This window comes from Curtobacterium sp. AB451 (assembly GCF_050585845.1).
Lineage (GTDB): Bacteria > Actinomycetota > Actinomycetes > Actinomycetales > Microbacteriaceae > Curtobacterium.
The window spans coordinates 1-55863 of sequence record NZ_JBOBQG010000010.1 but is presented as its reverse complement, the minus strand read 5'-3'; the positions used below and the strand labels follow the sequence as shown (position 1 = coordinate 55863).

The window sequence follows — 55863 nt, the reverse complement described above, 5'->3', positions numbered from 1 at the left end:
CAACCCCTCGGGCGGCGGCCCATTGGGATGGTCGGCCGCGGCCAGATCCTCCGCACCAATTGTCTTCACGAAGTTGTCGGCAGACCCAAAATACCGATCACCACCCGTATAGCCGATGCCCGGTTTGAGGACGCGAACGAAATCCGGCGAGAGCGCGTCATCGATGGCGATGAGCAGTGGAGCCTGCGGTGTGGCTGTGTACTGAAGGTAATAGTGTCCGGGAAGCGAATCACGCAGGGCGAGCAGGTTTCCGTACGTCGCTGACTGCTTTCCCTTCTTTGCCAGCGTGTTCAGGCTTGCCTGGTCCGCCTCGTCATCGATGATGAGCACCCGTTGCCCCGAGAAATCGACTCGATCGAAGAGGCCAGTAAGGTTAAGGATGCCGCCGTGGTGCTTGAGTAGCACCACAACTGCGGTTTGCTTATATGCCTTCGGCGTGGACGCCTTGCTCCAGTTGGCTTGCACGTTCTGAAGCGCCTGCTCAATTTGCTGCAGAGATTGCTGCTTGTCGTTCGGCACGGCGAAAAGCCAGCCGTCCTTGTCGGCGCTCCCGAGGTCACCTTTGAGCCGCCGCTCGCCCTGCGCGAGAAGAGGGTTTGAAATCCCGCTGATCACGATCACGAGGGAGAAGCCGTTGTCTCGCGCGAGCGCGATGACGCCCTCGTAGGACAACGTCTTGCCTGACTGCACTCGTCCAACAACGAGACCGGTCGAGTTCGGCCCAGCCGAGAGCGCACCTTCGAGAACGTTGATGGCGCTCGCGCGGACGGAGTCGCGGGCGTCGTCGTTTACGACCTCCTGCAGAAACCCGGTAAACGTATCGCCGACCACGAGATCGCCGCCGCCCGCCGCGTCATTCCCGGGCGTCAAGATTCCGTTGATCACGTGTCACTCCTCAATCGCTTGGACAGGGCAGCACCCAGCAGCGCACTGACCTGGCGCATGAATTTCGCGGCGCTCTCGCCGTCCCCGGCGGTGGTCTGCAAGCTCTCGGAAACAACCAACGCGACGGCTACCCGGAACACTGCTTCAAGTGCGTCAGAACTCCCCAGCGCGAACTGTTTGAGGAACGGATGCCCAGTGTTGAGCAGGAGTTGCGCAGTAATATTGCCGCTGCCGCGATCGATGTCGACATGGCGAACCAGCCAGTCTTCCTCAAGCGTCCGACTGCCCGCGGTGATTGTGACGCTCCACATGCGGTCATCGTGCGTGAACGTGAACGTTTGGGAGACATCGTGTGACGAGGCGTCCGGCTTCGCCGCCGCGTGCGTCGGAGCGGCAGACGCAGCCGCTTGCTCGACAACTTGATTGAGAACGGGCGGTATAGCGTGCTCCGCTACCTCAGCGGTGTTCTCAGTCGCGGCCCGAATTCGCTTGAGTTCAGCGCGGCTGGCCTGGCGCGCTCGATAGTGTTCAGCCTGCTTGAGTAGGGGCAAGGGTTCCGCGTCGAGCACGCCTCGGAGTCGTTCATGGAACTCCTCCTCGAGCCCCTGCCACTGGAAGCCATCCTTCGTGTGGCTCACCGGAAGCCCCTCAACCTCGAGTTCGCCGAACAGCCGCTGCGAGCGGTAGGAGTTGCCCTGGCCGTAGATGCGAGTGGGTCGGTACGGTGTATCGCCGGTCCCTATGATCACGCGTCGTCGCCGGAAAAGAGACAGTCCGTTCCCGCTCGTCTTGCCCTCGGCTCGGATCGCAGCCCAGCCTCTGACGTGGACTCGCCCGTCGAGATGGAGGTCAATTTGTTTACGCCACTCACGGACGTCGACCGTTACTCCGTCGGCCGAGTTGGCGCGGTAATCAGGTGCCCGCAGCACATCTGGCTCCACGAACTGCATGTTCTGCCCAGCTACGGACAGGATCAAGGTGTCATCTCGAAGGAACGCTCGATAGATCTCGCGTAGGTGATCGCGCACCTTCCCCAGCGTCCGTCCACGCAAAAACTGATTGAGATTCCATAGTTCGATTCGCGTGAAGTGACTGTCGATGTCGCCCTCAGCGGCGGTGACGTCCAGGAAATCTACCTTATTGTTCAAAACCGCGCTCATATCGAACTCGATCGAGTAGACGTTGGGGTCGCCAATACTGGTCGTCACCACGCGCCAGCTCCTCGCGAACCAGATCGAGGCGCTCTTCATGCCCATGCCGAACTCCGATAACCCGGTGCGGTCGGGGGGCACTTCAGCGGCTTTGAACGCCCGACTGAAGTCTCGTCGCGCGATGCCTCCCGCGTTGTCAACGATCGAGATGGACCCACCTTGGTGCTCGTCGTAGGCGATGTCGACGTGAAGCTGATACCCCGGCTCGGTCTGACGGAGTTGCGCATACGACCTCGCTGCGCTCTGGATGGCATTGTCAACATATTCAGCGAGTGCGTACCACGGCTCGTAGTTGAGATTGCTTAACACACCGAGGATCGAGACGCCGGGCACGATACTGATCGCGGGCTCGAAGTCCTCGGCCTCAACTGGAAGGGTCTCGTCACTCATGAATGCCCCTACGCGGCAGCCGCCAGGCCTCGGTCGATAGGGGCAAGCAACGGGCGCGCGATCTCCTCAACGACTTTCGCATTGACGGCGTTGCCTAGAGCCTTGTAGGCCTGGAGGTCGTTCTCGGGAAGCTGAATGGAATCGAGACTCTGCAGGCGTGCGCACTCCTCGGGAGTCATGTAGCGGCGCTCCCAACCGAGAATCGGGACCTGCGTGTGCGTCATCGCGATCAGACTCGGAGCAGTGTTTGTCCGCTTTACCCGAACCCCCGACGCGCGGATCTGCAGGACATAGTGGTCAATCGAGCGTTCACCACCTTGGGCATTCCACTCGAACTTCTGGAGGCTCGACTGCAACTCCCAGAGCCGAGAACGGCGCAGCCACGGATCGATCCAACTCCTGTTTGCGTCATAGAATGCTCGATTCTGCGCGATGAAGTTCACCTTCCAGCGAGGGAAGCGGTAGTCGAGCCTACGGCCGTGGCTAGGGAGAAGTTCGCGCTGTCCCTCCTCGCTATAGCCTCGCAGGGACACTCCGAAGCTGCCGCGGAACTTGTCGAGCGCTACCGCGCCGAGTTCGGCTTGCAGGGCGGCCGGTGTTGCATCCGCGTACGGATACGTCGCACCGAACTCCATCGCCCAGATCGGGAACGACGGAAGCTTTACGTTTTCGGGAGACGACTTCAGGAAGTCGTCCCAGATGTCGATCGCTCGGAGCGTATGTTCGGGCACCGCTCGATGAGGCGTCGCGCCCACGTCGAGGACGTCCGTGATGTCGGTCGGCCCCGGGTGCTTCTCGGGCCACTCAAACTGCGAGAGGCCCCCCTGAGATCCGACGAAGTACGCGCGCTCGCGGATCTGCGGGATCCCGAAGTCATGCGGAGAGAACCGCTCGATCTTGACGTCATAGTTCAGTTCGCGAAGAAGGCCCTCGATCTTCTCGAGCGTTCTCCCGCCGTCGTGTCGAAGGATGTTTGGAACGTTTTCGAGGATGAACTGCCCCGGGCGCTTCTTGTCCAGCACCTCAAGAACCTTGAAGAACAGTTGTCCTTGGAGGGTGTGCTCGAAGCCCAACTGCTCGCCAGCCTTCGAGAACGGTTGGCACGGGAAACCTGCTGCGAGCACATCGTGAGCAGGGACTTGGCTTGCCACGTCGGTAAGCTTGTTAACATCTCCCCACGGTCTGAGATCGAAGTTGACGTTGTAAAGTGCGTTGAGCGTCGGATCCCACTCCGCGGCGAACACCGCGCTGCCGCCGAGGTTCTCCAGCGCGATGTGGAAGCCTCCGAGGCCGGCGAACAGATCGACAAAGGTGAACGGTTCGGTCGGTCCTGTCTGCGGCACTGTCTCAGCTTACCCAAGGGGTCAGACATCGCCGATGAGGTGGTGGACGGCGCGTCCCCATAAGCTGAGGTGCTTCGGGTGCGCCTCACCCGCTCAGGAGTCTGACGGTCGCGCCAGAGTTCCGTTCGGCGACGAGGGAAAGCGTCAGCCTTGAAGCCTTCGACCCTCAACCCCCGTTGAGCAGGCCAAGGAGTCTTACGCGTCGACTGGGACATGAACTCGAGCAGGTCCTGTCCAGGAGTTCTCGTCCGTTCCCAAGGCAGCGAACCAGGGATCGATGGGAACACGACGAAGCCCTCCCGGTTAGGGAGGGCTTCGTCGTGTTCGGTCTGAGTCGACTACAAGGCGCTCGTTCGGAGCGGGCACCGAGTGACCCGCCGGTTCGCGCCCGGGCTCAGGGGGTTCCCGTTACGGTCCTGCTTGACCCGGTACCGGCGGAGCTCGACCTGGTCGGCCGACATGACGTGGGTGGCGTCGAAGGCAGCAGCCGCGTGGCTGGGCATTGCGGGAGCGTAGAAGCGGACCTCTCGCTGGAGTGCGGGCGACCGTGTTGCGGCGGCGGCGACCTCCGGGTGTCGCGCGGTGTGGTCGGCTCGGTGCCACTCGGCAAGAGTGGTCAGGATCGCCTGGCTGATGCTCCGCGAGCGGGCCGCTGCGTCGTGGCTCTGGTTCGGCTTGCGGGAGTTCGTGGCGGCGACCTCCGCCTTGAGGCTGTTGCTGAAGGGGGTCTTGGCGTTGTCGTTGCTCATGATTGTTCCTTCGGGAGTGTTCTGGTGTGGACGGCGGGTATGACTAGCGGGTTGTGGTGGCGGGCGACCCGGAGCGGTCGGGCGTGGACGGTGTGAGGGGCCAGCCGGTGGTGAGGGTTTCGTTCTCTTCGCCGGATCTCGGGAAGCGCCGGTGGTAGGGGGCTCCGTTCCGGTTGCGCGGTCGGGTGTGCTTAGGTGCGTCGGGTTCGCGGAACGTCGCGAGGTCCTCCCACGAGGTGATTCCCCAGCGTCGGATCGCGAGTTCCAGCGAGCCGCCGGTGAGCAGGCCCGCCCGGACTTGAGCGAGCATTTGGCGCTTCTCGGCTCGAGTACGCGCGTCGCGGGTGGCGTGCCAGTGCTGGTCGCGAAGGGCATCCACGGTGATGCCACGCTGGTGGGCGACCTCGAGTTCGTCGGCTTGCAAGGCGAAGTTCGCGGCAGCCGTGCGCGCTTCGTAGACCTCGTACATCGGTTCGAGAAGCGCCACATGCTTGTCGAATGAGGCAAATCTCGGGACCGGAATCGGAACCGGGCGGTAGGAGCGGACGAATGCGAAGGGGTCTCGGACGAACGCGGTGTTCTGCGTTGCTGCGCGGTACTGCTTGCGGGCGTCGGGCTGCTCGTGGAGCTCGACCCACTTCGTGATGAGGTTCTGCGGAAAGCGGTCGGCGTACAGGTCGAGGGGGCGGAGCTCGGGGAGGGTGTGGCGGTGTGCTCGGCGGTTGGTGCAGTCGGTGATGACGGCCATGGTCTTCCTCTTTCTAGTTCGTGGCTGATGCGTGACGTGCCGTGATGGTGGGCGAGCAGGGCTGCTGTCCCGCACCGGCGATCTCTCGACATGGATCTACTGCGGTGCGCGGATGGCGCTTGTACTCGCCCGTTCCGTTGGGCTTGGTGTCTCTATGCCGGCTTGTTTCGACCGGCTGGGAGTGAAGCTGTCCGTCCGGCAAGCGAGCGATTTTCCGTGTGCTGTCCGAGGACCGGGTTAGGGGTGTGGTCTCGTCGTGACGTGTGCTGCGGTGTGGTGCTCGCCTGCCGTGTGGCTGGCTTCGAGGTCTCTATGCCGTCTCGTCCGGGCCGGCTGGAAGATGCGCGCTCAGTCGACGGCGGAGGCGTGCGCGCGGAAGGTGACGAGGTCCTTCCAGGCGGTTCCCCACTGGTCCTCGGCGGCCCGGCACTGCTTGAGGGTGGCGGCCCCGGCGCGCAGGAGCGAGAGCAGCCGCCGTCCCGCCTTGATGGTGTTCAGGTCGTCGCCCCAGTGCTGTCGGCGCAGCTCGTAGACGTTGTCGAACCCGGCATCGGCTGCGGCTGCGGCTTCGTCGCGGTCGTACTGGAGGAGGAAGTGCTGCTCGGCGCAGCGCTGGAAGTCTGCGTCGGTGCGGAGCTTGCGGATGGTGGCGATCTGGAACACGAACACGTCCGGCTCGTCCAGAAACGGTTCGACGCCGTAGTGGGCCCGGAACTGCCGCTTGCCGCCCGAGCCTACGAGGAGGTGATCGTAGAGGTCATCGATCCCGCGGCCGTTGAGGTCGAGCCAGCCGAGGACGATCTGCATCTCGCGGCGGCGCTCGTGCCGGTTGCGGTTCTGGTGGGAAGCCATGGTGTGGCCCTTTCATACGGAGGTGGTCGGCACCGATTTGTGGTGCGCTCCCCCTCTGTGCACGCTGCCGACGGACAGCTGTGATCACAGATCTGGGATCCCTGATCCACAGCACTCCCCGGGTGCGTTGATCAGGGCTTCCTCAGGTTCTGCATTCAAGCGACAGACCAGCCGCAGCCGGTCCCCCAACCGTGAGCGCGGCTGACGGCCTTCCAGCCCGCCTTGACGGTCGGCGGCGGCATAGAGGCAACTCCGTCATCGCAAGGAGTTCCTCTTGGACCACATCACTGCCACCCGCCTGGCCCGCTGCGACGCGTTCATCGCCGCTGCAGACGCTGAGCACGGCGGCCGCTACGACTACTCGCTGCTACCCGACGAGTTCGTCAACGTCAAGACACGGGTGCGGATCATCTGCCCGGAGCACGGTGTCTTCCGGATGGCGCCGCAGGACCACAAGTCGAAAACGGTGAAGGGCCGAGTGATTCCTGGGCAGGGCTGCCACGACTGCTCCACGCGTCGCGGACCGGCCGCACGCCGCTTGCAACTCTTCCTCGACCGAGCGCTGGAGGTTCACGGGTCCCGGTATGACTACCGGCACGTCGACTTCGTCGACCAGCGGACCAGCATCCGCATCCGCTGCTTCGAGCACGGGGCCTTCAGCGTCATGCCGAAGAACCACCTCGCTGGTGAGCAGTGTGGGAAGTGCGGGGCCAGGGCGCGAGCAGAGTCCCTCCGCCAGGTCGACAACGCCGGCCAGTTTGGTGACCCCCGCCGCATCGCCCTCGACAAAAAGCGCGCCGCTACCGAGCGACGGAACGAGAAGAAGCGTCTGAAGCGCGAGGCAGCAGCATCGTTGCACGCTGTCTGACTTTTCCTGTTCCTGGCCTCGAGCGGCTCGAATCCCTGGCTCTCACGGCCGCTTCGTCCCTACCGTCGAAATCGTCCACCCCAACTCCGCCGCTGCTGCTGTTGCGAAGCGGCTGCCCCTGCTGAGTTCCGGAGTGGGCGAGCGAGAAGGAGCCGTATGCCAAACGCCGAGAACGACCCGCGCCGCCGTGCGCGGCAACTCGCCGCCATCAGCGGCATAGCCCGCATTCCGCTCGCGGACCTGCGCGACCAGAGTCCCCCGAACCTCCAGGCCCTCTACGCCGAATTGCAGGACGACCAGTCCCTGATCCCAGGCCTGAAGATGGGACTCGGCGCCCTCACCGTCCAGCGCTGGGACCCCGCCTACGCGGCCAACGGTTGGACCCTCCACGGAGCGGAACTCACCCTCGACATGGGGCACCCATTCGGGTCGATGTTCTACCGCAACGACGCCGACGGCCGGGTGCTGCGCATCGGGGTGAAGTGGCATCCGCCGGTGCAGCAGCTCGAGTTCCCCGCGCTGCACCCGACGAAGCCGGAGCTGACCTCTGACTGCACTGCTGAGGAGGTCGCCGCGGTGGTGTTGGATGCGCGGAGTCGGATCGGGACTCTTGTCGCGGTCAACGCGCAAATCGGGTCGTTCATCGCCACCGAGGAGTCCGAGAACGCGATCCTCGACGCATCCGGACTCGGACTCGAACGGCTCTCCGAAGACGACCCGCGGCTGGCAGACCGTGATGCGCGCCGGCCGCCACGTCCGGATGGAAGCGGCGCTGATGGGTGACCGGCAGTGGGTGCAGGACATCCGGCACCAGCAGACGATTCTGTCGTTGCCATCCGGGCTCGGGTGGACGATCGACATCACGCAAACGCTGGTCGCGCTGACGGCTGCGGGGATGCCCGCTCGCGTGGAGGCGTTCGACCGGCTCCGATTCGAGGACGGCCGCTCCGGGTTCCTGTCCACCCCGAACCCGACCGCGACCATCAACGACGACGGCACCCCGACCGAACGAACCGAGGACCTCATCGTCATCCCCGGCGGATCAGAAGGCGGCGTGCTCTCGCTCGCCCGCCGCTACCCGGACCTGGTGTTCGTCAACGGGAAACGACAACGCGTCTTGGCGAACGGTCGGCAGGTGTACGGGTCGTCAATGGAGCGGGACGCGACCCCGGGATGGCGGACCGTGCTCGCCATCGCCCGCACCATCGCCCTCCACGGCGGCGGTTCCCAGTCGATCGCGGACCGCATCGGCGTCCCACTCGACGACGTTCGCGCCGCGATGCCAGCGCTCGGCACGCACGTGTTCTTCACGCCGATCGGGTGGGAAGCAGCCGACCAGGCCGCCCTATGCGACTGGGCTTTGGCGGCGTACCCGGGTTACGGCGGAATCAGGACCTGCTGGCGCCGCGACACCACCATCGACGAGCAAGCAGACCAGCTCATCAGCCTCGGCGGGGTGATGTCGGACCGGTGGGCGGCGCAGCAGTCGGGCGTCATCGTCCCGCCGAACCGGCTGACGGCGTTCTTCGCCGAGCACCCCGACATGACCGCGCTCGGCTACGAGCCCGCCACAGTAGACGACGCGACGGTGTCGGTCGTCCTACCGCAGGACACCACGATCCTCACCGGCGCTGAGGGGTGCTGCACCGACGACTTCATCACCGCGCATGTCCTGTACGAAGACAGTTGGGTGGCCGCGAACACGGATGCGGTGAACGGGTTGCGGCAGCTGCTGCACTTCCGATCCGACCTCGCCCACGACCTCCGCTGGCACCCCAACAACGGCAGCTGACAGGAGCGCGCTGATGACCTTGCAGCTGCTGTCGCTGACCTTGGCGTACGACGACACCCGATTCTTCGGGTCCGTCATGTTCACCGACCCCGACCACCCGGACGACAAGCCCGCCGCGGTCCTGGTTGACCACGCGGATGAACCGCCCTGGTTCCGCCTCACGAACGTCGACCCGAGCGGTCAGGATCCGTCGGTGCTGGCGATGGTCGAGGCGGACCGCATCATGCGGTTCCTCCTCCGCTACACGCCCGACCGGATCGGCCGTGCCCCTGCCGACTTCCCCCAGCCCTAACCGCTGCGCACACGCCCATCCCCAGGAGGTTCCCGCTGATGATGCGTTTGGTGTCCATGCACCTGTCGAACGACCGGATCCTCTGGGGGCACGTGCTCCTCGAGGACACCGAGAACCCGGACGCGCACCTGGCGCAGATCCTCGTCCGCCCCATCGACAAGGAGCCGGGGTACGAGCTCTATGACAGGACCAACACGGTCCTGTCGGACCTGACGGTGCCGGCGGTGCGGGAAGCGAACCGCATCGTGCAGACCCTCCTCATCCCCGCCTCCGAGATCGCGAAGCGGGAGAAAGCCGTCCGGGCAGTGATCCACTCGGGCTACTTGGAAGGATTCCCGGACGACATGCCGTGGCAGTCCCAACTGTGGATGTACGCCCGAGGGGAAGTCACCCGCGAACAACTCTCCGCGTACGCCGACGAAGGCCGACAGATCCCCCGCCAACCCGAACACAGCGCCGTCGGTCCGGCGGACGTTCCCGAGGACTGGTGGCAAACCACGCAAGCGCGCATCCGCCGGAACCTCCTCAACACGACCCTCACTGAGGCGGAAGTCGCCGCGGCCCTGCATATCGACATCGAGGAGGTCGGGGAGCTGTTCGAAGCGAATCGGCTGACGAGTTTCGACCTCGACGGCGAAGAACGCATCCCGGATTGGCAACTCGTCAAGCCCGCCCTGCCGGAGTTCGGGGACCCGTCGTCACTGCTGCCAGGCCTCGACGTCCTCTACGCGGCAGCACCACAGCCGCTCCTCGACGCTGCCGCGATGACGGAGTTCATGACCACGCCCCTGGAGTTCCTCACCGTCGACGACCGGGTCCTGACGCCGCTGGACTGGATGCGGGAAGGGTGGCCGCTGACGACGATCATTGCCCTGTTCCGTGGTCGACGGTGGCGGCCATGACCCGCCGGCCGGACCTGTTCCTCCTCAACGTCGCCTACGACGTCACCGGGGTGCACGGGCACGTGTTCTTCCGCGACCCACCCAGCAGCGTGCTGCGGCAGGTCCTCATCCGCAGCACCGACGCCGGCAGCATCTGCGAACCGGCCCAGGGCGACACCCGCGACGGGTGGGAACCGTTCCTCGAAGAGACCCGCTGGCTCATCGCCCTCACCCAACCCGACGATCTGAAAGAGCGCAGCCGATGATGCCGGGGCTTGAATGGGTCGCCGCCGCATACTCTGGCAGGCCGCAGATCACGATGCCGTATGGGCTCGGCGACGCGACCGACCTCACGAACGCGCTCTCCGTCTTGAAGCTCGCGGGGCTTCGCGCGGTCGTGGAGTCGCACGACACGATCCGCCTCGCCGACGGCCGTCGCGCACGATTCCCGACACTCACGCATCGTCCCCGCGACGACGACCCGAAGGACGCGGAGCTGCTCCTGTTGGCACCACGCACCGTGACTGCGACGCAGATCGCGCTCGCGGAACAGACCGCGACGGTGCTACTGGTTGACGTCGACCGGCGCCGCGTCTGGATCGACGGCAGACAAGCCCTCGGGACGAAGGAACGGTGGAAGGACGCAGCCCCCATCTACGTCGCCTTCGCCGTCGCACGGATGCTTGCCGTCAACGGCTCCACCTTCGACAGGCTCGTTCGGGCAGGGCTGACTGCCGGGCAGGTGGACGACGGGCTCGCACGCCTCGGGAAGCGCGTGCACCGCACCGACATCGGGTGGGAGTCGCGGCAGGTCGGCGGGCTCGTGGACTTCGCCATTGCCTGTTACCCCGGACCGGGCGGTGTCAGGACCCGGTGGACGTCCGACCTGCCACTCGTCGAGCAGGCGGAACGACTCATTCACGCCGGATGCCGCATCTCCGGCCGCGCCATCTCCGACCGCCCCGGCTACCCCGCCATCAGCAAGCGAGAGATGCCGTACCGGCTCGTCGCGTTCACCGAGGAGGAAGTCGACATGGCCGCGCTCGGCTTCGAACCTGACACGATCGGCTTCTCCGGCACCGAACTCATCCGTCCCGCGGACCCCACGGTCTTCCTTACCGCAGCTGCCGCCGGATACACGGACCGTACCGACGACATCATCACCGCCAACACGCTCCTCCGCGCCGACTACCGCAATGCCGACGACGCAGCATCACTGCAAGAAGTACGCAACCGACTGCAGTTCCTCGCCGACACCGGCTACGACCTCCGCCACAACCTGCCCAACTGACGGCGAGAACGATCAGACCGGAGTCGCACCAACCAGCCGTCGGTGCTTTACCGAACTGCGCCACACCCAAGCAGCCAGCATGGTGTCGCCGCGACCGGCTTCCACCCAGACGGCGTCCCGAGTTAGGTGGTACGCCCGGGCGTCACTTCGACGGACCAGGCGGTCCGGCAGCTGGAACCACGCATGCACCGGCAACGGCTCCGGCAGTTCACGCATCTCCGTGCCACGAGCATCTTCCTCGAGCGAGAACGGCGAGCCGGGCAGCCAACGATCCGAACGACGACGACCCATGACCGCGACAGTAGGAGCCGGCACCGACGTTCGCATACGGGGCCCTCACCGAGAACATCATCGGACTAGTCATGTGAGACAGAAGCGGTTGCGGTGTGTGGACAGCTTCGCTCGATGTCGCCGATTTCGCAGTGTTCCGTGTCGTGGTTGCGTCCGAGGGAGTTGGAGCGTCGCGGGACTTGCTGACTCGCGTTCGTGGCTCACTACGAAGCATCAAGAGTGTCGCCTGCTGCAATGATTGCCTCGTGTCCACAACGAGTGCCCTTCTTGTCATCGACCTCCAGCGCGGCGTGGTCCAGGACTGCTTCGACGCGGAGGGCGTGCTCGAGCGAACTGCTCAGCTCGTCGAACGAGCGCGGTCTAGCGGTGTACCGGTGGTGTGGGTGCAGGACCACGGCAGTTTCGCCGAAGGGTCGTCAGACTGGGAGCTGGCGGCCCCGCTTAGTCGTCAAGCCGATGAGCCGCTCATCAAGAAGGAGTACCGCGACTCGTTCGCGGATACCGACCTCGACGCGGTCCTCGAGTCCCTGAGCATCGGGCGTCTGGTGGTTGCGGGCGCCCAAAGTGACTACTGCATTCGGACGACGACCCAGACGGCGGCGGCTCGGGGGTTTGACGTCACGCTGGTGTCCGATGCCCACACGACGACTGACGCGGAGCACGACGGTGTGCGCCTCAGTGCGGGGCAGATCGTCGCGCACACGAACATGTACTTCGGCGGCCTGCGCTACCCCGGCCGGCACTACACGGCCGAGTCATACGACCAGGTGCGCTTTTGAACAATCCGTGGGCCGAAGGGCACCTGTGCCCGGTCCTTGTCCTGACAGCCCGCAGCACTCTCGTCATCGGCACCACCTGAGCCGACACGAACCGCGACGAAAACAACGACATGAGGCGAAACTGCCCACACCACTCGGCCCCGCGTGTTCTCAGGCCACGCTCTCGAGCTCGTGACGTCTCGGTAAGCGATCGCCTATCGGACATTGTGGGGCTCAGCTGTAGCCGACGAGCGTCGACGGGAAGCTGGTCACCATCGACCCCACCATCGTCGCGGTCCAGCCCGAGAAGGTGGTTGGACCCGTTCATGCTGTGTGGATGGAGATCGTGCCAGCGAGATCAAGGTCGCTGGGCCCGCCGGTGACCCCGGCACTCGCCAGCAGTGTCGCGCCCAGGACGGCGCTCCAGAACGTGCGGCTGTCCCGACCCACGCCGGCCACGCTCACCCAGCCGCGCTCGGTCGCGACACGTTCCAGGTACCGCTCGGACTGGCGGAAGAGGACCGCGAGCAACATCCGAACTCGTTCTCGCTGCGCGCTGTCGTCTCCGGTGGCTGCGATGGCACGCACGACGAGGACTGTCGACGGCATCGCCAAAGCGGTGCGCGCAAGGGCCGTCCGGAACTGCTCCGCCGTAGCGGCCCGACGTCCGGCGGCTTGCAGTCGTGTGGTGTCCCTGAGGAACAGCGCAAAGGACGCGTCGAGCAGAAGGCGGTCCTTCGACCCGAAGTGGTGCGTGATCTGGTTCGGGTACACCCCTGCCGCTCGAGCGATCGCGCCGACCGTGACCGCTCCCGTTGGGGCTCCGCTGAGCAGGCCAGCGGCGGCAGCCATGATGCGAGCACGGGTCGCCACACCTCGAGTCGTCCCGGCCTCCGACGAGCTTGTCACCTGGTGATTGTACGTGGTACAACTCATCTTGTGCAGCATACAAGTCACGAACACGGTGCCGTGCTGGTCACCGGCTACGGCGCCGTTTCACCCTTCGGTCACGGTGTAGATCGGCTCTGGGAAGCGCTAACCGCGGGGCGATCAGGAGTCCGTCGGCTCCAGCAGGACGGTCCGCTGTGGGCAGAGGTGCCCGTCCGTATCGGCGCGCCCGCCGCGCTCAACACCGACGCCACCCTCGGCCGGGTGCGGGCAAACCGGCTGGACCGCAGTCAGCAGCTCGCGCTCGTCGCCGCCGATGAAGCATGGGCCGACGCCGGCTCTCCGGATGTTGATGGCGACCGACTCGCAGTCGTCGTCGGCACCGGGGTCGGCGGGATCGAGACGCTCCTCGACGCGCACGACGTCCTCGGCATGAAAGGCGCACGGCGGGTGTCCCCGCGAACGGTTCCGATGCTCATGGCAAACGCAGCGGCAGCGCAGATCAGCATCGAGCGAGGCGCACGAGCGGGCGCCTACACCACGGTGTCGGCATGCGCATCGGGTGCGGAAGCGATCGCGATCGGTGCGCGGCTCATCGTGACGGGCGAGGCGGATGTCGTGATCGCCGGCGGCACGGAAGCCGCGGTCACTCCCGTGGCCATGGCAGCCTTCGCGCAGTCCCAAGCGCTCGCACGACCCGGTGCTGATGAAGCCCCCGAGACGCTCTCCCGTCCGTTCGACCGCGACCGACGTGGGTTCGTGCTCGGAGAGGGTGCCGGGATCGTCGTTCTCGAACGCGCCGACCATGCCGCGGCACGGCATCAGCGCTCTCGTGGAACGCTGGCCGGCTGGGGGATCACGTCCGACGCGCACCACATCACTGCTCCACTCGACGATGGCCGCCAGCAGGCGCGAGCAATGACGGTGGCGATCCGGATGGCAGGGCTCACCGGTACCGACATCGACCACGTCGATGCCCATGCGACGGGAACGCTGACAGGCGATACCGCGGAAGCCCTCGCGATCCGGCGAGCCGTCGGCACGCACCCGGTGGTCACCGCGCCGAAGAGCGCCATCGGCCACATGTTCGGCGCTGCCGGTGCGGTCGAGGCGATCGTGACGCTCCGCACGTTGGAGACCGACACCGTTCCTCCCACCCGGAACCTCGACCAGCTCGATCCAACGATCGATCTCGATGTCGTCGCGGGAACCGCTCGGAACGTCCCACTGCGGGCGGCACTGAACAACTCTTTCGGCTTCGGCGGGCAGAACGCATCCCTCGTGTTCACCGCAACGACCAAGACCGGCGAGCATGCAGCATGATCGACCAGCTCCATCTGCCGACCACTCTCCAGACCCGCACCGGCACGATCAATCTCCGCAGCGCGACACCACACGACCTCGACGCGATCATCGAACTGCTCTCCGACGACGCGATCAGCGCCGGCCGCGGTGACCTCGCCCGAGACGAAGACCGCGGCGCGTACGCGGATGCGCTTCGCCGCATCACCATCGACCCGTGCAACGAACTCCTCATCGCGACCGACCCCGCCGGCACGGTCATCGGAACACTGCAACTCACCCTCATCCTCGGCATGGCACGACGCGGAAGCACGCGGCTGCTCGTCGAAGCGGTCCGCGTCGCCAACGCACATCGGTCACAGGGCATCGGCGGCGCCATGATGCGATGGGTGGTTGAGCGGGCCGCCGCGGACACGGCAACGCACCTCGTGCAGCTCACCTCCGACAACGCTCGCGCAGACGCGCACCGCTTCTACCGACGCTTCGGCTTCGTCGACACTCACATCGGTTTTAAGTACGCCATCGCGCCGTCCGCCGGCGTCCACAACGCAGGATGGAAGCGTGATCACCATGCAAATCAACCTCGAACCCATCGGCTACGTCCGCAGCACCCGCACTGAAGTGCGCGATGACGACTGGGATGCCGAGACCGCGTCGATCGAGCTCGACACCTCGATCTTCTCCGCGGACGCGCTGCTCGAACTCGACGCGTTCAGTCACGTGGAGGTCGTCTACTTCTTCAACCAAGTCCCGGAGTCGAAGATCGAGCGCGGCGCGCGCCGCCCACGCAACAATCCGGAGTGGCCGATGGTCGGCATCTTCGCGCAGCGCGGCAAGAACCGCCCCAACCGTCTCGGTGTGACAACCGCGCAGATCCTCGGCGTCGACGGAACGACACTCCGCGTTGCCGGTCTCGACGCTGTCGACGGCACACCGGTCCTCGACATCAAACCCCACATGACCGAGTTCGGCCCGCGAGGAACGGTCGCCCAACCCGTCTGGGCGACCGAGCTGATGCGCGAATACTGGCAGCCGTTACCTGACGCCGACCACGGTTCTTCCCGCGAGTCCGTGCACCGGCGTGGGCATGGTTGACGTGACTGTGTCTGAACATCACGAGGCTTCGGCTGGCTATCTCATTCGAGCTCCGCGGTGTGGGCTCCGGATGCGTCGCTCCTCGTTGCGAACCTTTCCGTGGTGCGTGTAGCGGGCAGTGACTTGGAGTACAGCGAGTTCGCCCGGTACGACCTCGGGCAGGCCGTAGCGTGGATGACCGTGCAGGCACAGGAGTTTGGTCTCGCCGCGCACCAGTTCAGAGCGTTCGACCGTGAGGGGATCGCACGAGAGTTCTCAGTGCCGGATCATCTCGAGGTGACGTCCATGACCGCCTTCGGTCGTGCCGCGCACACGTCCGATGCTGTGGTCGGCAACGGGACGAACCGGGACCGGCTGGCATTGCCGGACCTGATGCTCGGCACACCAGAATGGAACGCATGACGCCGCGCGAGACGCCGTTCGTGTTCGTGCACGGGCTATTCGGTTCGTTCGCCGATCAGACCGTGTTCGACGCCCTCCAACCGGCCGTCTGCTCCGCCCCCGACCTCGTCGGTTACGGCGGAGCGCCAGGCATCGTCACAACGGACGGGCAGGTCGCAGCCCTGCAGGCGCACATCGACCGAGTGTCACCGTCGACTCCCGTGCACCTGGTGGCCCACTCGATCGGTGGGGTCTTCGCGTTCCTCTACGCCGACGCATACCCAGAACGAGTCGCGAGCGTGACGAGCGTCGAGGGGAACTTCACCCTCGACGACGCCTTCTGGTCACAGTCGATCGCCGCGCTTGACGAGACCACAGCCCGCACGAGCATCACCGCACGCCTGACAGACCCGCATGGGTTCCTGACCGGCGACGGAATCCAGCCAACCGCCGAACTTGTCGCCTTCGCGCGGCAGGCGCTGGCGTATCAGCCCTGGCGGACCGTGTGGGAATCCGCACGTTCCATCGTCGCCACGACCGGCGGGCAGGAGTGGGCGCGGACACTGCGACGCGTGTTCGCTGCCACTCCCGTACACCTCATCGCAGGGGAGCGAAGCAGACACGACTGGCACGTCCCACAGTGGGCAATCCGCGATGCCGCGACGTTCGACATCGTCACGGGTGCCGGCCACATGATCATGCTCGAACACCCAGGCCGCCTCGCGGAAACACTCCTCACAACCCACACACCCTGAAACCGTCCCAATCACAGCGGTCAGGTCACGGCGAGGCCGGACTCCGCACGAGCGGTCGAGTTCAGCGGGCTGCTTCGTTGAGCGGCGGGGGCGTGTCGAGGGCTGCTTGTGCGGCGTGGCAGTCCGGGCACCAGTCGAGGTCGTCGGTGGCGCAGTCCCATCCGTACGTCTCGGCGTGTGCGCGAGCGCCTCGGTAGCTTGCGGCGTTCGCGCCGATGAGCGCGAGCTTTCCGGTGCACTGGTGGCCGTCGCACGTGATGACGATCGCCGGGTGGATGCTCATGTGACCATCGTCGCCGATCCTGCCCAGTCACAGACCTCGGCAGGCGATCGGCTATCGGACACTATCGAAGTCGGTCGATCTCAGAGAGTGAGCTCGGCAGCTTGGCGTCTGCAGGGGTTGGGGGAGCGGTCTAGAGGTTCTGATGGTGGGTTACTCGGAGCGTGACAACGCAGCGTCCCCGATCCGGCATCAGCCAATGGCCGCGGTGCGGCTGACGAGCCCCTTGACAACGTCACTGTCTCCTCGCGCAAGCTCATCGTCTGTCGGCAGGTAGGCCGTCGATCAGCTGCTCATCACGGAGAAGGCCTACGAAGCCAACGGGGTGCTGAGCTCTCCGACGTCCTGTCGTCTTGGGACCGCGGTGCACTGCCGTCCGCCTGTGCGCCTGGAGTCTCAGCTGTCAATTGCTCCGCCGATGAGTCTTCGGGGTCCAAAGGGAGGTCGAAACCAGCACACACCCAGTTGAGGGCTTCATCGGAGGCGCGGTTGCTCATTCCATCATGTTCCGCCGCCCCGCCTGGCCGTCGATTCGGACGGCAGGTCGTCGGTGGCATGTGCTGCGACCGCGACAATGGTCAGTGGACTGTCACGAGGCCAAGGACCGCAGTGACAAGGGCGAGGACCGCGAGAATGATCGGCGGAACAGGGGGCTCGTGTCGGCGGACGTGCACGATCGCGGCGGCGATCATGACGACTACGAGGCCGACCGCTGCGATCGGGCTGAGAACAACGGCGATGCCGGTCAGTGCCGGGAGGACGATGCCGAGTGCGCCGAGGATCTCGACGACCCCGATTGCTTTCACCGCTCCGCCGCTGTAGTCCTCAACCCAGGCCATGGAGCGGGCGAGAGCGGTCTTGGGGCGGGTGGCTTTCATGAGGCCGGCTGCGAGGAAGGCGAGGGCGGTGATGCCGCCCACGATCCAGAACGCGATGATCACGATGTGCTCCAAAGAGTGTGGGTGGTGTTGCAGGTCAGGTGAGCTCGTCAGCGGCGTGGGGCGCGGTCGTTCCAGATGACGGGTGCCTGGCGGAGCCAGGTGTCGTCTTCGATGCTGTCGAGGAGGAAGCGCGCGACCTCGGCCCGGCTGACGCTCATGCCCGGTTTCTCCGTCCCGGCGAGAGCCGCGTGGAGAGGGCCGTTCGGGGTCTTGTCGGTCAGCGCGACGGAACGGACGAGGACCCAGTCGCGGTCGGAAGCGTGCACGAGGGCGTCGACGCCGTGGTGGTCGGTGTACCCGTGCCGGATCCCGGAGGTCTTGATGAGCGTTTTGAAGAGCGGGTTGAGGGTGTTCCAGGAGTTCCCGGCGCCCTGCGTGGAAGCGACCGCGATGCGGCGGATGCCGTGCTCCTGCATGACCGTGAGAGTGTCGCGGGTCGCGTCGGTCATGAAGGTGGGCGGGCTGACGGGCTTGCCCACGGGTTGTCGCTGGCGCGGGAGTTGTTCAGCGCGCTCACGACCGCGTCTGCCCCTTCTGCCGCTCGGCGGATGTCGTCGATGTTCGCTGGGGTTCCTTCGATGAGCTCCACGTCAGCAGGGGCGTCGACGGTATCCGGGTTCCGGACGAGTGCGCGCACGCGGTGTCCGCGAGCGACCGCCTGTCGGAGGACGTGGACGCCGGTGCGGCCGCTGCCGCCGAGGACGAGGAGGGTGGACAAGAAGGTTCCTTCCGAGAACGAGCTGCTGTGTTGACCGACTGCGAGCAGCAGGACGGTCCGCCCTTGCCTCACTCGCAGTTCGTATGCACATGATGTGTGCGGGAGCGTCCGCTCACAAAAGGCACTTCCGGGTGCGTCCGATGGGCCCTAAGCCGCGTGCGCATGTTGTTACGGTGGCGCAGATCGAGGAGGCAGAGATGGCAGCGGAACGCAGCACCGCGGGACAGTTGGCGGCGGAGCGGGTGGTCGTCGGGCCGTGCACGTCGTGGCCGGAGAACAGTGCCTTCATCAGAGAGGTGCTCGACCGGATCGGCGACAAGTGGACCGTCCTGGTGCTCAGCACCCTCGGCGACCGAGCCCTGCGGTACTCAGACCTGCAGGCGAGCATCCCCGGCATCTCGCAGCGGATGCTGACCGTGACGTTGAAGGCCCTCGAGCGCGACGGACTCGTCGTCCGGCAGGCGTACGCGGAGATGCCGCCGCGCGTCGAGTACGAGGTCACCGAGCTCGGCCGGTCGCTGCAGCGCGCGGTTCTGCAGCTGTCCCGCTGGGCGGCCGAGAACCACACCACGGTCGCCGCGAACCGCACGGCGAACGACCAGATCGGTATCGGCCGCGCTCGAACACGCCTGGACCGACCGACCGGGTGAGCTGACGCGGACGGCTCCGCGGCCACTATCCCCCTAGGCCTCCGGCCTGGACGTCGCCACTGACGGCGCACTTCAAAGTGCCTTTTGTACGGCGCTCCAAAAAAGTCGAACATCTCCTTACGCACTACTAGTGAGGTGAATGGGATGAACGACACGACACCGTCCGACTCCAACCGATCGATCACGGTCGAAGTGTGGGCGGATCTGGGCTGTCCCTGGTGCTACGTCGGCAAGCATCGACTCCAGGAAGCCATCGCCAAGCGGCCTGACCGTGACCGGTTCGAGGTGCGGCTGCGCTCCTTCGAGCTCAACCCCGGCGCCTCGCGCACGCCGGAGACCATCGAGAGCGCGTTCATCCGCTCGCACGGCGGTGACGCTGAGGTCGTCCTCCGGGCCGAACGGCAGATCCAGGCGATCGCGCAGAGCGAGGGGCTGCCGTTCTCCCTCGACCGGTTGAACGCGAACACGTTTGACTTCCACCGAGTCGTCCACGCTGCTGACGCGCAGGGCCTCGGGCTGGCGTTCTACACCCTCGTCCAGGACCGGTTCTTCGCCGGTGACCTGAACCCGTTCGACGTGGACGCCCTCGCCCAGGCCGCGGAAGAGGTGGGCTTCTCCGGTGACCGTGTTCGCGAGGTCCTCCTTAGCGACGAGTACGCCGACGCCGTCCGAGCCGATATTGCTGAAGGCCGCCGTCTGGGCGTGCAGGGAGTCCCGTTCGTCGTCTTCGACCGTCGGCTCGCAGCATCCGGCGCGCAGTCCGTCGCCGGGTACGCGCAAGCCCTCGACGCTGCCGCCGCTGAAGCGCCGGCAGGTGTGGCATGACCGGCACTCCGGAGCTGCCGCTGCCGCTTCGGCCGGTCGGTGATGCAGGGGCCGCGTTCTGCGACCCCGACTCCGGCGACGCCTGCGCGCTCCCGACCCCCACCCCGACACAGCAGAACAACTTGAGAAGAGGAACACACGATGGAACGCAGGTACCTCGGTGCGACCGGGATCTCGGTCTCCGCAACAGCCCTGGGCACGATGAACTTCGGCGGGTTCGGCAACACCGACCGCGCCGAGGTGACCCGGATGATCCATACCGCGATCGATGCCGGCATCACCCTCATCGACACCGCCGACCGGTACGGCAACGGCGAGACCGAACGGATCGTCGGTGACGCGATCCGCGACCGCCGCGACGAGGTGGTCCTAGCGACGAAGTTCGGCCTGCCCGACGTGCAGGACCCCAATAAGCGCGGCGCCTCGCCGCGGTGGATCCGCACGGCCGTCGAAGCGAGCCTGCAGCGGCTCGGGACCGATCACATCGATCTGTACCAGCTGCACCGGTACGACTGGCACACCGACCTCGACGAGACCCTCGGCGCGCTGTCGGACCTGAAACATGCTGGGCTGATCCGCGCGTTCGGGCACTCGATGTTCCCGGCGGAGAAGATCGTCGAGGCGCAGTGGGTCGCCGACCGACGCGCCCACGCACGCTTCACCACGGAGCAGGCCCGCTACTCGATCCTGAACCGCCGTGTCGAAGCGTCCGTCCTCCCCACGGCCCGCCGGTACGACATGGGGGTGCTGACCTTCAGCCCGCTCGCGAACGGTTGGCTCAGCGGCCGTGACCTCGCCGAGAACAGCCGCGCCCGGCTCAGCCCCGCCATGTTCGACCGCACCGCACCCGGTAACGCCGAACGCTGGCACCTCGTCGAGCAGCTCCAGGACATCGCCTCGCAAGCCGGCCTGAGCCTGCCCCACCTCGCGACCGCGTTCGTCCGCAGCCACCCCGCGGTCACCGCCGTCATCGTCGGGCCGCGCACGCCGGACCAGCTCAACGACCTCATCGCCGCAGCCGAGCACACCCTCACCGCCGACGTCCTCGACGCGATCGACGCCGTGGCGGCCCCCGGCACGGAGACCCTCCCCGCCGACTACCTCACCGAAACCCCGGCACTGACCGACCCGACACAGCGCCGCCGCTGACCAGCACCCCGACAGGAAGAAGCCCCATGCCCACCATCGCCATCATCGGAGCCGGCCCCGGCCTCGGACTCGCCATCGCCCGCACGTTCGGCGCCCAGGGATACGCCGTCGCCTTGATCGCGCGCACCCAGCACAAGCTCGACGCACTCGCTGAGACGCTCGCAGCGGAGGGCATCACCGCCGCTGGCTTCGCCGCGGACGTCCTCGATCGTCCTTCGCTCACCGCAGCCCTCGACGCGGCGAGGGAGCGCTTCGGCAGCATCGACGTCCTCGAGTACTCACCTGCCGACGCGACCTCCGGTGCCACCGCTCTCGTCGACGTCCGGCAGGCCACTCCGGAGAACGTGCAACCGCAGGTCGAGTACTACCTGTACGGCGCCATGACCGCAACCGCGACCGTGCTGCCCGCGATGCTCGACGCAGGCGCCGGGACGATCATCGTGACCACCGGCGCGGGATCGGTCTACCCGGTCCCGATGTTCGGCAACGTCACCGCCGGCGGCGCAGCGCTCCGCAACTGGGCGCTGAACCTCGGAACAGCACTCGACGCCGACGAAACCGGCGTGCACATCGCCCACGTCGCGATCGACGTCTGGATCACCGACCAGGCGCCCGAGGGTGTTCCCAGCCTCACCGCGAACGAGATCGCTCCCCGTTACTGGGACCTCGTCACAAAGCACGACGGCCACGAGATCGTCATCGAGGCATGAGCCCCAGGCCGCGGAGGGCCCGACCCGAGCTCGCCCTCCGCGGTCTCCTTACAGGCCAACGCCGTCGAAACGTCGCGCCGTCAGAACATCGTGTTGGTGTTCGCTGCTTCCTCGGGGACTTCCTGGATGACGTCCCAGTGCTCGACGATCCGGCCGCTGTCGAGTCGCCAGAAGTCGGCGACCGCCATGCCGCGGTCGCCCGGCGCCAGGTGCAGGTTGCTGTGGGTGACGACGAGGTCGCCCTCGGCGATGGTCCGCTTGATGTCGAGGTGCAGGTCGGGGAACTGTCCGCGCAGCCAGTGCACGTACCCGACGAACGCGTCCGGGCCATCGCCGGCCTGCGGATTGTGCTGCGTGTAGGTGTCGCCAAGGGCCCGCGCGGCCGCGGCTTCCGGCTCGCCGGCGTTGAACGCCTGCTCGTAAAACTCGCGGACGAACTGCGCGTTGTCGGTAGCTGCCATCGTGTCCTCCTCGTACGGTGCTGGCTCGATGCGCCAAAACCTACCCGCTTAACGGTCGGTCCTAGCTAAGCGTCACAGTCACAGACGGACTCATACGTCGCTGCCAGCAAGGCTCCTGCCGCCGCGAGGCTGAACACCCCGCCTCGGAACCCTGCAAGAACCCGACCGCGCGGAAGCATTGCACCGCGAACACCACCTCATCGTGGACGCGTTGCGCCGCGGAGCTACTCCAAGAGCCAGAGCCGCCGTCGACACCCATGCACTCGCAACACCCGACCTACTGCACCAAGACTGAATCGAAACGAGGACCATCCCATGACGCCGCACAACTACAGCATCGAGCTCATCTGGACCGGCAACACGGGAAGCGGCACTACCTCGTACCGAGGGTTCTCCCGCGATCATGAAGTGGCCGCCACTGGCCCGGAGTTGATCCTCGGGTCGTCCGACCCCGCGTTCCGCGGCGACGCGAGCCGCTGGAATCCCGAGCAGCTCTACATCGCCTCAATCGCGCAGTGCCACATGCTCTGGTACCTCCACCTCGCCACGCGGGCGGGAGTGGTAGTTACTGACTACGTCGACCGCCCCACCGGCGTCATGGTCGAGGAGGCAACCGGCGCCGGGCAGTTCGAGAGCGTCACCCTGCACCCCACGGTGACGATCGCTGCCGGAAGCGATCCTTCGGTCGCCGAAGAGCTCCACGAGCGTGTCGGCGACTACTGCTTCATCGCTCGCTCAATCAACACACCGATCCGCCACGAAGTCGTCGTGCACGTCCGGTAGCCGCTCATCAATCGAGACGGCTTGTAGCTACCGGTGGGTGGCGATGAATGCGAGCGCGCGGGTGGTTAAGGCGAGCCTCTTGGGTTTCCCGGGCATGCTGACGGTGCCGAACGAGGTCGGGTCAGCGGTGCCGGCGAGGTGTGTCTGGAGCCGGCGGAAGCTGTCGATTTGACGGGTGAGCGCGTTGATGTCGACGAGGTCGTCGTCGAGTTCGGCGAGGAGGTACAGCGGGCCGGTGACGAGCGCGACAGCGGGGATCTCCGCTTCGTAGAGCGGTTCGCCTTCACCGAGGTGCACGAGCGCACCGGGCTTGACCGGGGAAGCGTGCTCGGTCGCGCCGTGCCAGGTCTCGCGAACAAGGCCCGCGAGCTCGGTCGTGGTCGCGTACAGCAGTTCCGGTTCGAGGGTGCCGTCGGCGGCGTACTCGCCGGTGGTGGGGTCAGTGGCGAAGTGGCGGGCGCCGAGGTGTTCGATCCCGAGCCCGGCGACGGCTGTCAGCCCGCCGGCGTCCGGGGACCACAGGTCGCGGTGCGCTTCCAGCCAGGCGGTCGTGGCTTGGCCGTGCTTGGTGACCGCGGGGATGCGCAAGTGCCCAGCAGCGTAGACGAACACGATCGTGCGGTCGTGGCCAGTTGCGGCTGCATCGCGGGCGAGCGCGACCAGGCCGAGGTGGCCGTTCTCTTCGACAGCGTTGCCGCCGTCACTGTGCGTGAGGACCAGGACTGACTCGTTCGCGTGGGGGCCTGTTCCGGGAGAGACAGCCCAGAGGGTGTCCATCGACGCGGGTGTCTTCTGCGCGTTGAGGGTGAGGGTGGCGGTCGCGCTGTTCTCGGCCGCGGTGAGGACGTCCCGCCGGGCGGATTCGGGCACCCAGACGGCCGGGACGTCCTGGTAGTCGCGGGTGAAGGGCAGGTACTGGCCGTGCGCGGCGGCGTCGGCTATACCGTGCCAAACGGCCACGACGCCGAGGACGCCGGCTTCGCGTGCTTTCGTGAGGTCGGTTCCGGCGAGCTCGGAACCGATTACCGGGTTCGCGACGGTCTCGAAGGGCAAGTCGCCTTCCCAGCTGTCGAGGAGGAGGCGGGCGGGCACGTCGAGGTTCTGCACCTCGATGACGGCGATCTTGCCCGCGGCGGCGCGCCAGTTCTTTCGAAGCCCGTGGACGAGGACGAGTTCTCCGGTCACGCCCTCCGGGCCGGTCTTGCCGGAGTACGGCCATGCCGAGGACAGCGGAATCTGCTGCTGGCCGATCTGCAACCCGACTTGGTCGCTGGTGGCGTCCCACCGGTCGAAGGTGTGGGTGTCGCGGTGCACGTTATAGGCGAGTTCCTTGAGGTCGGCTGCGACGTCTTCGATGAGGGCGCGGTGGGCGTCGTTGCCGGAGGTGCGCGGGCCGAGTTCCCGAAGCCGGTCGATCTGTTGTTGGTAGGCAGTCATGACGTTCCCCTTCCGATGGTGCTGGTCGTGGTGATAGCTGAAGAGAGGTGCCGACCGCATGGTGGCGCGGGCGATCTCCTACGGGTGGATCGGTTCGGTCAGGCCACGGATGCAGCCCTCGACCGCGGCAATTCGGACCCGTTCGGTGTCGTCGTGGAGAACGCTCTGGCTCACGGCGGCCGACTTGTGCTGCCACGACTGCGCGGGTGAAGAGTGCCGGGTCGACAGTGGGTCGGAGGCCGATGCGGGCGAGGCTGCCGACCAGGAGTGGTTGCAGGGTGTCGTGGAAGTGGTCCGCGTGTTCGCGGAGTAACCGTCACGGTAGCTATCTGCGGTGTCGTGGGCTGACGGCTGAGGCAATCTGCGCCCTCAGCCGGATCGAGCCTGTTGAAGCGGCTACGCGCTCGTCTGATTTACCTCGTACTCATGCTCGATGAAGATGGTGGGGATCGACGCGGTGATGACCGAGCCGTCCGCGCGCAACGTGCCCTGGATGTCGCTGGTCGTCGGCGCGTGCCCGCTCATCCGCGGCCCGTGGTGCGGCAGCGGGACGACGGTCGGCTCGCCGGCCGGGACCTCCCACTGCTGGTTGTGCACCCACGCGGTGAAGCCGTCGCCGGTCTCGACCGTGAAGGTCATCTGCTCTTCCTCGAGGTCGACGCGGATCCGAGAGCCGTGCACCGTCAGGCGGTAGGTCAGGCGGTCCCAGTCCTTCGGCAGGCGCGGGTTGAACGACATCCGTCCGCCGTGGTCGCGCATGCCGCCGAAGCCGTTGACGAGCGCACCCCAGATGCCACCGGTCGAGGCGATGTGCACACCGTCCGCGGTGTTGCCGTGCAGGTCGGCGAGGTCGACGTACAGCGCCGTCTGGAAGTACTGCGCCGCCAGGTCGTGGTAGCCGACCTCGGCCGCCATGATCGACTGCACGACCGCGGACAGGGTCGAGTCGCCCGTCGTCAGGGCGTCGTAGTAGTCGAAGTCCCGGCGCTTCTCGGCCGCGGTGAACTCGTGACCCTGCAGGAACAGCGCGAGCACGACGTCCGCCTGCTTGAGCACCTGGAACCGGTAGATCACCAGCGGGTGGTAGTGCAGCAGCAGGGGGCGCTTGGAGTCGGGCGTGTTCTCAAGGTCCCAGAGCTCCTTGTCGAGGAACTGGGCGTCCTGGGGGTGGATGCCGCGGTGCGGGTCGAACGGGATCTCCATCGACTCGGCGGCGTGCTCCCACTCGAGGACCTCGGCCGGGTCGAGTCCGGTGCGCCGGACCATGCGGCCGTACTCCTCCGGGTCGTCGACGGCGAGCTCGTGGCAGGCGTTGACGGCGAACCACAGGTTCGCCCGGGCCATGACGTTCGTGTAGAGGTTGTCGTCGACGACCGTCGTGTACTCGTCCGGCCCGGTGACGCCGTCGATGTGGAACTTCTTGTCGCCGTTCGAGCGCCAGAAGCCCAGGTCGGCCCACAGCCGTGCGGTCTCGACCAGGATGTCGATCGCTCCGCGCTTGAGGAAGTCGCGGTCCCCCGAGGCGCGCACGTACTGCATGAGCGCGTGGGCGATGTCCGCGTCGATGTGGTACTGCGCGGTGCCTGCGGCGTAGTACGCCGAGGACTCTTCGCCGTTGATCGTCCGCCACGGGAACAGGGCCCCGCGCTGGTTCAGCTCGCGGGCCCGGGAGCGGGCGGCGTCGAGCATGTTGTAGCGGAAGCGCAGTGCGTTCCGGGCGGCGATCGGTGCCGTGTACGACAGGAACGGCAGGACGTAGATCTCCATGTCCCAGAAGTAGTGCCCGCCGTACCCGGACCCGGTGACGCCCTTCGCCGCGATGCCGTGCCCGTCGGTCCGGGCGGTCGCCTGCGCGAGCATGAACAGGTTCCAGCGGACGGCCTGCTGGATCTCCGGCTGCCCGGGGATCTCGACGTCGCTGCGGGTCCAGTAGTCGTCCATCCAGGCGCGCTGCTTGTCGAACGTCTGGTCGACCGTCTCGGCGCGGGCCCGGTCGAGCGTCCGGTCGCAGCGGTCGCCGAGTTCACGCGCCGGCACGCCGCGGGACGTGTGGTAGACGAGGTGCTTCACCAGCCGCGTCGGGACGCCCCGGCGGGCCTGCACCCGGTAGACGTGCTTGGCCAGGTCGTCCTCGATCGAGGAGCTCTCGTCCCAGTGGTTGTCGGTCTCCAGGTGGTGCTCGACCCCGACGCAGATGGTCATGCCCGAGCTCGCGGCCTGGTAGCCCAGCAGGGATCGGCCGGCGGTGCTGCGCTTGAGCTTCGGCTCGAGCACGCGCTCGGTGAACGCCTCGGCCTTGCGCGGGTCGAAGGCGTTCGCCGCGGCGCGCATGCCCGCGTGGTACTCGTCCTGGACGTCCTGGCGGTTCAGGATCTGGCTCGACAGCAGGAGCGAGGCGTCCGCGTCGAGCACGGTCACCTCGTAGTCGATGACCGCCAGGTGCCGGTCGGTGAAGGACACCAGCCGGCGGGAGCGGATGAGCACCCGCTTGCCGGACGGCGTCGACCACTCGGTCTCGCGGTACAGGTACCCGCCGCGGAAGTCGAGGCGCCGGGTGTGCCGCAGGATGTCGGCCTCGGCCAGGACGAGCGGCTCGTCGTCGACGTACAGCCGGATCACCTTGGCGTCGGGAGCGTTGATGATGGTCTGCCCGGTCTTGGCGAAGCCGAACGCGTCCTCGGCGTGCCGGATCGGCCAGGTCTCGTGGAACCCGTTGACGTACGTGCCGTACTGCACGCCGCCACGGCCCTCGTCGAGGTTGCCGCGGAGGCCCAGGTACCCGTTGCCGACGGCGAAGTTCGTCTCTGCCACGCCCTGCTCGTCGGGGGCGTACTCGGTCTCGACGAGCGCCCACTCGTCCACCGGGTAGCGGACGCGGTCGAGCGGGTCCGAGGTAATCGAGCGCATGTGGCTTTCCTCTGTCTTACAAAGCGAACGGGGATACGCAGTAGAACTGCAGATCCCCGTGCTGGGGCTTCGAACCGATTCGGGCGATGGCCTCGGCTGTTGCGATCTGCCTTTCAGCCCGAGACTTCCGCACGCGCACCGGTGCACGACCGGGTGGCAAGCGGCCGGCAGGCAAGGAGGCGGTCAAGGGCCACACGTTGACCGTGTGCTGCGTAACCAGGTACACCATCGGTGATGCGCGCATCGTTTCACTGGTTCGCAGCACACGAAGGAACGTTCGTTCGACACATCGCTTACGTCTCCGCACGAGCAGATCAGAGTGTCAGTTCGAAGTAGCACGCCAATGGATCGTCGACGTATTCGGCGAATGGTCCACGCGGGGTGAACCCGTGCCGCTGGTAAAGCCGGCGTGCCGGAGCGAAAAAGTCGGGTGCGCCGGTCTCGAGCAGCATCCGCCTCGCGCCTCGGGAACGAGCCTGCTCGATCACGTGCCGCAGCATGGCCGCACCGACCCCTTGCCCGCGAGCTACCTCCGCGGTGCGCATCGACTTCAACTCAACGTCGTCATCGTTCAGCGTCTTCAGTGCAGCGCAGCCGAGGACGGTGTCGCCGTCCCACGCCGAGAAGAAGCGCATCCCTGGACCGCGGAGCGCAGCAAGGTTCAACGCATGCATCGATTCGGCGGGTGATGTCGCGTTCATATCGGCGAGGTGGTCGGCAAGCATCTGTTGCACGGGCAGAGTCTCGAGTCCGCCGTCACGGATGGCCAACATGGGGTGCTCCTGTCGGGGTTGAAGGGGTTGAACTGCGGGCTGCGGCATATGCGAGCGAGCTTGTTAGTGCTGCAGCGCAATCCAGACGGGGAACGCTGCGGCGGCGCTCCACGCCTGGGGTCGGCACGCCGCCGGGTAGGGCGCAGGCCGAGCGACGTCGATTGCAGCATCGCCCGCGTGCAGCTCCGGCATCCGGAAGTCGAACGCCACGGCGGCGGCGAGCAGCTGACCGGCAAGCTCACGCGCTGCCGCATGGTGCCCTGACCGTGTCAGACCGGCGATGACCACTGCGGTGTCATGCGTCCAAACCGATCCACCGTGATAGCTCAAGGGCCAGTACCCGGCCGCCGTCGTTGACAGGGTGCGCAGCCCATAACCGCTTGCCATGTCGGGTGCGATGACCCGCGCGGCGACAACGGCCTCCTCCGACTCGGATAGCAGCCCTGTGCCGAGCAAGTGACCGATGTTGCTGGTTGCCGAATCCACCGGCTGCTTGTTGACGTCGAGTGCGATAGCGGGATACGACCCGATGCTGTCCGACACCCAGAACGTGTCCCGGAAGCGGCCAGCGAGCCGCTCCGCCCAAGCACGCCAATCGGCACCACCGTCAACGCCGAAGGCGTCCAGCAGGTCGGCACCGTGTACGGCCGCTTCGTACGCGTAGCCCTGCACTTCGCAGAGCGCGATCGGCCCGTCTGCAAGCCGTCCGTCGCGCCACTGCACACTGTCACCGGAGTCTTTCCAGCCCTGGTTGGCAAGACCACGACCGGACTCGTCGACGTACTCGAGCAGACCGTCCCCGTCTGCGTCTCCGTAGTCCCGCATCCAGGCCAGGGCCGCTTCAAGCGACGGAATGAGTGCTCGCACCTCATCGTCGGGAAGGCCTGCTCGCCAGGTGTCGTGGAGGAGACAGATCCACAGCGCAGTCGCATCCACGGTGCCGTAGTACAACGGCGGAAGCGAAATCTCTTCGTTGTCGATCGGGAGGGATGCCTGTCGGAGTTCGTGCATGATCTTGCCGGGCTGCTCAGCCGTAGCCGGGTCAGACTTCTGTCCCTGCAAGGCTGCGAGAACACGCAATGTGCTGCCAGCGATGCTGGTGTCGACGGGCAGCAGGAAACGGGCAGCCCAGATGGAATCCCGTCCGAAGAGCGTGAAGAACCACGGAGATCCCGCGGCGAGAAACTCGCCTTCGGGGCGCGCAAGGCGCAGTGCGTCGAGGTCGTCGGTTGCGCGGTCAAGCCAGCGGCGAAGGCGGTCGTCTACGACCCCTTCGGGGGCGTCGAACGGTCGTGGTGTAGTGACACCAGCGACCACCGCGTCGGGTGCTTCTATCGTGCAGTCCCATCGCACTTCGATGGTGCGTCCGCGACGGATCTCCCACTCGAGGACGATGTCGTCGCCATCGACGGTGGTAACGGCGCCCGGCGCGTCCAACCAGATGCGGGCGGACCCCGCGTTCCAGGAGGCTCCCATACCGCTTGTATTCGCGTGAACAGGTTCGCGGCCGGCGCCAGCTTTGACAGCGTCCATGTTCGCGGCGTCGGGCGTCAACCGCACCGTCACAGTGAGCGGATCGCCGACGGTATCGGGTTCACTGTGGCGGTCGGTGATCTGCAGCTGCTCGGTGACGCCGTCGATGCGGACGCTGCGACGACGGTCGAGGCGGACGTCGGGATCTGCTCCGGCTTGGTCGAGGCCGCGGAGGAGGCTGCTGAACACGGCCTCGCGTGCGGAACTCGGGACAGTAACGATGGATTCGATTTCCGTCCCGGAAATCTCGATGTGAATCGCTGAGACGAACCGTTGATCGCCAGTCCAATACCCGTGGACGGGATTCGCACCGATACCGCCGTCTTGGCCCGACCACACTTGTGTGGGAGCCGCGATGATCGCGACTTCGTCGTGGAGAAGCGGCTGCAGTGGGACGGCCGGGGCGGCGTGCTCGGTGGTGGTGCTCAGGACGGTGGTCATGGGGTCTCCTCGTCGGTGAGGTCGGGGGACGAGATCCACGTGGGGCGCCACGTGGGCTGGAGGGTTGGTGCGTCAGGCAGGCGGCGCACGTTGAGAGGTGTAGCTCGCGAGCGATTCGAGTCGCGGCTGATCCGGGTCGCTTGGCCGCCGTCGTGGTCGCTAACCGCCTCTACGAAGGTCGCCGGTTGGCCACGGTAGAGGACGCCAACTCCTTCGTCGATCTCGATGCCCTCCGCTAACGTTCCGTCAGCGATCGCCGCGTGGAACGCGGGCGAGCGATTCGGGTCGGAGTCGGTGTGCACGCCGAGGGAGTTGGAAACGAACCCCAAGCCGTCGGCAACCGCAGTGGGCGTCGGACCAAAGCTCTGGGTTACCCCGCCGGTATGCCAGCACAGCGCTCCTGCTGAGCCGCCCGCGAGCACGACCCCGGCTTCCCACGCTTCGCGCAGGACGTCGTCGAGCCGGTGAGCGCGCCAGACCGCCAGCAGATTCACCAGTGACCCGCCGGAGACCCATACAACGTCCGCTTCGAGGACAGTGTCCCGCAACGACGGCACGTTCGGTCGGCCGAAGAGGCGAAGGTGCCGCGCGTCGACGCCAACGGCTCGGGCTGCGGCGAGTTCCGCGCCCTCGATGGTTCGCTGGTCGCCGCCGGCCGTGTTGACATGCAAGACCCGAGGGGCCCGGCCCGCCGGGACGCGTGCGTGGCGGATGGCTTCGAAGAGCAGCGGCCCGTACGCCGACTCGTCCCACTCGCCGGGGAGTAAACCTCCACAGGTGGCAAGAATGGTCGGTTCTGACGCGGTCATCGTCGCCACCTCATTCCTTGACCGCGCCGTCGCTGGAGTTCATGATCCGTTTCTGGAAGATGAAGAACGCGACCGCGACGGGGATCGTCATGACGAACGCCGCCGCGAGCTTGATTGGGTACTGATTCCCGGCGCTGAGCGCGCCGGATGCGAGTGAGGCCACGCCCTTGGTCAAGGTCGTCAGATTCGGCGAGGATGCGGACACGATGAAGTGCGACAGCTCGTTCCAGGAGCCCTGGAACGACAGGATCGTGATGGTGACGACCGCTGGGCGTGCCATCGGCAGCACGATCGACCAGAACGTCCGGAACGTGCCGGCGCCGTCGATTTTTGCTTGCTCTTCGACGCTGGCTGGGATTGATTCGAAGAAGTTCTTCATGATGAACACCCCTGCTGCGTCGACGAGCAGCGGGACGATCATGCCGGCGTAGGAGTCGTAGATCCCTAGTTGGTTGATGACGAGGAAGGTCGGGATGAGCAAGACGACTCCGGGGACCGCCATGACGGCGATCAGCGCGGCGAAGACTGCTTTCCGGCCGGGGAAGCTCAGTCTCGCGAGCGCGTAACCGGCGAGCGAGTCGAAGAAGATCCGGCCCGCCGTAACGCACACGGCGACGATCGCGGAGTTCATCGCCCAGATCCCGAAGTCCGAGTTCGAGAACAGCGTCTCGAACGCCGCTGCAGTCCAGGTCGTCGGTAACGACAACGGGTGGATGGACGCGTCCTGATCCGTCTTGAACGAGTTGGCGATCGCGACGTAGAACGGCAGCAAGTAGATCGCTGCGATCACAACACCGACGGCGATCAGGAGCATCCCGCGGCCAGTGAGACGGCGGCGAGCTCGATCAGCCCGTGGCCCTTGAACGATGGCGACGGTACGGAGATCAGGCACTGCGTCTTCTTGGAAAGTGCTCGTGCTCATCGGACGGTTCCTTTCTCAATCCATCGCATCCGACGCCGGGACACCGGGCGCTCACGGAGCACGAAGCGCTGCAGCAGGGTGAAGATCACGATGATCCCGAAGAGGATGAACGCGATCGCTGCGCCAACGCCCCACTGCTGGCTGGTGAACGCCGACGTGTACGACAGGTACGCCGGGGTGAGTGTCGTGTTCGCAGGAGCACCCTTCGTACCGGTGTAGATCTGGTCGAAGATCTGCCAGGTGCCGATCAACCCGAGCGTCAGCACCGTGAACAGGGTCGGTCGCAACTGCGGAAGGGTGATCCGCCAGAACCGCGCCCACGCTCCAGCGCCATCGATCATGGCGGCCTCGGTTACCTCAGCCGAGAGGTTCTGCAGGGCGGCGATGAACAGCAGCATGAACGTGCCGCTGGTGGTGAAGATGGCGAGCATGATGAACGCGCTCATCGCAACCGACGGTCCGGCGGTCCACTCCCACCAGGAGATCCCCAGAAGGGTGTTGTTCGCCATGAACGCCGGCGGGTTGCCCGCGCCGATGTGGAAGATGCCAGTGGGTTCATTGAACCAGTTCGGTCCGTTGACGCCGATCCAGCTGAGGATCTTGTTCACCGCTCCGGTGGAGGAGAACAGGAACAGCCACAGGACGGTGATCGCCACCGAGCTGGTGACCGACGGGAAGTAGAACGCGGTGCGGAAGAACCCCCGCCCGCGCAGGGCCCGGCCGTTGACAAGAACGGCCAGGCCGAGCGCAACCGCGGTCTGGAGTGGGACAACAAAGAGGACGTAGTAGAAGTTGTTCCGCAGAGCCGTGCCGAAGTTCTGCTCATCGAGCCCTCCCCCACCGAGGATCTTGGCGTAGTTCTGCGCCCCGACGAAGTTCACGTCCGAGGAGAACGGGCTGCCAACGCCATGCCAGTCGGAGACGCTGACCCAAGCTGCCATGAGGACAGGGACGGCGAGGAACAGTCCCAGGACGATCACCGTCGGAGCGGTGAACAGCCAGCCCGAGATGTTCTCGGCTCGGTTCTTGCGGGACACTGGGTCAGCCCTTCAGCGCGGCGGTCATGTTCTTCTGAACACCCTCGAGCAGCGTGTTCACGTCGGTCGTCTTCAACGATCCGAGCTTTGAGTCGAAGTCAGCGATGACGTCCGCCGTCCCCGGCTTGTTCGGGATGCCTCGTGCGCTGCCCGCTTCATCGAGGAACGCGGCGTACTGCGGGTACTGCTTCTTCCACTCGGACGCCGCCGACTGCACGGACGGCATCACGCCGTACTCCTTCGCGAAGGTGAGCTGCTGGTCGGTGCTGGTCATCTTCTCGACGAACGAGAGCGCGGCCTTCTGGTTCTTCGATGCCTTCGCGATACCCCAGCAGTTCGTGAACTGCAGGGTGCCTGCGCCCTTCGGACCCTCCGGGAGCTCGACCACCTTGTACTTCACGCTCGGGTAGCTCGAAGCCATCGCACCGGTGAGCCAGTTACCTTCGACGGTCATCGCGGTCTTGTTCTTCCCGAACGCGTCACCGCCCCAGCTCTCGCCGAGGTCGCTGGAGAACTTCATCGACCCGTCGTTGAGGAGTCCCTTCGCGTAGTTGAGCGCCTTCGCGTTCGCGGCGGAGTCCACCGTCGCCTTGGTCTGGTCGCTGTTGGTCAACCCACCGCCGGCCTGCTGCATGAAGGCCCCGAGCCGTTCCCACTGCGGGCTCATCGCCAGACCAACCCGACCATCCTGGGTGAGCTTCTCGGAGACGCTCTTCAGCTGGTCCCACGTCTTCGGGATGTCGGCGTCGGTGAGTCCGGCGGCTTTCCAGTCGTCGGTGTTGATGAACAGCGCCAGCGTGGAGAAGTCCTTCGGCGCGCAGTACAGCTGTCCGTCCTCGGTGAAGGACTTCGTCAGGGTCGGGTAGAAGTCGCTCTTGTTCTTCAGGTCGTTGCCGTAGGCGAGGAGCGACCCGTTGGACGCGTACCCAGGAAGCGCAGCAGTGCTGACGTAGAACACGTCCGCCGGCTTGCCGGAAGCGAAGCCTTGCGCCATCTGCTGGTCGAGGTCGTTGGCCAGCTGGACGTTCGCGCCGATACCGGAAGACTTCGACCAGGACGCCGCCGCTTCCTTGACCGCCGCGGACTCGGCGTCACCGGACGAGCCGATCAGGATGTTGAGCGCGGACTTGCTCGAGGTGAGCTTGCTCGCATCCCCAGTGCTGCCGCCGGAGCTATTGAAGCCGGAGCCGCAGGCGGACAGGGTGAGTGCTGCTGTGAGCGCGATGGCTCCCGCGGTCAGCTGACGGGCTGTGCGTCGTTGCATCAGAGGACTCCTCATCGGATCTACTTGATCGTTCCATTTGATCGATCAAACATGCACAACATACACGCCTGCTGCGCTACCGTAAAGCTCATGTCGCGTCCCGCTACCGTCGTCGATGTCGCCGCGGCCGCGGGCGTCTCGCGCCAGACGGTCTCGAACACCCTGAACAGCCCCGAGCGGGTGCGACCGGCGACCCTGCAACGCGTGCAGGCCGCCATCGAGTCCCTGGGTTATCGCCCCAACGGGGCCGCTCGGCGACTCCGGACGCGGCAGAGCTCGACGATCGGCATGCGGTTGGAACCGGTGCAAGGCATCTCCGGGTCGGTGCTGGACCGTTTCCTTCACGCGCTCGTGGAGAGCGCGGACAAGCGCCAGCTTCGGGTCCTGCTCTTCACCGCCAAGGACGACCACGATGAGCTGGCACAGATGGAAAATCTGATCGAGGGGTCCGACGTTGATGGCTTCGTTCTCACATCCACCGGGTACGGGGATCCTCGCCCAAAGTGGCTCGAGGACCGCGGCATTGCCTTCGTGACCTTCGGGCGCCCGTGGCAGCTGGAAAACCTTGAAGAAGCGAACCACCCATGGGTGGACGTTGACGGACGGAGTGGCACGCACGCAGCCACCGAGCAACTCCTCACGCTCGGACACCGCCGCGTCGGCTTCCTCGGTTGGCCAGATCACTCCGGTCAAGGCGATGAGCGCCGTCAAGGTTGGATGGACGCAATGACGGCAGCTGGGATTCCGGCGGAAGTCGATCTCCGGTGTGAGGACGACGTCAGCTTGGCCGCTGAGACGGTGACGACGGCAGAAGCCGGCGGGTCCGCGATTGACGCCCTTGTCTGCGCCTCGGACACGCTCGCGCTTGGAGCCCGGCTCCGCCTTGCACCGACCGTGCCGATCATCGGCTACGACGACACACCGGTAGCCGCGGCGATTGGGATCTCCAGCGTCGCCCAACCGCTCGTCGAAGCCGCCTCAGTGGTCGTCGAGCTCCTCTCGGCATCGAGCGACGACGCCGCACATACCGCAATCAGCAAGCTCCTCAAACCTCATGTGGTCTGGCGCTAGACGGGCACAGGCCGATTCACCCCGACACAACAGACTGGAGCTGTAGTGATCTCTCGTTTGAACGCTCGATCAGCACGTTGTGCTGACTGTCTCGATGAGATCCTCCAATTCTGCGGCGATGGACTTGGGCTCCGGGTGATCAAGTGAGTATCGGTGTGCGCGCGGTCAACGACCATGACGCCGCTGCCTGGGGAGAGTTGTTTTCGGCATACCGCACCTTCTACAACGAGCCCTACGACCCTGCCGCTGTCTCGAGGGCATGGCGGTGGGTGAGCGAATGCCACCACGGCCTGTGTGGCCTTGTCGCGGTTGACGCCGAGGACAGTCCCGTCGCGCTGGCGAACCTGCGGTGGTTCGCCGATCCCTCGACGGCAACGATGGGTTTGTACCTGGACGACCTGTTTACGGCACCACACGCTCGGGGTCGGGGCGCTGCGCGGGCGCTCCTTCGTCATGCGTCCAACATGGCACATGACGATGGCGCGAGCGTGGTGAGGTGGATTACAGCCGCCGACAACGCCACCGCTCGAGCCCTGTACGACTCTGTCGCCGTTGCCACCTCATGGGTTACCTACGAGATGCCGATCGAAGGCCGCGTAACAGGTCTACGCGAGGCCTGACGGTCGGTCCTGCGGCCAGTCGATCATCTACCGGACATGCACCGTGACTTCGTGATGGATCGGTGTGTTGATCGATCGAGCGATGAAGCAGTAGTCACCGACGCGCTCGTGGAGCTCTTCGGCGACTGCGGGATCACTGCCGGAAGCGATCGTCACCGTGGGGTGCAGAGTGACGCTCTCGAACTGCCCAGCACCGGTCGCTTCCTCGATCATGATGCCGGTGGGGTTGTCCGAGTAGCCGGTGACGACCAATCTCGCTTGCGTGGCGAGGTGGAGGTACCAAAGCATGTGGCACTGCGCGATCGAGGCAAGGTAGAGCTGCTCGGGGTTCCATCGGGTCGCGTCGCCGCGGAACGCAGGGTCAGACGACCCGAGAATCGTCTCGGTTCCCGCTGCGGCCACCTCGTGATCGCGTGAGAAACCACGGTATGAATTCGTGCCGGTCCCGGTGTTCCCGGTCCAGGTCAGCTCGATGCTGTAGTCGTGCGTGGTCACGTGGTGCTCCTCATTCGCGGGTCAATGTCGGTCCAACGCGTCGCTGGTCGCGAGGGCGTGGGTTTCAACGGCAGCTCTGGACCCCGACGCATCACCGCGGTGCAGTGCATCCAGGATGGCGTCGTGTTCGCGGTGCACTGCTTCAGTGCGGTCGGGGTGTTGCAGGCTGCGCCGGGTGCTGATGATGATGCGGTCCCACCAGTGGTGTAGGGCGCTGGTGATGAACGGGTTCTCCGCCAGAGCGACCATCGACTCGTGGAAGGCGCGGTTCGCCTCAGCCGCTCGAGCGAGATCTCCTGCCTGGGTCAGCTCCTGCGTCTCAGCTGCAAGGGCCCCCAACGCCGTCAGACGTGCGGGTGCAACTTCCCCGTCGGCCACGCGGTGCGCGACGAGGAAAGCGGCCCAGCCCTCGAGGCCAGCACGCGAGGAGTACAACAGCCGGAGTTCGTCGGCACTCAGCAGTCGAAGACGCACGCCACGGCCCTGGGCGTGGATGAGTCCATCGCTCTCCAGGCGCTGCAACGCCTCTCGCACGGGAGTGCGGCTCACTCCCAGCTGCTGAGCCAACCGCGACTCAGGTACTCGATCGCCCTCGCCGATCTCACCTGACATCACCATGGCTCGAAGCGCTTCGTACACCGTCACAGCGCCAGCATTGCATGCACAAAGCTGTTTTGTATACACAAAAGCTTGCGCCGTACGCCGCTGTTAAGCGAAGGGTCGGACCCGTCTCTGTGTCCGATAGCTGATCAGCTATCGAGATCGGTCAGCCACCGCGCTCACGCCAAGAGGCCGTCCGCTTAGTGCCGTTCCAGGGCGAGCCGTGCGCCGAAGCCGATGAGCACAGTGCCCGCGACGCGGTCGATGATGCGTCGGGCGCGTTCGTGGGCCAGCCAGCGGCGAGCAGCGTGTGCGGCGAAGATGATCCCGGCGAGCCAGGTGAGACCGAGGATGTCGTGGACGCCGGCGAGCAGGAGCCCCATCCCCAGGTGTGAGACGCCGTCGGGTATGAACTGCGGAATCGTCGCGACGTAGAACACGCCGATCTTCGGATTGAGCAGGTTCGTCCACATTCCAGTGAGAAACGCCCGCCAGAGCGGCACTGCCCGCTCTGACTCCGACGCGGTCCCGGTGTCGAGCTCGCCGCGCTGAAAGCTCTTCACGACGAGAGAGACGCCGAGGTACACCATGTACGCGGCACCACCGATGGTCACAACCCGGTACGCAACCTCGGACGCCGCCAAGAGCGCGGCGGCACCAACCGCCGCCGCCGCACCCCAGAGCAGCGCCCCGGTGTTAATCCCGAGCGCAGTCACGAATGCGTGTCTGCGGGACTGGGTGAGGGCACTGCGAAGGACCAGCGTGGTGTCCAGGCCAGGGATTACCGTGAGCACCGCTGCGACAGCGGCAAAACCGAGCAGAGCTGTGGTGATGGTCACCAGACCACTTTATGAGCGGCCACGACGATCACCAGCGACAGACACCTCCGTCAGCACTCGCGAGGCCGTCTCAGTAGCCGGTCGCCGACCGGACTCGGCATTGGACACTTCATGCAGCGGGAGACGCGGTACGAGAGTCGTCTCACATACCTAGTCCGCTGATCGTCGCGCTGACCGGGCGCGATCCGGACAGGCGGCCCGACAGAGGGTGCGGTCGTTCCTGGCTCTCGCCAGGAAAGTATTGACCTCGTCCACGCTCCCCTACCTACTCGACTCACAACACTCTGAACTGTGCTGATAGGAGGCGTGTACGCCGCTCGGCGGGCAGGGTGCCTGCTCGGTCCGATGCGCGCTGGTGTGCAACCCAGCGCGCGATGCTCGCCTCCTGGGGGTCGGGCGCTCGTCGACGAGGAGGCCGCTGCTCTCGGCTCCAGAATGCTTGATGCTGCTCGAGCCAGGCGTCCCAGCGATCGTTCTGGGGCTCCCATTGAAAGCCCGGAAGGGCTTCGAGGCGTGCGCGTTGGTACTCGACCATCGCCGCACGCGTTGAGGGGCGCCGCTGGTACGCGAGTTGATCAACAAGTTGCTGCTCAGGCGTTCGAGGCCGAGGTCGCGTGGCGCTCGCCAGTGGTAGACGCCCGTGAGATCTCGTGAACTCGTCGAGCTCGTGCGCCAATTTCATCCAGCGGCGCACATGCGGTTCGGCGCTGTCGCCCCGCTGGATGTCGGCAAGGTAGAAGTCCACGCTTCGCCGCTGATCCGTAGTGAGCTCGGCTGCGGGTAGGGCGGCGAATGCTCTCCATCGGGCGTGCAGCTGCTCAAGCGCGCTGTTGTATTCCGGCACGGGGTTCCTTCCCGAGGCCGGATGTCGGCCTCGGGACGCCTATGCGCGGACGAACTACGTTTCGTGTTGCCACCCCGCTATGCGCTGAACCGAGGCCAGAAACAGGACGACTTGCGCTGTCTGGATCACTACCGTTCCGGAGGTCTCATCATGAAAGGCGCCACGCTCGTGACCTCTGACTCCCCTGCACCCACGACCTACACACCGCTGCTCGCGTTGCCGTGGTGGGACACGATCGGACCGTTCCTCACCGCGTTGGTGGATGACGTGAGTGCGGAACTCGGCGTCGCCCCTCGGCCGCTGTACTCGTTCCTGACACCGTTCGTGCTCTGGTGTTGGCAGACGAAGGCGCTCGACCTGGACCGACAGACGATGTTCCGCCGCAGCCGCATCGAGAGCTTCGTCATCAATGGCATGCCCGGACTGAGCCGAGGCACGAAGAACACGGTGCGCGGCAAGCTGCTCCGCGTCAACGAAGTGATCGTCACCGAGTTACCGACGACGCCGCTTCACGGTATTGGCAGGTCGACTCCCACGCCGCCCTACAACGCCAAGCAGCGGGCAGAGCTGTACTCCTGATCCAGGACCCGCGGGACCGACGCCGGCCGCCGCGATGCCGCGGTGCTTCTCGCGCTGGGGTTCGGCGCCGGACTTGCCACCCGCGAACTCCTTGCAGTGCGACGGCGAGACGTCGCGGGCGATGGGAGCATCGTTCGAGTGCGTGACGCGCGACGCAGAACAGTTCCGGTGGACGATCATTGGCAGGCGGTGCTCCGGCGGGCGCTGGATGAGCACGACCCCGACGACTGGGCGTTCAGGCCGGGACGTCACTCAGCAAGCTCTGGTCAGGTGGCGGATTTCGTGCGCCGCACCGCCACGGACCTCGACATCAGGCCAGCGAGGATGCGGTCGACCTGGTTGTGTCAGCGCCTCGAGCAGGACATTGCGGTCGATGCCCTCCTTGCGCAGTCCGGGCTGCAGACCTACGCCGCACTCGACCGGTACCGGAGCTTCTTGCCCGTGTCCTAGCGGAAGCGGGCCTCAGCTCCCGCCTCGCCTTGGTGGTCCGGCATAGCTCCATCGTGACCAGGACCACGAACCGCGTACAGCACGCCACCACCGGCAAGCCCCATCGACGCAAGACCCCGACCCCAGCCATCGCCGCCGAGATCGACACCGCCATCACCAACTTCCTGCCTGACAAGAACCGCGCCGCCTTTGCGGTCGTCGGACCCTTCGTCCGCGAGCTCGTGCGCGCAGCGGAACCCACCACTTTCGACAACGCCCGCCGTCTGCTGACCTTCGTGAGCCGCTTCGTCATCTGGGAGTGGATGCGCTCCGGCTGCGAGTTGTCTCCGGAACGAGTGCTCCGCGACAAGCTCATCGGCAAGTACGTCGCCACCGAGCTCCGCCATCTCGCACCGTCCACCCGATTCGACGTCACACGCATCTTGGGCACCCTCACCACGAAGCTCACGGGTGAGCCGACGCACCGGCTCACGCTCCAGGCCAGCCCCCCGAAGGCCCCCTACAGCAGCGCCGAGCTCGCGGAACTCAACAGCTGGCGGACGGGTCTTCCGACTGACCTCAGCCGTCGCAATGCCGCCGTTCTCCTCTCCCTCGGCGCAGGCGCCGGTCTGAACCCGGCAGAGCTCATCGCCGTCGAACGTCAGGACATCACTCACACCGCGGAAGGCGACCGCTTCGTCTCCGTGCGCGGCGAACGCGCCCGAAGCGTCCCCGTCCGCCGCGAATGGATTCCAGTACTCGACCTTGCCTGCGAGAGCCGCGATGGCTTGCTCTTCCACGGTTACGAGTTCGACGAGTACCCGCCCCGACCCATCACGTCGTTCATCACGGCACACCCGGGAAAGATTCGGCTGACCCCGCAGCGCCTCCGTTCCGGATGGATCGTCAAGCTCATCGATGAAGGTGTGCCGGACAACCTCATCGCAAGCCTCGCTGGCATCAACGTGCCCACCGTCGCCCGCTATTACCACCACGCCCGTCCGACCTCCATCGAGGCGAACCTCGCTGCGATCACCGGCGCCGGCCGCCAGGCGGTGACCCGATGAGCGAGTACGGCATCTCGAACGGTGCAGCAGCCGACTACGTCAAGAAGGACGGCCGCACGAAGCAGGAACCTGTCGAGCAGTGGGACCCATACATCCTCACCCGCGAGCGCCTTGCTGCCGGCATCGCCCTTCGCGGCAAGGAGATCGCGGACCCACGTTCGGGCTTCCGACGTTTCGACTTCGAGACCACCTGGATCGCTCGAGCTCGAGTCCTCGCCTCTGGTGTCCTAGACGACTACGAGGACTACGTCCGCGTCGACGGTTGGCACCCGGGCCGTGGGGGCGCTCCGGCAATGATCACCCCGCTGGCCCTGCTCACCGGCATGATGCTCGCCACGATGGCAAACCAGCCCCAACTCATGGTCGAGCTGGGTTCCCTGTTCTACGGCGGCCTCGACGACGACGCACGGGAGCTCCTCAACTTGCCGCATCCTTCGAGCAAGCCGTCCTTGATGAAGATCGAGAACTGGGAGCAGAACGTCGGCAACGCCTTCCGCCGCTTCTTGAAGACCTACGACCCCTACCCCACGTTCAAGGAGCCGACGGCGCCCGACGAGATCGGGCGCACACCAACTGACCGGTACAAGTCGAAGAGCATCGAGATCAACAAGAAGATCTGGGACGAGCGTGACCTCGACCGCGAGCAGCTCGGCATGGAGCGCCTCGACCGCTTCACAACGCGCTTCCTCGAGATGACCTTCTACATGCAGCCCCGGCGAGTGCGTCGGGCACCGAAGCGCAAGAACATCGACGTCGCCTTCGATGGCACCCACGTCACCTCGCCCCTGAAGAAGGGCATGACCCACAACGAAACCAAGCTGGAAGCGCGTATCGAGAAGGAGCGCGCAGAAGCGGCAGCAGGGAAGCCACGCCCGGGCCCCGTCGAACCGCACGCCGGCTGGTACGTCAAAGAGACCGAGAAGCGTCTCGACGCGGCACCAGGCAAAGCACCGCAGTATGTGAAGGAGACCGAGTACTTCTGGGGTTGGAATGCGACCCTGGCTCGGCGCGTCTTCCTCGAAGAATGCGACCGGAAGTCTGCACCGCAGCTCATCATGGCCGCAACGCTGAGCATGCCGGGAATCGGCACAGCCGAGGCAGCGGCAGCCGTCCTCGCCTCGATCGTCGGCGCGGGCCACTTGCCAGGCATCGCGGATGCCGACAAGGAGTACTGGGCGAACGCACTTCCCGAACGGCTCTACAAGCCAGCACGCAAGCTCGGCTGGGAAGCCAGCACCGAATACCGCATCGACAGCCTCGGCCCCGCCGGCGGTCACGCCGGCCTCATCTTCGTCGAAGGTGGCAGCTACTGCCCAGCAATGCCGAGCAGGTACAAGTCCGCCAGCAAGGACGTTCTGGAAGGCAAGATCGACGAGGCGACCTACAACGTCCGCATCGACGCCCGGGAAGACTACGCGGCGCGTCCGAAGGCACGACCCGACGAGCAGGGCCGCGTTCCGATGATGTGCCCTGCATCCGGCGACAGCCCCACCATCATCTGCCCACTCAAGCAGATCAGCCGACGCGTATCCGAAGCGAAGAAGCGCACGCTTGACGAAGTCGACCCCGCCGAAGACGGATTCCCGATCGGCGACGACCTCCCCGAGATCTGCCGCCAGCACTCCGTGCTGTTCACGCAGGACGACATGCCCCCGGTCCAGCAGGCGCTGCGCTACAAGTCGAAGGAATGGCGCAACTTCCACGGCTACGCCCGCAACCTCTCCGAGGGCGGGAACTCCATGGCGAAGAGCACCAAGTACGGCAGCCTTCACGACGACTCCCGCCGCCAGGTCCGAGGGTTCGCGGCCGCCCAGATCTTCATGACGTTCTTGCTCGCTGCCATGAACATCCGCATGATCTGCGACTTCGTCCGAAAACTTGAACGAGAAGAAGCACGCGAGAAGGCCGGCAAGGCGCCGCGCAACGTTCCCGTTCAAAAGCGACGGGACCGTGAATTCGCGAACACGTACACGGGGACCCTCCCCGGCGGTGCACCGGACCTCGAACTCAGACAGCAAAAAGCCGCAGAGAAGGCGGCTCGCATGGCGCAACGCGCCACCCGCACGGTCAAGAAGCGCACGTAGGCAAGACTTACCTCAGCGTTCCTGCAGCCTGCTGCGAGGTGCGAGGTGCGCCCAACCGATCGGCGATGTCCACCACTCGCCAACGTCGAACACACGGCTGATCACTGAACTACCTACGCTGTTCCCCTCCGCAGGAGCTGGTGCCGTCGTGACGACATACGAGACGCGTCGCCTAGGGTGACGGCGTCGCCGTAACCGACGCCACATTGACGTGGCAATACCTGTCGCGCCTGGAAGCGAGAGAGCGCGCGTCGCGCGTTCCGAAAAAGCAACGACAGGGGCCGCGCATCCCACCACGAGCCCGACTACAACGAAGAAGCCCACCGAGATTCTCGGTGGGCTTCTTCGTTGTGAACAGTTCTTAAGACGATTACTAACTCGCCCCGTCGGTCGGGCTGACAGGATTTGAACCTGCGACCCCTTGACCCCCAGTCAAGTGCGCTACCAAGCTGCGCCACAGCCCGCGAGCCCCGAGGGACCCACGTCGCCCGCGTCCGACCGGAGCGCGGAGCAACCCGACCAGCATAGCGGACGACGGACCCCTCCGACGCCACGCGCTGTCGTCCCGCGCGCGTCGCCCAGCGGTTGGTCCCGGCACGTCGTCGAGCCCGCACGACACCCGTCGGATTCCCAGGGTCCCCGCCACCCGGCTCGTAGGGTGGCCCGATGCGTTCCGGCCCCACCTCCCGTGTCCTCCTCGCACTCGCAGCGACAGGTCTGCTGCTCGGAGCCGCCGGGTGCACCGGGGCCCAGTCCGGGCCGACCCGGGCGACCCTGGCGAAGGCGACCGCACAGACTGTGTCGGTCGCATCGGCGTCCGACGCCGTCGACCGATCGGTCCGGACGAGCCGCGCGTTGTTCGCGTCCGCTCCCGGGGCCGTCGTCGCGCCGGCCGGTGACGCCGACGCCGTGCGGTCCGCGGCGAGCGCCGCCGAGGCGGCCCACGTCCCGGTCCTCCTCACCGGCGGGGACGAGTCGGCCGCACCTGGCGAGTCCGAGGGGAAGGGCGGATCGCCCGCCGCGCGCGAGCTGGCGCGCCTCGGCGCCCGGTGGTACCAGGCCGAGGGCAACGTCCGGCTCGACACCGACGTCCCCGAGCAGGACGCGCCGGACGGCGGGGACGCGCCGGAGCCGAGCCGCGCCTCCAGGCAGGCCACCGTCGTCGTGGCGGACGCGAGCGCTGACGCAGCAGCCGTGGCGACCGCGAAGGCGGCGGGTGCCCGCGTCGTGGCGATGCCGGACGGTGTGACGGACCCTGCGGCCGCGCCAGACGTCGTGACGGCGCTGCACGAGCGACGGGACCACCCGACGGTGCTGGTGGGGGCGGCGTTCGCGGACCTTCCGGACCCGGAGTGGACCGTCCGCGCGGCGGAGAACGGGTGGCAGCTTCCCGACGGCGGGCAACGCCCCTTCGACGGGCACCGCTACGTGGCGCTCTACGGCGCGCCGGGAGCCCCCGCGCTCGGTGTCCTCGGCGAGCAGGACCCGACGGCGACGGTGCGGCGCGCGGAGTCCGTCGCGGCGTCCTACGAGGGGCTCGGCGACGTGCCGATCACGCCCGCGATGGAGGTCATCGCGACCGTCGCCACCGGGGACGCCGGAGCAGACGGGGACTACTCCACCGAGCTGCCGGTGTCGACGCTCGAGCCCTACGTCGATGCCGCGCACGACGCCGGGATGCCCGTGATCCTCGACCTGCAGCCCGGGCGCGCGGACTTCCTGTCGCAGGCGAAGCGGTACGAGTCACTGCTGTCGAAGCCGGGCGTGTGGCTGGCGCTCGACCCGGAGTGGCGGCTCGGGCACGACCAGGTCCCGCTCGAGCAGATCGGGAGCGTGAAGGCGTCCGAGGTGAACGAGGTGTCCTCGTGGCTCGCGGACCTCGTGAAGGAGAAGGGGCTCCCCCCGAAGGCGTTCGTGCTGCACCAGTTCCGACTGTCGATGATCCAGGACCGCGACACGCTCGAGCAGCACCCGGAACTCGACATGCTCGTGCACGTCGACGGGCAGGGGTCGCAGCCCGACAAGCAGGCGACGTGGAAGGCGCTGCACGTCGGAGCGCCCGAGGGCATCCACTGGGGCTGGAAGAACTTCTACGACGAGGACACACCGATGCTGACGCCGCAGCAGACGATGGCGGACGTGACGCCGACACCGTCGCTGATCACGTACCAGTAGCGGGTTGCGTGGGTGAGTTGTCCACAGCCGGGAGGCGCGACCCACCTTTCGTCGGTCGGTGCTGACAGCATGGGGTCATGTCTGTTGCTCCGCCGCCCGTCCAGCCGTCCGCCGCGATCGCTGCGGAGGCGCAGGAGGCGCTGCACGCCCTGACCGGGCGTCCCGACGCCGTGTTCCACCCGGGGCAGCTCGAGGCGATCTCGGCACTCGTCGAGCACCGGCAGCGGGCCCTCGTGGTGCAGCGCACCGGATGGGGCAAGTCCGCCGTGTACTTCCTCGCGACCCTGCTGCTCCGGCGCCGCGGGGGCGGGCCGACGGTGCTCGTGTCGCCGCTGCTGGCGCTCATGCGCGACCAGGTCGCCGCGGCTGCCCGCGCCGGGGTGCGCGCGGTGTCGATCAACTCGGCGAACGCGCACGAGTGGGGTGAGACGCAGGCGGCGCTCGCCCGTGACGAGGTCGACGTCCTGCTCGTCTCCCCCGAACGGCTCAACAACCCGCGGTTCCGCGACGAACAGCTGCCGATGCTGATCGCCCGCATGGGCATGCTCGTCGTCGACGAGGCACACTGCATCTCCGACTGGGGGCACGACTTCCGACCGGACTACCGGCGACTGGCCGAGCTCATCCGTTCGCTCCCCCACGGCGTGCCCGTGCTCGCCACCACCGCGACGGCGAACGAGCGCGTGGTCGAGGACGTCGCCGAGCAGCTCACCGCCGGCCCTGATGCCCCGGTCTTCACCATCCGCGGGTCCCTCGCACGGGCCTCGCTGCGGCTCGGCGTGCTGTCGCTCCCCGACGCCCGGCAGCGGCTCGGCTGGCTGCTGGCGCACCTCGGTGACCTGCCGGGCAGCGGGATCATCTACACGCTCACCGTCTCTGCAGCCGAGGACATCGCGCGGCTCCTGCGTGACAACGGGTACGCCGTCCGTGCGTACACCGGTCGGACCGACACCGACGAGCGCGAGCAGCTCGAGCAGCAGCTCAAGGGCAACGAGCTCAAGGCCCTCGTGGCGACGAGTGCGCTCGGCATGGGGTTCGACAAGCCCGACCTGGGGTTCGTCGTCCACGTCGGAGCCCCGTCCTCGCCCGTCGCCTACTACCAGCAGATCGGCCGCGCCGGACGCGCCACCGACAACGCGGACGTCCTGCTGCTGCCCGGGCGCGAGGACCAGGAGATCTGGCAGTACTTCGCGAGCGCGTCCATGCCGACCGAAGCCCGCGCGTCCGCGGTGCTGAACGCGCTGTCCCGTGACGCCGCGATGTCCACCGTCGCGCTCGAGGGGTTGGTCGACATCAAGCGCTCCACCCTCGAGCTCCTGCTCAAGGTGCTCGACGTCGACGGCGCCGTGCAGCGGGTCGCCGGCGGGTGGGTCGCGACCGGGCAGCCGTGGGAGTACGACGCGCCCCGCTACGAGCGTGTCGCCGCGGCCCGCGCTGCCGAGGCCGCGTCGATGCTCACCTACGAGTCCACCTCGGCGTGCCGCATGCAGCTCCTGCAGCAGGACCTCGACGACCCGTCCGCCGAACCGTGCGGCCGGTGCGACAACTGTGCCGGGGCCTGGTACCCGTCGGACGTCTCGTCGTCCGACGCCTCCGGTGCCGCGGCGGCGCTCGACAAGGTCGGCGTGGAGATCGCCCCGCGCGCCCAGTGGCCGTCGGGCATGTCGTCGCTCGGCGTCTCGGTGCGGGGCAAGATCGGCGCCGACGAGCTCGTGCAACCCGGCCGCGCCGTCGCCCGACTCACCGACCTCGGATGGGGCGGACCGCTGCGCGCGCTGTTCTCGCCGTCCACCGCCGACGCCCCGATCTCCCGCGAACTCGTCGACGGGTGTGTCCGTGCGCTCAAGGACTGGCCGTGGGAGACCCGGCCGACCGGGGTCGTCGCGATGTCCTCGCGGTCGCGGCCCGAGCTCGTGGGCTCGCTCGCGCAGGCGCTGTCCTCGATCGGGCGGCTGCAGTTCCTCGGGACGCTCGGGCGGAACGGTGGGACGCCGCGCGGGGACGGTGCGACGAACAGCGCCTACCGGTTGTCCGGGGTGTGGGACACGTTCGTCGTCGACCCGGCGCTCGGCGCCGCGCTGCGGGTGCACGAGGGGCCGGTGTTGCTCGTCGACGACCTGGTGGACAGCCGGTGGACGATGACCGTCGCCGGGCGGGAGCTGCGGCGGGCCGGGGCATCGGCGGTGCTGCCCTTCGCGTTGGCGACGGTGGCCTGAGGTCGCAGCCGGCGCACGCTGTCGGCCGGCGCTCGCTGTCGGCCGGCGCTCGCTGTCAGGCGGCGCCGAGCGCCTCCAGCTCGGCCACGGCGTCCGCGGGCAGGTCGAACCCCGCCGAGGCGATGTTCTCGTGCAGGTGCCCGACCGACGACGTCCCCGGGATGAGCAGGATGTTCGGCGACCGCTTCAGCAGCCACGAGAGCGCGACCGTCGTCCGTGACACGTGCAGTCGCTCGGCGACACGGTCGAGGGTGGCGTAGTCGATCGGCGAGAAGCCCCCGAGCGGGAAGTACGGCACGTAGGCGATGCCCTGTTCCGCCGTCGACTCCACCAGGGCCTCGTCCTCGCGGCGCGCCACGTTGAACATGTTCTGCACGCACACCACCGGCGCGATGCCCTGCGCCTCGGCGAGCTGCTCGGCCGTCACCGTCGAGACGCCGAGGTGCCGGATGAGCCCCTGCTGCTGGAGCGCCGCGAGCGCCTCGAACTGCGGCGCCAGGCTGCCCGGCTCCGGAGCGTCGAACCCGCCCACCCGGAGGTTGACCACCTCGAGCTGCTCGAGCCCGAGCGTCCGCAGGTTGTCGTGCACCTGCTCGACGAGCTGCTCCGGCTGCCGAGCCTGCGGCCACCGCCCCTTCTCGTCGCGCCGGGTGCCGACCTTCGTCACGATGTGGAGGTCGTCCGGGTACGGGTGCAGCGCTTCACGGATGAGCTCGTTCGTGACGTGCGGGCCGTAGAAGTCCGCGGTGTCGATGTGCGTGATGCCCGCCTCCACCACCGCGCGGAGGACCCGGACGGCCTCGTCGTGGTCCTTCGCCGGGCCGAACACGTTCGGTCCGGCGAGCTGCATGGCGCCGTACCCGAACCGCGTCAGTTCGAGGTCGTCGGCGAGGCGGTACGTCCCGCCGGGGAGCGTGGGGGTGGCGTCGTCGGTCATGGTCCGAGGATGCGCCGTGCTCCCGCGGGTCAGCCGTGGCCGGTGTCCCCCGCCGCGTCGGCTGACGACGCGCGGCGACGCTTCCGGGCACCGCCGGGTCCGGGGCGGGTGACGCACCACGAGTCGGCCAGGAGGCGCGGTGCGGGCCCGCACCGCGCCTCCTGGCCCGCACGCCCTCGCGTCGTCAGGCCGCGCCGATGCCGTCCAGCTCCGCCACCGCGTCCGCCGGCAGGGCGAAGCCCGCCGACGCGACGTTGTCGCGCAGGTGCGCGACCGACGAGGTCCCGGGGATGAGGAGCATGTTCGGCGAGCGCTGCAGCAGCCAGGACAGCGCGACGGTGAGGCGGGTGACCCCGAGTCGTTCGGCGACGGCGTCGAGCGCCCCGGACTGGATCGGCGAGAAGCCGCCGAGCGGGAAGTACGGCACGTAGGCGATGCCCTGTGCGGCGGTGGCGTCCACGAGTGCGTCGTCCTCGCGGCGGCCCACGTTGTACATGTTCTGGACGCAGACCACGGGCGCGATCGTCTGCGCCTCGGCGAGCTGGTCCGCGTTCACCGTGGAGAGTCCGAGGTGCCGGATGAGCCCCTGCTGCTGCAGCTCGGCGAGCGCCTCGAACTGCGGTGCGATGCTGCCCGGCTCGGGCGCGTCGAAGCCGCCCATCCGGAGGTTCACCACGTCGAGCTGCTCGAGGCCGAGGGTGCGGAGGTTGTCGTGCACCTGCTCGACGAGTTCGTGGGGCTCGCGGGCGTGCGGCCACCCACCCTGGTCGTCACGTCGGGCGCCGACCTTCGTCACGAGGTGGAGCCCCTCGGGGTAGGGGTGGAGGGCCTCGCGGATGATCTCGTTCGTGACGTGCGGACCGTAGAAGTCGGACGTGTCGATGTGCGTGATGCCGAGCTCGACGACCGTGCGGAGCATCCGGATCGCCTCGTCGCGGTCGGTCGGGGAGCCGAAGACCCCGGGTCCGGCGAGCTGCATCGCGCCGTACCCGACGCGGGTGAGCTCGAGGTCGTCGGCGAGGCGGTAGGTGCCGCCGGGGAGGTTCGTGTTCGTCATGTCCACCACGATGCGCCGGCCGGCGTCCCCACGGCAGGTCCCCGTGGACCCTGGGAGTGCGGGGACCAGGATCGGTGACCGCCACCGTCGTAGCATCGGGGCCGTGGACGACAACACGCTCGGCGAGTACCTCCGCGCTCGGCGGGCGCTGGTGCGGCCGGAGGACGCCGGCATCCGGGTGACCGGGGTGCGCCGGACCCCGGGTCTCCGCCGCGAGGAGGTCGCGACCCTCGCGGGCATCAGCGCCGACTACTACCTGCGGCTCGAGCAGGGTCGGGACCGCAACCCCTCCGTGCAGGTCCTCGACGCGGTCGCACGGGTGTTCGGCCTGGACCAGGTGGCCCGCGACTACCTGCACGGGCTCGCCGGCGCCTCCCCCGCGCCGCGTCGGCGGACACCGCGGACCGAGCGGGTGCCGTCGGGCACGCTGCAGCTCGTCGACGTGATCGGGCTGCCCGCGTTCGTCGAGGACCGGTCGTTCGACGTCCTCGCCGCGAACGCCCTCGCCACCGAGCTCGCGCCCGGTCTCCGCGCAGGCGAGAACCGCCTCCGGACGATGTTCCTCGACGACGCCGAGAGCGCCCGCTACCCGGACTGGCAGGACCAGATGGCGGGGATGGTCGCCGCGTTCCGGGCGTCGATCGGCACCGACGTGCAGGACCCGGCCGTCACGGCGCTCGTGGGCGAGCTGTCCCTCGGCAGCGAGGACTTCCGGCGGCTGTGGGCGCGGCACGACGTCCGGCCGCTCGCGGGCGCGGCGGTCCGGATGTGGCACCCGGAGGTGGGCGACCTCGAGCTGCGGCGGGAGAAGCTCGGTGTCGGCGGCACGGACGGGCAGCTGCTCGTCGTGCACCACGCGGAGCCCGGTTCGGCGTCGGCGGAGCGGCTGGCCGTGCTCGCGTCGCTCGCGGCGTCGCGGGTGGCGGACCGGGTCGCGGACTGACGGCGGGGCGGGCTACCGCCGAGCGGGCTTCGGGAAGGTCGTCCGCATGTGGTCCGAGGTGAGCACGTCGCCGATCCCGATCATCAGCAGCGAGAACACGATCTGCTCGATCACCATCCAGAACGGGTAGAGGCCCGGGATCGCCGCGACGACGAGCGTCACGATCGGGAAGATCCGGCTGAACAACCGGAGCCGCTGGTACGCCCAGTAGTACCCGAGCTGCGCACGCCACGCGAAGACGTAGAGCGTCAGCGTGATGAGCAGCACGACCGTCGCCCGGAACCACACCGCCCACGGCACGGTCTCGCCCGCGCGGGTCAGCACCACGGCGACGACGATCGCGGTGAGGCCGACGATGGTCTCCGCGACGAGGAGCCAGCGGATCCACCGGAACGACCGCACGGTGTCGGGGTGTCCGAGCATGTCCTCGCGGATGACGTAGCCGGCCTGCCGTCCGCCCGCGAGGCGGTCCAGACGCAGCCGGCACCACAGTCGGTCGGCGACGGCGCCGAGGTCGTTGCTGCGGAGGCTCACCAGACAATGGTGCCGCATCCGGCGGGCCGGTCGTGCACCGCGCCCGGGCCGCGGGCGGGTCAGACCGGCAGGAGCACCGCCGACGCGACGACCCGACCGCCCGGACCGCGGAGTTCGAGCGCGTGGACGGGGTCGGGGAGCCGCTCGGCCGAGGTCGCCCCCAGCACGAACGCGACGCCGCGCATGTCCGGGGTGACCGCACCGAGGTCCTCCTCGCGGCCGTCGGGGGACGTGAGGACGGCACGCGTCGCCCCGGCGGGGAGCGCGGGGTCGCCGGCGACCGTGATCGTCAGGGTGTCCCCGTCGGTCCCGAGGATCGTCACGGTGCCGATCGACCGACCGTCCGACGCCGTCAGTGTGCCGGCGACGGGCGGGACGCGGCGCCACCAGGCCGTGGTCGACGGGTCGCCGGGGCCGTCCGCCTGCCGGGCCGACGGTTCGGGTGCCACGACGGGTGCACCGAGGGCGTTGGACGGCGTGAGCAGTCGCTCCGACCCGGCGGCGTCCACCGAGCCGGGCACCGGGGTGGACGTGCCGTCGACCGACCGTGCCCCGCCGTCGCCGTCGCCGTCGCCGCGCTGCACGACCACGGCCGTGACGGCTCCGACGACGAGCAGCACGGCGACGCCCCCGGTGAGGAGCACCCGCCGTCCGCTCGCCATCGCACGCCTCAGCGCTTGCGGCGCTCGCGGACCCGCATGTTGACGTTGATCGGCGTCCCGGAGAAGCCCCAGACCTCGCGCAGACGACGGGTGATGAACCGTCGGTACTGCGGGTCGAGGAAGCCCGTGGTGAAGAGCACGAACGTCGGCGGCTGGCTCGAGGCCTGCGTGCCGAACAGGATGCGCGGCTGCTTGCCACCACGGACCGGGTGCGGGTGCTCCTGCACGAGTTCGGCGATGAAGGCGTTGACCTTGCCCGTCGGGATGCGGGTGTCCCACGACTCGAGCGCGGTCTCCAGCGCGGGGACGAGCTTCTCGAGGTGGCGTCCGGTGCGTGCGGAGATGTTCACCCGCGGCGCCCACGACACGTGCGCGAGGTCCTGTTCGATCTCGCGCTCGAGGTAGCGGCGTCGGTCGTCGTCGAGCAGGTCCCACTTGTTGTAGGCCAGCACCAGCGCGCGGCCGGACTCGAGGACGAGGTCGATGATGCGCAGGTCCTGCACGGAGATCGGCTCGGTGACGTCGAGGACGACGACGGCGACCTCGGCCTTCTCGAGCGCTGCGGTGGTGCGGAGCGAGGCGTAGAAGTCGGCGCCCTGCTGCAGGTGGACGCGCTTGCGGATGCCGGCGGTGTCGACGAAGCGCCAGACGCGCCCGCCGAGCTCGATCTGCTCGTCCACCGGGTCGCGGGTCGTCCCCGAGAGCTCGTTGACGACGACGCGCTCCTCGCCGGCGGCCTTGTTGAGGAGCGAGCTCTTGCCGACGTTCGGTCGGCCGAGGATCGCGACGCGGCGGGGCCCGCCGACCTCCTGCTTGGCGACGGCCGACGTGTCGGGGAGCGTCGCGATGATGAGGTCGAGGAGGTCCGCGACGCCTCGCCCGTGCAGGGCCGACACCGGGTGCGGCTCCCCCAGGCCGAGGTTCCAGAGCTCGTACGCGTCGAGGTCGCGGCGGTCGTCGTCCGACTTGTTCGCGACGACGATCACCGGGCGGTCCGTCCCGCGCAGCATCTTCACGACGTGCTCGTCGGTGGCGGTGATGCCGACCGTGACGTCCACGACGAAGAGGACGGCGTCGGCGAGGTCGATCGCGACCTCGGCCTGCGCCGCGACCGAGGCGTTGATGCCCTTGGCGTCGGGCTCCCACCCGCCGGTGTCGACGAGCGTGAACCGCTTGTCGTTCCACTCCGCCTTGTACGAGACGCGGTCGCGCGTGACACCGGGGGTGTCCTGCACGACGGCCTCGCGACGACCGAGGATGCGGTTCACGAGCTGCGACTTGCCGACGTTCGGGCGGCCGACGATCGCGAGCACCGGGTAGGCCGGCAGGTACGTGATGCCGTCCTCGCCGAGCTGCCCGGCGTCGAGGAGGGCGACGTCCTCCTCGTCGAGCTCGTAGTCCTCGAGCCCGGCGCGGAGCGCGTTCGCCCGCTGCTCGGCCTCGGCGTCGTCGAGTCCGGCGAGCCGCTCGCCGAGGGCGTCGTCGTACTCGGGGAAGTCGTCGTGTTCGGGGGTGTCCAGCTGCGCCATGTGGGTGTCCTTGCCGGCGACCCTTCGGCCGCGTGTTGTCAGTGCGTGGCCGCGCGAGGCCCTGGTGGTCAGTGCCCGGCCGCGCGGGCCAGGTCGACGACCGCTTGCACGGTCTGGTCGAAGTCGAGGTCGGTGGAGTCGAGCGTCGTGACGCCGTCGGCGGCGTTCATGAAGTCGACGACCTTCGCGTCCGCCGCGTCGCGACGAGCGAGTGCGGCGGAGGTCTCGGCGGCCGACTGGGTCGTGACCTCAGCCGAACGCCGGGCCATTCTAACGGACTCGTCGGCGGTCAGCAGGATCCGGACCTCGGCGTCGGGAGCGACGACCGTGGTGATGTCCCGGCCCTCGGTGATGATGCCCCGCCCCTCGGCCTTCCGCATCACGTTCCGGAAGAGCTGCACGAGCCGCTGGCGGACCTCGGGCAGCTTCGCGATGTGGGCCACCGCGCCCGTGACCTCGGGGGTGCGGATCGCGTCGGTCACGTCGGTGCCGTTCACCCGGACGAAGTAGTCGTCCGGGTCCGTCCCGATCTCGTAGTCGAACGAGTCCCAGCTGCCGAGGACCGCGGACGCGTCGTCGAGGTCGACCTGCTCGGCCAGCGCGTGCCAGGCGAGCGCGCGGTACGCGGCACCGGTGTCCTGGTAGCCGAAGCCGAGCGCCCGCGCCGCCGCACGGGACACGCTGGACTTGCCGCTGCCGGCGGGACCGTCCACCGCGATCACGAACTTGGCCACGAACGCACCGTCGGGCAGCCCGGCCGGGAGCGGGTCGCGCGTCGAACCGGGTTCGCCGCCGCCCTGCCCGTCGAGCCCGCCGCCGGCCCCACCGGCGCCGCCGATCGGCCCGGGCTGGTCGCCGGGCGTGGGGAGCCCGGTGTCGGGTCCGTCGGGTCCACCGGTCACGCCGGAGTCGTCGTTGTTCACGCCCATGCTGCTGCGATCCTCCATCCGCGACCCTCGAGTTCGTCGACGAGTCGCTGTTCCTGCTCGGGCAGGACCGACACCTCGACGATGCCGATCTGCGCGCCCGGTGAGTGCTCGAGGCGCATGTCCTCGAGGTTGATGCCGATCTCCCCGATGAACGTGAGGAGGGCGGCGATCTGCCCGGGGGTGTCGTCGACGAGGACGACGACCTGGGCGAAGCGCTTGGTGGTGCCGTGCTTGCCCGGCAGCCGTTCGACACCGCGGTTGCCGGCGGCGATGGTCTCGGCGAGGGCGCGCGGCGAGCCGGGGGCCGCCGGGTCGTCGAGGGCCGCGAGCACCCGGTCGAGGTCGTCGCGGAGGTCGGCGAGCACCGGGCGGATCCGCTCGGCGTTCGCGCCGATGATCTGCACCCACAGCCCCGGGTCGCTCGCGGCGATGCGGGTGACGTCACGGACCCCGCCACCGGCGAGCCCGAGCGAGCCGTCCGGGGCGTCGCGCAGCCGCGAGGCCATCAGCGTCGACACGAGCTGCGGGGCGTGCGAGACGTAGGCGACCGCGAGGTCGTGCGACTCGGGTTCCATCGGGACGACGGTCGCGCCGAGGTCGAGCGCCAGGTCCTCCACCACGGCGGCGCGCTGGTAGGTGATGTCGTCGTGCCCGGCGATCACCCACGGCTGCCCGAGGAACAGGTCGGCGCGGGCGGCGGTCGGCCCGCTGCGCTCGCGTCCGGCCATCGGGTGCGAGCCGATGTAGCGGCTGACGTCGGCGCCGGCGGCCCGCAGGCTCGTCAGCGGCCGTGACTTCACGCTCGCGACGTCGGTCACCACGGCGTCCGGGAAGGCGCGGAGCTCACGCTCGACCACGGTCGCGACGACGTCCGGCGGCACGGCCACCACGACGAGTTCCGGGGCGTCGCCGGCGGCGGGGCGTCGCCCGGCACCGTAGTCCACGGCGAGCGCGAGGGCTGCGGGCGAGACGTCGTCGAGGACGACCTCGACGCCCTTCTCCCGCAGGGCGAGCCCGATCGAGGCCCCGAGGAGCCCGGCGCCGACGATCCGCACGGGTCCCCGCAGGCGCCGGTCGATCTCCGGTGCGTCGTGCTGGGCGGTGGCGTCGGTCACCGGGCAAGCCTACCGATCGCCGACGGCAGCGCCCCGCACGGGTTCCGTGCGGGGCGCAGCCGTCGAGGGGCGCGGATCGGTCAGCCGACCGGCCAGCGCGTGGTGAAGCGCAGCTCGACGGGGGCGTTCACCGTGTCGGTGACGCGCACGTGGCTGGCGCCCTCGCGGAGCGGCAGGGTCTGCTGCCACGCCCCGTAGGCGTCCACCTGGAACCCGCGCACCGTGCCGTCCCGGAGGTCCACGATGCCGCCGTACGCGCCGGGCGCCGCCGTCCCGCTGAACCGCACGCCCGGGTTCGTGAAGTCGGGGTCGGCGTCGACGGTGCTGCCCTCGGTCGGCGAGGTGATGCGGAGCTGGGAGCCGGTGTCGGACGCCACGGTGAAGGACACGTCGACGTCTCCGTACAGTCCGACGATCCGCGCGGTGTGCTGCCCCTGCGGGAACAGCACGTCCGGGATGGTCCACGTGCCGTCGGCCCGGACGACCGTGCTGGCGACGCGGTCGCCGCCGGGAACGCGCACGGCGAGCTGGTCGCCGGGCGAGGCGGTCCCGCTGAACGTGACGTACCCGTGGTCCGGCGAGATCGTCGCCCCGGCTTCCGGCGAGGTCACGGTGATCGGGCGCAGGTCGCTCTCGAGCCGGACGCGTTCGGTGCGCTCGTCGGCGGAACCGGGTCGCTGCACGACCGCCGCGTCGTAGCGCTGCCCGACGGTCAGCCGCAGGTCG

Annotated in this window: 59 protein-coding genes and 1 tRNA gene (1 of these 60 only partly in view); 28 read left to right on the top strand and 32 right to left on the bottom strand. The window is 67.5% G+C overall.

Going from position 1 to position 55863, the window contains the following annotated elements; genetic code table 11:
* From ACQXVK_RS16855 to ACQXVK_RS16830, 6 genes are all read right to left on the bottom strand, one after another.
* A protein-coding gene (locus tag ACQXVK_RS16855) for a Z1 domain-containing protein (RefSeq protein ID WP_430854354.1) crosses the window boundary here: on the bottom strand, positions 1–885 show its start. Its footprint begins 1254 nt before the window's first position; only the first 885 of its 2139 coding nucleotides appear in the window; it begins with the start codon at positions 883–885; its stop codon lies beyond the left edge, outside the window.
* Complete coding sequence (locus ACQXVK_RS16850; RefSeq protein WP_430854353.1) at positions 882–2486, bottom strand: ATP-binding protein; 1605 nt, start codon at positions 2484–2486, stop codon at positions 882–884. Before ACQXVK_RS16850 ends, ACQXVK_RS16855 begins: the two co-directional genes overlap by 4 nt.
* Before the next feature lie 8 nt (positions 2487–2494).
* Positions 2495–3829: a DNA (cytosine-5-)-methyltransferase gene (gene dcm, locus ACQXVK_RS16845; protein WP_430854352.1), complete on the bottom strand. Its 1335-nt coding sequence runs from the start codon at positions 3827–3829 to the stop codon at positions 2495–2497.
* Between the two features lie 338 nt (positions 3830–4167).
* Positions 4168–4578, bottom strand: coding sequence for a hypothetical protein (locus ACQXVK_RS16840; protein WP_430854351.1), 411 nt, complete (start codon positions 4576–4578; stop codon positions 4168–4170).
* 43 nt (positions 4579–4621) lie between these two features.
* The gene (locus ACQXVK_RS16835) at positions 4622–5326 is read right to left on the bottom strand and encodes a hypothetical protein (RefSeq protein WP_430854350.1); all 705 of its coding nucleotides are present in this window, start codon (positions 5324–5326) and stop codon (positions 4622–4624) included.
* Positions 5327–5674: 348 nt separating this feature from the next.
* Positions 5675–6178: a hypothetical protein gene (locus ACQXVK_RS16830; RefSeq protein ID WP_430854349.1), complete on the bottom strand. Its 504-nt coding sequence runs from the start codon at positions 6176–6178 to the stop codon at positions 5675–5677.
* Between the two features lie 274 nt (positions 6179–6452).
* Between ACQXVK_RS16830 and ACQXVK_RS16825 the strand changes: the two genes are divergently transcribed.
* The 8 genes from ACQXVK_RS16825 to ACQXVK_RS16790 all read left to right on the top strand — a co-directional run bounded on the left by ACQXVK_RS16825 (position 6453) and on the right by ACQXVK_RS16790 (position 12372).
* Positions 6453–7046 carry a hypothetical protein gene (locus ACQXVK_RS16825; protein ID WP_430854348.1) on the top strand — a complete coding sequence of 198 codons (594 nt, stop codon included), beginning with the start codon at positions 6453–6455 and terminating at the stop codon, positions 7044–7046.
* Positions 7047–7202: 156 nt separating this feature from the next.
* Positions 7203–7829, top strand: a complete 627-nt coding sequence (locus ACQXVK_RS16820; protein WP_430854347.1) for a hypothetical protein — start codon at positions 7203–7205, stop codon at positions 7827–7829.
* Positions 7783–8838 carry a hypothetical protein gene (locus ACQXVK_RS16815; RefSeq protein WP_430854346.1) on the top strand — a complete coding sequence of 352 codons (1056 nt, stop codon included), beginning with the start codon at positions 7783–7785 and terminating at the stop codon, positions 8836–8838. The genes ACQXVK_RS16820 and ACQXVK_RS16815 overlap by 47 nt, the downstream gene beginning before the upstream one ends.
* Positions 8839–8851: 13 nt before the next feature.
* Positions 8852–9130, top strand: coding sequence for a hypothetical protein (locus tag ACQXVK_RS16810; RefSeq protein WP_430854345.1), 279 nt, complete (start codon positions 8852–8854; stop codon positions 9128–9130).
* Positions 9131–9180: 50 nt separating this feature from the next.
* Positions 9181–10032 (top strand): antitoxin VbhA family protein, encoded by an 852-nt coding sequence (locus ACQXVK_RS16805; protein WP_430854344.1) that lies wholly within the window; start codon positions 9181–9183, stop codon positions 10030–10032.
* Complete coding sequence (locus ACQXVK_RS16800; RefSeq protein ID WP_430854343.1) at positions 10029–10277, top strand: hypothetical protein; 249 nt, start codon at positions 10029–10031, stop codon at positions 10275–10277. The genes ACQXVK_RS16805 and ACQXVK_RS16800 overlap by 4 nt, the downstream gene beginning before the upstream one ends.
* Positions 10274–11302 carry a hypothetical protein gene (locus ACQXVK_RS16795; protein WP_430854342.1) on the top strand — a complete coding sequence of 343 codons (1029 nt, stop codon included), beginning with the start codon at positions 10274–10276 and terminating at the stop codon, positions 11300–11302. Before ACQXVK_RS16800 ends, ACQXVK_RS16795 begins: the two co-directional genes overlap by 4 nt.
* 536 nt (positions 11303–11838) lie before the next feature.
* Positions 11839–12372 (top strand): cysteine hydrolase family protein, encoded by a 534-nt coding sequence (locus ACQXVK_RS16790; protein ID WP_430854341.1) that lies wholly within the window; start codon positions 11839–11841, stop codon positions 12370–12372.
* A gap of 303 nt (positions 12373–12675) precedes the next feature.
* Here the strand turns inward: ACQXVK_RS16790 and ACQXVK_RS16785 are convergent, their stop codons facing one another.
* Positions 12676–13260, bottom strand: a complete 585-nt coding sequence (locus ACQXVK_RS16785) for a TetR/AcrR family transcriptional regulator C-terminal domain-containing protein (RefSeq protein ID WP_430854340.1) — start codon at positions 13258–13260, stop codon at positions 12676–12678.
* A 3-nt stretch (positions 13261–13263) separates the two neighbouring features.
* Here ACQXVK_RS16785 and ACQXVK_RS16780 point away from each other — a divergent pair, with 3 nt between their 5' ends.
* The 5 genes from ACQXVK_RS16780 to ACQXVK_RS16760 all read left to right on the top strand — a co-directional run bounded on the left by ACQXVK_RS16780 (position 13264) and on the right by ACQXVK_RS16760 (position 16772).
* A complete protein-coding gene (locus ACQXVK_RS16780) occupies positions 13264–14562 on the top strand; it encodes a beta-ketoacyl-[acyl-carrier-protein] synthase family protein (protein WP_430854339.1) in 1299 nt (432 codons plus the stop codon).
* The gene (locus ACQXVK_RS16775; RefSeq protein ID WP_430854338.1) at positions 14559–15161 is read left to right on the top strand and encodes a GNAT family N-acetyltransferase; all 603 of its coding nucleotides are present in this window, start codon (positions 14559–14561) and stop codon (positions 15159–15161) included. Before ACQXVK_RS16780 ends, ACQXVK_RS16775 begins: the two co-directional genes overlap by 4 nt.
* The gene (locus ACQXVK_RS16770; RefSeq protein WP_430854373.1) at positions 15112–15636 is read left to right on the top strand and encodes an SAM-dependent methyltransferase; all 525 of its coding nucleotides are present in this window, start codon (positions 15112–15114) and stop codon (positions 15634–15636) included. Before ACQXVK_RS16775 ends, ACQXVK_RS16770 begins: the two co-directional genes overlap by 50 nt.
* Positions 15637–15759: 123 nt before the next feature.
* Positions 15760–16038 carry a hypothetical protein gene (locus tag ACQXVK_RS16765; RefSeq protein WP_430854337.1) on the top strand — a complete coding sequence of 93 codons (279 nt, stop codon included), beginning with the start codon at positions 15760–15762 and terminating at the stop codon, positions 16036–16038.
* Positions 16035–16772 carry an alpha/beta fold hydrolase gene (locus ACQXVK_RS16760; RefSeq protein WP_430854336.1) on the top strand — a complete coding sequence of 246 codons (738 nt, stop codon included), beginning with the start codon at positions 16035–16037 and terminating at the stop codon, positions 16770–16772. The genes ACQXVK_RS16765 and ACQXVK_RS16760 overlap by 4 nt, the downstream gene beginning before the upstream one ends.
* Before the next feature lie 61 nt (positions 16773–16833).
* Here ACQXVK_RS16760 and ACQXVK_RS16755 read toward each other — a convergent pair whose 3' ends face one another.
* The 4 genes from ACQXVK_RS16755 to ACQXVK_RS16740 all read right to left on the bottom strand — a co-directional run bounded on the left by ACQXVK_RS16755 (position 16834) and on the right by ACQXVK_RS16740 (position 18783).
* On the bottom strand, positions 16834–17055 hold the full coding sequence (locus ACQXVK_RS16755) for a hypothetical protein (RefSeq protein WP_430854335.1): 222 nt from the start codon (positions 17053–17055) through the stop codon (positions 16834–16836).
* Between the two features lie 575 nt (positions 17056–17630).
* Positions 17631–17993 carry a DoxX family protein gene (locus ACQXVK_RS16750; RefSeq protein WP_430854334.1) on the bottom strand — a complete coding sequence of 121 codons (363 nt, stop codon included), beginning with the start codon at positions 17991–17993 and terminating at the stop codon, positions 17631–17633.
* Positions 17994–18040: 47 nt separating this feature from the next.
* Complete coding sequence (locus tag ACQXVK_RS16745; RefSeq protein WP_430854333.1) at positions 18041–18472, bottom strand: NAD(P)-dependent oxidoreductase; 432 nt, start codon at positions 18470–18472, stop codon at positions 18041–18043.
* Entirely contained in the window at positions 18439–18783 is a 345-nt protein-coding gene (locus ACQXVK_RS16740; RefSeq protein ID WP_430854332.1) for an NAD(P)H-binding protein, read from the bottom strand. Before ACQXVK_RS16740 ends, ACQXVK_RS16745 begins: the two co-directional genes overlap by 34 nt.
* A gap of 125 nt (positions 18784–18908) precedes the next feature.
* Between ACQXVK_RS16740 and ACQXVK_RS16735 the strand changes: the two genes are divergently transcribed.
* The 4 genes from ACQXVK_RS16735 (at position 18909) to ACQXVK_RS16720 (ending at position 22045) form a co-directional block, all read left to right on the top strand.
* Positions 18909–19361 carry a winged helix-turn-helix transcriptional regulator gene (locus ACQXVK_RS16735; RefSeq protein ID WP_430854331.1) on the top strand — a complete coding sequence of 151 codons (453 nt, stop codon included), beginning with the start codon at positions 18909–18911 and terminating at the stop codon, positions 19359–19361.
* A gap of 144 nt (positions 19362–19505) precedes the next feature.
* Positions 19506–20186: a DsbA family oxidoreductase gene (locus ACQXVK_RS16730; protein WP_430854330.1), complete on the top strand. Its 681-nt coding sequence runs from the start codon at positions 19506–19508 to the stop codon at positions 20184–20186.
* A gap of 141 nt (positions 20187–20327) precedes the next feature.
* Positions 20328–21335, top strand: coding sequence for an aldo/keto reductase (locus ACQXVK_RS16725; RefSeq protein ID WP_430854329.1), 1008 nt, complete (start codon positions 20328–20330; stop codon positions 21333–21335).
* A 26-nt stretch (positions 21336–21361) separates the two neighbouring features.
* A complete protein-coding gene (locus tag ACQXVK_RS16720) occupies positions 21362–22045 on the top strand; it encodes an SDR family NAD(P)-dependent oxidoreductase (RefSeq protein WP_430854328.1) in 684 nt (227 codons plus the stop codon).
* 80 nt (positions 22046–22125) lie between these two features.
* On the opposite strand, the gene ACQXVK_RS16715 is transcribed toward ACQXVK_RS16720, so the two are convergent.
* Positions 22126–22506 (bottom strand): nuclear transport factor 2 family protein, encoded by a 381-nt coding sequence (locus ACQXVK_RS16715; RefSeq protein WP_430854327.1) that lies wholly within the window; start codon positions 22504–22506, stop codon positions 22126–22128.
* A gap of 151 nt (positions 22507–22657) precedes the next feature.
* Between ACQXVK_RS16715 and ACQXVK_RS16710 the strand changes: the two genes are divergently transcribed.
* On the top strand, positions 22658–22801 hold the full coding sequence (locus tag ACQXVK_RS16710; protein ID WP_430854372.1) for a hypothetical protein: 144 nt from the start codon (positions 22658–22660) through the stop codon (positions 22799–22801).
* A gap of 20 nt (positions 22802–22821) precedes the next feature.
* Positions 22822–23289: an OsmC family protein gene (locus ACQXVK_RS16705; RefSeq protein WP_430854326.1), complete on the top strand. Its 468-nt coding sequence runs from the start codon at positions 22822–22824 to the stop codon at positions 23287–23289.
* Between the two features lie 27 nt (positions 23290–23316).
* Here ACQXVK_RS16705 and ACQXVK_RS16700 read toward each other — a convergent pair whose 3' ends face one another.
* From ACQXVK_RS16700 to ACQXVK_RS16665, 8 genes are all read right to left on the bottom strand, one after another.
* Positions 23317–24726, bottom strand: a complete 1410-nt coding sequence (locus ACQXVK_RS16700; RefSeq protein ID WP_430854325.1) for a hypothetical protein — start codon at positions 24724–24726, stop codon at positions 23317–23319.
* 396 nt (positions 24727–25122) lie between these two features.
* Entirely contained in the window at positions 25123–27633 is a 2511-nt protein-coding gene (locus tag ACQXVK_RS16695) for a glycoside hydrolase family 65 protein (RefSeq protein ID WP_430854324.1), read from the bottom strand.
* A gap of 314 nt (positions 27634–27947) precedes the next feature.
* A complete protein-coding gene (locus ACQXVK_RS16690) occupies positions 27948–28406 on the bottom strand; it encodes a GNAT family N-acetyltransferase (RefSeq protein WP_430854323.1) in 459 nt (152 codons plus the stop codon).
* A 63-nt stretch (positions 28407–28469) separates the two neighbouring features.
* Positions 28470–30380, bottom strand: coding sequence for an amylo-alpha-1,6-glucosidase (locus ACQXVK_RS16685; RefSeq protein ID WP_430854322.1), 1911 nt, complete (start codon positions 30378–30380; stop codon positions 28470–28472).
* Positions 30377–31189 carry a Type 1 glutamine amidotransferase-like domain-containing protein gene (locus ACQXVK_RS16680; RefSeq protein ID WP_430854371.1) on the bottom strand — a complete coding sequence of 271 codons (813 nt, stop codon included), beginning with the start codon at positions 31187–31189 and terminating at the stop codon, positions 30377–30379. The genes ACQXVK_RS16685 and ACQXVK_RS16680 overlap by 4 nt, the downstream gene beginning before the upstream one ends.
* A gap of 10 nt (positions 31190–31199) precedes the next feature.
* Entirely contained in the window at positions 31200–32111 is a 912-nt protein-coding gene (locus ACQXVK_RS16675; protein ID WP_430854321.1) for a carbohydrate ABC transporter permease, read from the bottom strand.
* The gene (locus tag ACQXVK_RS16670; protein WP_258376761.1) at positions 32108–33148 is read right to left on the bottom strand and encodes a carbohydrate ABC transporter permease; all 1041 of its coding nucleotides are present in this window, start codon (positions 33146–33148) and stop codon (positions 32108–32110) included. Before ACQXVK_RS16670 ends, ACQXVK_RS16675 begins: the two co-directional genes overlap by 4 nt.
* A 4-nt stretch (positions 33149–33152) precedes the next feature.
* Positions 33153–34412 (bottom strand): sugar ABC transporter substrate-binding protein, encoded by a 1260-nt coding sequence (locus ACQXVK_RS16665; RefSeq protein WP_430854320.1) that lies wholly within the window; start codon positions 34410–34412, stop codon positions 33153–33155.
* A gap of 90 nt (positions 34413–34502) precedes the next feature.
* On the opposite strand from ACQXVK_RS16665, the gene ACQXVK_RS16660 reads away from it, so the two are divergent.
* Positions 34503–35483, top strand: a complete 981-nt coding sequence (locus ACQXVK_RS16660; RefSeq protein WP_430854319.1) for a LacI family DNA-binding transcriptional regulator — start codon at positions 34503–34505, stop codon at positions 35481–35483.
* 143 nt (positions 35484–35626) lie between these two features.
* Positions 35627–36103, top strand: coding sequence for a GNAT family N-acetyltransferase (locus ACQXVK_RS16655; RefSeq protein WP_430854318.1), 477 nt, complete (start codon positions 35627–35629; stop codon positions 36101–36103).
* A 27-nt stretch (positions 36104–36130) separates the two neighbouring features.
* Here ACQXVK_RS16655 and ACQXVK_RS16650 read toward each other — a convergent pair whose 3' ends face one another.
* From ACQXVK_RS16650 to ACQXVK_RS16640, 3 genes are all read right to left on the bottom strand, one after another.
* On the bottom strand, positions 36131–36598 hold the full coding sequence (locus ACQXVK_RS16650; protein ID WP_430854317.1) for an OsmC family protein: 468 nt from the start codon (positions 36596–36598) through the stop codon (positions 36131–36133).
* 21 nt (positions 36599–36619) lie between these two features.
* Positions 36620–37243 (bottom strand): GntR family transcriptional regulator, encoded by a 624-nt coding sequence (locus ACQXVK_RS16645; RefSeq protein WP_430854316.1) that lies wholly within the window; start codon positions 37241–37243, stop codon positions 36620–36622.
* Between the two features lie 155 nt (positions 37244–37398).
* Complete coding sequence (locus tag ACQXVK_RS16640) at positions 37399–38037, bottom strand: LysE family translocator (protein ID WP_430854315.1); 639 nt, start codon at positions 38035–38037, stop codon at positions 37399–37401.
* An 808-nt stretch (positions 38038–38845) separates the two neighbouring features.
* Between ACQXVK_RS16640 and ACQXVK_RS16635 the strand changes: the two genes are divergently transcribed.
* The 4 genes from ACQXVK_RS16635 (at position 38846) to ACQXVK_RS16620 (ending at position 43040) form a co-directional block, all read left to right on the top strand.
* The gene (locus ACQXVK_RS16635; protein WP_430854314.1) at positions 38846–39460 is read left to right on the top strand and encodes a hypothetical protein; all 615 of its coding nucleotides are present in this window, start codon (positions 38846–38848) and stop codon (positions 39458–39460) included.
* A gap of 168 nt (positions 39461–39628) precedes the next feature.
* A complete protein-coding gene (locus ACQXVK_RS16630) occupies positions 39629–39910 on the top strand; it encodes a hypothetical protein (RefSeq protein WP_430854313.1) in 282 nt (93 codons plus the stop codon).
* 53 nt (positions 39911–39963) lie between these two features.
* Complete coding sequence (locus tag ACQXVK_RS16625) at positions 39964–40956, top strand: hypothetical protein (protein WP_430854312.1); 993 nt, start codon at positions 39964–39966, stop codon at positions 40954–40956.
* Positions 40953–43040 (top strand): hypothetical protein, encoded by a 2088-nt coding sequence (locus tag ACQXVK_RS16620; protein ID WP_430854311.1) that lies wholly within the window; start codon positions 40953–40955, stop codon positions 43038–43040. The genes ACQXVK_RS16625 and ACQXVK_RS16620 overlap by 4 nt, the downstream gene beginning before the upstream one ends.
* A 390-nt stretch (positions 43041–43430) precedes the next feature.
* On the opposite strand, the gene ACQXVK_RS16615 is transcribed toward ACQXVK_RS16620, so the two are convergent.
* Positions 43431–43504 (bottom strand) — tRNA-Pro (locus ACQXVK_RS16615).
* A 202-nt stretch (positions 43505–43706) separates the two neighbouring features.
* On the opposite strand from ACQXVK_RS16615, the gene ACQXVK_RS16610 reads away from it, so the two are divergent.
* Both ACQXVK_RS16610 and ACQXVK_RS16605 read left to right on the top strand, forming a co-directional pair.
* Positions 43707–45215 (top strand): hypothetical protein, encoded by a 1509-nt coding sequence (locus tag ACQXVK_RS16610; RefSeq protein ID WP_430854310.1) that lies wholly within the window; start codon positions 43707–43709, stop codon positions 45213–45215.
* A gap of 77 nt (positions 45216–45292) precedes the next feature.
* A complete protein-coding gene (locus ACQXVK_RS16605) occupies positions 45293–47431 on the top strand; it encodes a RecQ family ATP-dependent DNA helicase (protein WP_430854309.1) in 2139 nt (712 codons plus the stop codon).
* Positions 47432–47486: 55 nt separating this feature from the next.
* Here the strand turns inward: ACQXVK_RS16605 and ACQXVK_RS16600 are convergent, their stop codons facing one another.
* Entirely contained in the window at positions 47487–48368 is an 882-nt protein-coding gene (locus ACQXVK_RS16600) for an oxidoreductase (protein WP_430854308.1), read from the bottom strand.
* Between the two features lie 184 nt (positions 48369–48552).
* Entirely contained in the window at positions 48553–49425 is an 873-nt protein-coding gene (locus ACQXVK_RS16595; protein WP_430854307.1) for an oxidoreductase, read from the bottom strand.
* Positions 49426–49528: 103 nt separating this feature from the next.
* Here ACQXVK_RS16595 and ACQXVK_RS16590 point away from each other — a divergent pair, with 103 nt between their 5' ends.
* Complete coding sequence (locus tag ACQXVK_RS16590; protein WP_430854306.1) at positions 49529–50368, top strand: helix-turn-helix domain-containing protein; 840 nt, start codon at positions 49529–49531, stop codon at positions 50366–50368.
* Between the two features lie 12 nt (positions 50369–50380).
* On the opposite strand, the gene ACQXVK_RS16585 is transcribed toward ACQXVK_RS16590, so the two are convergent.
* The 6 genes from ACQXVK_RS16585 to ACQXVK_RS16560 form a co-directional block, all read right to left on the bottom strand.
* The gene (locus ACQXVK_RS16585; protein ID WP_430854305.1) at positions 50381–50902 is read right to left on the bottom strand and encodes a hypothetical protein; all 522 of its coding nucleotides are present in this window, start codon (positions 50900–50902) and stop codon (positions 50381–50383) included.
* 59 nt (positions 50903–50961) lie between these two features.
* Positions 50962–51564 carry a hypothetical protein gene (locus tag ACQXVK_RS16580; protein ID WP_430854304.1) on the bottom strand — a complete coding sequence of 201 codons (603 nt, stop codon included), beginning with the start codon at positions 51562–51564 and terminating at the stop codon, positions 50962–50964.
* Between the two features lie 8 nt (positions 51565–51572).
* Positions 51573–53093: a ribosome biogenesis GTPase Der gene (gene der, locus ACQXVK_RS16575; protein WP_402263876.1), complete on the bottom strand. Its 1521-nt coding sequence runs from the start codon at positions 53091–53093 to the stop codon at positions 51573–51575.
* A 68-nt stretch (positions 53094–53161) separates the two neighbouring features.
* Positions 53162–53827 (bottom strand): (d)CMP kinase, encoded by a 666-nt coding sequence (gene cmk, locus ACQXVK_RS16570; protein ID WP_402265652.1) that lies wholly within the window; start codon positions 53825–53827, stop codon positions 53162–53164.
* Positions 53828–54012: 185 nt separating this feature from the next.
* A complete protein-coding gene (locus ACQXVK_RS16565; RefSeq protein ID WP_430854303.1) occupies positions 54013–55137 on the bottom strand; it encodes a prephenate dehydrogenase in 1125 nt (374 codons plus the stop codon).
* An 80-nt stretch (positions 55138–55217) separates the two neighbouring features.
* Positions 55218–55863: hypothetical protein (locus ACQXVK_RS16560; protein WP_430854302.1), on the bottom strand; the 646-nt coding region annotated here is incomplete at its 5' end.

What these genes read in the sequence shown, in the direction of transcription:
- ACQXVK_RS16850 (WP_430854353.1), bottom strand. Translation starts at nt 2,486, where the DNA reads ATGAGTGACGAGACCCTTCCAGTTGAGGCCGAGGACTTCGAGCCCGCG.
- ACQXVK_RS16840 (WP_430854351.1), bottom strand. Translation starts at nt 4,578, where the DNA reads ATGAGCAACGACAACGCCAAGACCCCCTTCAGCAACAGCCTCAAGGCG.
- ACQXVK_RS16835 (WP_430854350.1), bottom strand. Translation starts at nt 5,326, where the DNA reads ATGGCCGTCATCACCGACTGCACCAACCGCCGAGCACACCGCCACACC.
- ACQXVK_RS16830 (WP_430854349.1), bottom strand. Translation starts at nt 6,178, where the DNA reads ATGGCTTCCCACCAGAACCGCAACCGGCACGAGCGCCGCCGCGAGATG.
- ACQXVK_RS16820 (WP_430854347.1), top strand. Translation starts at nt 7,203, where the DNA reads ATGCCAAACGCCGAGAACGACCCGCGCCGCCGTGCGCGGCAACTCGCC.
- ACQXVK_RS16815 (WP_430854346.1), top strand. Translation starts at nt 7,783, where the DNA reads ATGCGCGCCGGCCGCCACGTCCGGATGGAAGCGGCGCTGATGGGTGAC.
- ACQXVK_RS16810 (WP_430854345.1), top strand. Translation starts at nt 8,852, where the DNA reads ATGACCTTGCAGCTGCTGTCGCTGACCTTGGCGTACGACGACACCCGA.
- ACQXVK_RS16800 (WP_430854343.1), top strand. Translation starts at nt 10,029, where the DNA reads ATGACCCGCCGGCCGGACCTGTTCCTCCTCAACGTCGCCTACGACGTC.
- ACQXVK_RS16795 (WP_430854342.1), top strand. Translation starts at nt 10,274, where the DNA reads ATGATGCCGGGGCTTGAATGGGTCGCCGCCGCATACTCTGGCAGGCCG.
- ACQXVK_RS16775 (WP_430854338.1), top strand. Translation starts at nt 14,559, where the DNA reads ATGATCGACCAGCTCCATCTGCCGACCACTCTCCAGACCCGCACCGGC.
- ACQXVK_RS16770 (WP_430854373.1), top strand. Translation starts at nt 15,112, where the DNA reads ATGCAAATCAACCTCGAACCCATCGGCTACGTCCGCAGCACCCGCACT.
- ACQXVK_RS16760 (WP_430854336.1), top strand. Translation starts at nt 16,035, where the DNA reads ATGACGCCGCGCGAGACGCCGTTCGTGTTCGTGCACGGGCTATTCGGT.
- ACQXVK_RS16755 (WP_430854335.1), bottom strand. Translation starts at nt 17,055, where the DNA reads ATGAGCATCCACCCGGCGATCGTCATCACGTGCGACGGCCACCAGTGC.
- ACQXVK_RS16735 (WP_430854331.1), top strand. Translation starts at nt 18,909, where the DNA reads ATGGCAGCGGAACGCAGCACCGCGGGACAGTTGGCGGCGGAGCGGGTG.
- ACQXVK_RS16730 (WP_430854330.1), top strand. Translation starts at nt 19,506, where the DNA reads ATGAACGACACGACACCGTCCGACTCCAACCGATCGATCACGGTCGAA.
- ACQXVK_RS16725 (WP_430854329.1), top strand. Translation starts at nt 20,328, where the DNA reads ATGGAACGCAGGTACCTCGGTGCGACCGGGATCTCGGTCTCCGCAACA.
- ACQXVK_RS16720 (WP_430854328.1), top strand. Translation starts at nt 21,362, where the DNA reads ATGCCCACCATCGCCATCATCGGAGCCGGCCCCGGCCTCGGACTCGCC.
- ACQXVK_RS16715 (WP_430854327.1), bottom strand. Translation starts at nt 22,506, where the DNA reads ATGGCAGCTACCGACAACGCGCAGTTCGTCCGCGAGTTTTACGAGCAG.
- ACQXVK_RS16705 (WP_430854326.1), top strand. Translation starts at nt 22,822, where the DNA reads ATGACGCCGCACAACTACAGCATCGAGCTCATCTGGACCGGCAACACG.
- ACQXVK_RS16700 (WP_430854325.1), bottom strand. Translation starts at nt 24,726, where the DNA reads ATGACTGCCTACCAACAACAGATCGACCGGCTTCGGGAACTCGGCCCG.
- ACQXVK_RS16695 (WP_430854324.1), bottom strand. Translation starts at nt 27,633, where the DNA reads ATGCGCTCGATTACCTCGGACCCGCTCGACCGCGTCCGCTACCCGGTG.
- ACQXVK_RS16690 (WP_430854323.1), bottom strand. Translation starts at nt 28,406, where the DNA reads ATGTTGGCCATCCGTGACGGCGGACTCGAGACTCTGCCCGTGCAACAG.
- ACQXVK_RS16685 (WP_430854322.1), bottom strand. Translation starts at nt 30,380, where the DNA reads ATGACCACCGTCCTGAGCACCACCACCGAGCACGCCGCCCCGGCCGTC.
- ACQXVK_RS16680 (WP_430854371.1), bottom strand. Translation starts at nt 31,189, where the DNA reads ATGACCGCGTCAGAACCGACCATTCTTGCCACCTGTGGAGGTTTACTC.
- ACQXVK_RS16675 (WP_430854321.1), bottom strand. Translation starts at nt 32,111, where the DNA reads ATGAGCACGAGCACTTTCCAAGAAGACGCAGTGCCTGATCTCCGTACC.
- ACQXVK_RS16665 (WP_430854320.1), bottom strand. Translation starts at nt 34,412, where the DNA reads ATGCAACGACGCACAGCCCGTCAGCTGACCGCGGGAGCCATCGCGCTC.
- ACQXVK_RS16660 (WP_430854319.1), top strand. Translation starts at nt 34,503, where the DNA reads ATGTCGCGTCCCGCTACCGTCGTCGATGTCGCCGCGGCCGCGGGCGTC.
- ACQXVK_RS16620 (WP_430854311.1), top strand. Translation starts at nt 40,953, where the DNA reads ATGAGCGAGTACGGCATCTCGAACGGTGCAGCAGCCGACTACGTCAAG.
- ACQXVK_RS16610 (WP_430854310.1), top strand. Translation starts at nt 43,707, where the DNA reads ATGCGTTCCGGCCCCACCTCCCGTGTCCTCCTCGCACTCGCAGCGACA.
- ACQXVK_RS16605 (WP_430854309.1), top strand. Translation starts at nt 45,293, where the DNA reads ATGTCTGTTGCTCCGCCGCCCGTCCAGCCGTCCGCCGCGATCGCTGCG.
- ACQXVK_RS16600 (WP_430854308.1), bottom strand. Translation starts at nt 48,368, where the DNA reads ATGACCGACGACGCCACCCCCACGCTCCCCGGCGGGACGTACCGCCTC.
- ACQXVK_RS16595 (WP_430854307.1), bottom strand. Translation starts at nt 49,425, where the DNA reads ATGACGAACACGAACCTCCCCGGCGGCACCTACCGCCTCGCCGACGAC.
- ACQXVK_RS16580 (WP_430854304.1), bottom strand. Translation starts at nt 51,564, where the DNA reads ATGGCGAGCGGACGGCGGGTGCTCCTCACCGGGGGCGTCGCCGTGCTG.
- der (WP_402263876.1), bottom strand. Translation starts at nt 53,093, where the DNA reads ATGGCGCAGCTGGACACCCCCGAACACGACGACTTCCCCGAGTACGAC.